Here is a 52,300-nt window from a genome sequence, read left to right as displayed (position 1 = left end):
AAAGATTAAGCAATGCATGAGATAAGGTAAAAGTCTCAATTATTATGAAATTGATCAGATTATCTTATGCGTGGAGCATGCTGGCTCGATGAACTGGGCCTGCGGATACGTCAGCGCAGGCGGATGCCCTCGGCAGGGTGGCCATGCCGAGCAGCGGGAGGGGGACATGCAAAGAAAAGCCCCCATTGGCTGTTTGAGGGCCAATGGGGGCTTATGGATTCCGAAGGATCTGGAACGGGGATGATAAACGCCAGCTAAACAAACACCTGATCCTGCATCAAAAACAGGATCAGGTTTAGCATGAATTACAGGCCCAGTTCAGTCAGGCCTGGATGGTCATCCGGACGGCGCCCCAGTGGCCAGTGGAACTTACGCTCGCTTTCCTTGATAGGCATGTCGTTGATGCAGGCGAATCGGCGTTGCATCAGGCCGTCGGCTTCAAACTCCCAGTTTTCATTGCCGTAGGAACGGAACCAGTTACCCGAATCGTCGTGCCACTCATAGGCGTAGCGGACGGCGATGCGGTTGTCGGTGAAGGCCCAGAGCTCCTTGATCAGGCGGTAGTCCAGCTCCTTCTTCCACTTGCGAGTCAGGAACGCCTGAGCTTCTTCGCGATTGTTTGCAAATTCGGCTCGGTTACGCCATTGGGTGTTCAATGTATAAGCGAGCGCAATTTTTTCAGGGTTGCGAGTATTCCAACCGTCTTCAGCGAGTCGGACCTTTTCAATCGCCGACTCGCGAGTGAAAGGAGGAAGTGGCGGGCGAGCCTGTTCGTTGGACATGGTGGTGCCTCCAATCTATTGGATGAATCAGTCGAGTGGGTATTGCTGAGGTGTCAGGCGCTTACGCGCTGTTCTTGTTCAAGCAGTAACCTGGCGATTTCCCGTGCACTGTCGAGCGCCGTAAAATCACCCATCACGCGGGCGACGGTTATCGTGCCCTCTATCAGCACGAAGAGTTGCCTGGCCAACTTGACCGGATCCTTGACCTGCAACTGGCGGGTCAACTCCAGTGTGTAATCCAGAAGCTTTTGCTTATGCAGCCTTGCGATCTGCCGTATAGGGTCGTCTGCGTCGCCCACTTCGCCGGCGGTATTGATGAATGCGCAACCCCGAAAACCGTCAGACTCGAACCAACTTCCAAGCACATCAAAAATGCCGAGAATGCGCGCTTGCGGCGTTTGGGCTTTTTCGCACTCACTCCTGAACCACTGCATCCAGCGTACATCGCGTGCATTGAGTGCCGCTGCGGCGACATCGTCTTTGGTCGCAAAGTAGCGATAGATACTTTTACGGGCTACGCCTGAAGTCTTTACCAAAAGGTCCATGCCCGTGGCGTGGATCCCGTTTTCGTAAATCAGCTTCTCGGCGGTCGCGAGGATTTTTTCGCGTGTATCGGTCATTGGCTTGTTCATGTAGCCAGAGTAGAACGATCGTTCTCCCTGGTCAAGCAACTATTGATTTATTTCATTTGAGGGTTGCCAAGGAGCAATACCCACCAGCGGCCTGGCTGGATGCACAGGCTGTTGATCAGCCCCCCTCGATGCCGAGGAGCCGGCGGGGGCGCCGGCTCCGGTCAGTTCAACGAGCGGCCCAGGCGTTGAAGCGCTCCTCGAGCTCTTCGCCATGGTCGACCCAGAACTCGGCGTTTACCAGCTGCGCCTCGGCCATATTGCCCGGTGCGGTAGGCAGCTGTTGCTGGACGCCCTCAGGCAGCTGCGCCAGCGCTTGCGTGCGTACCGGGCCGTAGGGGATTTGCGTGGAGAAGGTCTTCTGCGGCCCGACCTGGCTGGCGAACCTGATGAATTGCTCTGCCAGGTCCTTGTTGGCAGTGCCGCGCACGATCGCCCAGTGATCAGGGTCGTACAGGCTGCCCGGCCACACGATGCGCAGCGGCGAGCCTTCCTTCTGCGCGGCAGCGATGCGCCCGTTGTAGGCGGCAGACATCACCACATCGCCTGCCACCAGCCACTGGGGTGGCTGCGCACCGGCTTCCCACCACTGGATGCTCGGCTTGATTTGGTCCAGCTTGTGGAACGCACGGTTGACGCCCTCGGGTGTACTCAGTACCTGGTACAGGTCTGCGCGGGAAACGCCATCGGCGAGCAGCGCGACTTCGAGGGTATACTTGGCGCCCTTGCGCAGGCCGCGCTTGCCGGGGAAGCGCGTGGTATCCCAGAAGTCTGCCCAGGAGGCGGGCCCGACGCTGAGCTTCTGTGGGTTGTAGGCCAGCACCATCGACCAGACATAGCTGGCTACGCCGCACTCGCTGACAGTGCCGGACAGGTAGCCGGACTGCTCGCCGAGAATGCCGGGGTCCATACGTTCGAACAGGCCCGCTTCGCAGCCGCGGATCAGCTCGGGGCTCTCAACCTCGACCACGTCCCAGGAAACATGGCCAACGTCCACCATGGCTTTGATCTTGGAAAGTTCGCCGTTGTACTCACCCGCCACCACCCTGGCAGCACCGCTCTTCTCGAACGGCTGGAAGTACGCTGACTGCTGGGCCGCCTTGGTGGCCCCGCCGAAGGAGATGATGGTGAGGCTGGCTTCATCGGCTACGGCGCACAGGCTGAAACCGGAAAGAAGTGCAAAGCTGAGCGATGCGGCGATGATACGCATGGAAAACTCCCTCATTGCTTGTGGTTGTGTTGTTTTGTCGAGGCAGTTGGGCCAGTCGGCCCGAGCCCACTGCGCAGCGGTGTGCGCAGTGGTTTTCTTGTTGTAGTGAGTGCGTATCGCAAGGCGCTGGGTGGAAATGACTGGAGCGGCGGTTGTCACTCACCCGGGGGATGGTGCGCCACAGCTGCGGCGGGGGAAATTAGTAAAAATATGCTCCAGTCATATGAAAATGCTCTGCAGGCCGCTGGCGCCGGGGTTACGCAGAAGCTCAGCCGAGCGATGCTCGGCCAGGGCGAGCGGCTAGAAAACCACCGAGCGCCGATGCTCCGTGGTCGCCACCACTTTGCCCCGCTTGAGCACCATCAGCCGCGCTGGCAGGTCGAGAATCACATCGCTGACCGCCTGGGTATCCATCAGCACCAGGTCGGCGTCCTTACCCACCGCCAGGCCATAGTGCTGCAAGCCCAGGGCCTTGGCCGGGCCGGTGGTGAGCATCGACAGCACCGTGGCCTGGTCGTCGGCACCGCCCAGGTGGCAGGCCGGCAGCGCCAGTTGTGCGATGTTCAGCAGGTCGCCGGTACCATACGGGGTGAACGCATTGCGAATGTTGTTGGTGGCCAGGCACACGTTCACGCCACCATCGCGCAACGCCCGCACCGGGGTCAGGCTACGCCGTACGTTGTAGCTGTCGCCTCGGGCTCCCAGGTGCAGGTCGGTGGCCGGCAGGCACATCACACTGATGTCGGCTTCGCGCAGCAGCCCGATGATACGCGCCTGCCGCTCGGGTTCGACCGCGGCCAGGCTGGTCAGGTGGTCAACGCAGACGCGGCCTTGGTAGCCCTCGGCGAGAGTGCGGCGGGCCACATGCTCGATGGTCATCTGCTCGGCGTCATCGGCGAAGTCCTGGTGCAAGTCGATGTCCTTGCCGTAGCGCTTGGCCAGGTCGAACACGAAGTCGATGTGATCGAAGGGCGACACGTCGTTGTAGGGAATGCCACCCACGACATCGGCGCCTTTCTCCATGGCCTCGACCATCATGGCCTGCATGCCTGGCAGTTTCAGGATGCCTTCCTGGGGGAAGGCAACCACCTGGATGTCGATGAACTGGCGAAACTTCTCACGCAGTTCCAGTACCACGTCGAGGCCGGTAAAGCCTTGCACCGGGTCGAACTCGGCGTGGGCGCGGACATGGGTGCTGCCTGCCTGCACGAGGGCGCGCAGCACCTGGGTCGAGCGCTCGAGGATGTCCTCGCGGGTGAGCGTCGGCTTGAGCGCGGCGGTGACCGCGATCGCTTCCTTCAGGGTGCCGGAGCGATTGGCCTTGCGCTGCATGACGTTGGCCTTTTCCAGGTGCAGGTGGCCTTCGACGAACCCCGGAATCAGTACGTTGCCGTTGCCCTCGATTTCCTGCGCCGCGCGTGCGGCAATCGCCGGTGCGATTTCGACGATCTTGCCGTTATGTACGGCCACGTCCTGCAGCGGCTGTGCGTCATCGATGCGCACGTTTCGAAAGATGATATCCATGGGGTGTTGCTCCTCATACCGGGTGAGGCCCGCCGCTCTCACGCGGCGAGCCGGTCGGGCAGAGGTTAGGGGACGTGTGGCATAAGGTAAAAGTCTGATTTATGATCGTGTCGATCAGATTGGATTATGTGAATGACCATGCTTGCCCGACACATCCAGTACTTCCTCGCCGTGGCGGCGCATCACAGCTTCACCAAGGCCGCCGCGGCCCTGCATGTCTCCCAGCCGGCGCTGTCGCAACAGGTCCGTCAGCTGGAAGAAAGCCTTGGCGCCCAGCTGTTCGATCGCTCGGGGCGCACGACGCGGCTGACCGATGCCGGGGAAGTCTACCTGGCCTATGCACGCCGTGCCGCGCAGGAGCTGGAGGAGGCCAGGCGCGCCATTCACGACGTCAGCGACCTCAGCCGCGGTTCGCTGCGGGTCGCGGTGACGCCGACATTCACCACCTACCTGGTCGGCCCCTTGGTCGAAGCCTTCCACACGCGTTATGGGAACATCACCCTGAACGTGCGCGAGATGTCCCAGGAGCGCATGGAGGCGCTGCTGCTCGCGGATGAGCTGGACGTGGGGATCGCCTTCGAGGGGGGCCAGGCCGAGGACATCGAGGCCAGCCCGCTGCTGGTCGAGACGCTGGCGCTGGTGGTCAACCGCCACCACCCCTTGGCCCGGGCAACGTCCATCGGGCTGGAGGCCTTGAGCGCAGAATCGCTGGTGCTGCTCAGCGGCGAGTTTGCCACCCGCGAACAGATCGACCGTTTTTGTCAGCAACATGGCATTCACCCGCAGGTGCGGATGGAGGCCAACACCATCAGCGCGGTGACCGAGATCGTGCGTCGCACGGCGCTGTCGACCCTGCTGCCTGCCACGGTCGCGCTGGCCCATGACGATCTGGCAGCCATTGCGCTCGACCCGGTCCGCCTGCAGCGCACGGCCGTGCTGATGCAGCGCAAGGGCGCCTACCAGAGCGCTGCGGCGCGGGTGTTCAGGGAGATGGCGACAGCTGTGGCTGCACGCCTGGCCAGCTGAAAGGATGCGGTCGAAGCGGGCGCTGTGCTGATCAGCCCCGTGCTGCGAACCGCAAGGCCAGCGGCAGCGCCAGTGCCCAGACCGGTGCCAGGAGCAGCGCGGTCTGCAGGCGCCCGAGTGGCAGCTCGATACCGGCCAGCCGGGCGCCGGCCAGATAGGCCAGCGGGCCACCGAACAGGCCCAGCAGCACCGCGCGCCACGCGGGCTGGCCAAGCCCTGCCAGGCTGTGGCGCATGCCACTGGCCAACACCAGCCACAGCAGTGCCAGCCACAGTGGCAGCGGCCACTGAGCGAAACTGAACACACCGAGCAGGCCCAGCGTGCTGTCTAGCAGGCAGCCGGCCAGCGCTACCCACAGCAGCACGCGCAGCTCTCCGCTTGAGCTCAGCCGCAGGTGCAGCAGCAGGCCGCTCACCACCATCAGTAACAGCCACGGCTTGTGCGCCCCCAGCACACACAGCCACCAGCCGGCTTGCAGCCACAACGCGTTGCCCAGCAACCAGACACGGCGGCCCATGTTCAGACATCCGGTAGCGGTGCCCGCCGCGCCTGGGGGCCGGCCCACAACAACTGGGCGACGCCGATGGTCCGTTCCTCGAAGCCGCCCTGGCAATAGCACAGGTAGAACTCCCACAGGCGCTGGAAGGTGTCGTCATAACCGAGCCTGGCCAGTTCCGTGCGTGAGTGGCGCAAGTTGTCGCGCCAATGGCGCAGGGTGCGCGCGTAGTCCAGGCCGAAATCTTCCATATGCACCAGGTTCAGCTCCGTCTGGCGGCTGGCGGTGTCGAGCAGGACGCTCAACGAAGGCAGGGCGCCGCCGGGGAAGATGTAGCGCTGGATGAAGTCCACCGAGCGGCGGGCCTGGGCGTAGCGTTGGTCGCGGATGGTGATGGCCTGCAGCAGCATCAGGCCGTCGTCCTTGAGCAGCGTGGCGCATTGTCGAAAATAGGTGGGCAGGTAGCGGTGGCCGACCGCCTCGATCATCTCGATGGACACCAGTTTGTCGAAGCGCCCGCGCAGGTCGCGGTAGTCTTCATGCAGCACGGTGATTTGCCGATCCAGGCCCAGCGCCTTGACCCGCTGCAGGGTGTGGGCGTATTGCGCGGCGGAGAGGGTTGTGGTGGTCACCCGGCAACCGTGCTGCAAGGCCGCGTGGATGGCCAGGCTGCCCCAGCCGCTGCCGATTTCCAGCAGATGCTCGCCGGGCTTGAGTTCGAGCTTCTGGCAGATCTGCCGGAGCTTGTTCGACTGCGCCTGTTCCAGGGTTTGTTCGGCGCTGTCGAACTGCGCAGCGGAATACATCATGGTCGGGTCGAGCAGCCGTTCGAACAGCGCATTGCCGAGGTCGTAGTGGGCCAGGATGTTGCGCCGCGCGCCGCGCCGGTTGTTGCGGTTGAAGTGGTGCAGCAGGCGCAGGGCCGGGCGGGCCAGGCGCGCCAGGCCGCCTTCCATGGCATCCAGCACTTCGAGGTTGGCGACGAACAGGCGAGTCACCGCGGCCAGGTCCGGGCTGCGCCAGTAGCCGTGGATGTAACCTTCGCCCGCGCCGATCGAGCCATTGCCGGCCACCAGGCCCCAGGCTGCGTCGTCGACAATCTCCACTTCCGCATAGAGCGGGCTGGCGACGTCGCCGAAGGTCCATTGCCGGCCCTGGCTGATCAGGCGCAGATGGCCACGGCTCAGGTGGTGCAGCTGTGCCAGTACCGCACGCCTTGCCAGCCCGCCGAACAGCGGCGCGATGCTGGCTGATTTGCTAACGCTCAGGGTCGGGTCGGGCATGATCGTGGTCCTCGTGTATGGCTTGGCCAAGCGACAGGTCGTGCTGGCTGGCGGTGTGGTCGTAGACAGGGGAGCGTTTGAGCAGCAGGCGCAGGGCTTGCCAGTAGATACCGGTGACGGTGCGCAGGCTCATCCAGGGAAAGGCCAGGAGGTGCCGCTGCAGGCTGGCGCGGTCGAGCGGCTGGCGCTGCACAGCGAGGTCCGCGGCGAACACCAGCCGCCCGGCTTGCCAGTTTTCCATGTGCACACGCACGCGTTGCCCATCGACGGTGAAGCGCAGCCGATAGTCCATGTCCATGGGCATGAACGGCGAGACATGGAAGGCCTTGGCCACGGTAAATGGCCGGGCCAGGTCGCCCTGTACTGGCAGCACATAGTGGAAGCGCTCGCGCCAGGGTGTGTTGCGTACCTCCAGCAGCACGCTGGTGACCTGCCCTTGGCGGTCGTGGCAGAAGTAGATGCTCACCGGGTTGAACGACAGCCCCCAGCAGCGCGGTTGCGTCAGCAGGTGCACGGCGCCTTCGGGCACTTGCCCGGTGGCCTGGCCGACCAGCAGGCGCACGGCCTCGCCCAAGGGCTTGCCCTGGCGAGTCAGCGCCGGCAGGTAGTCGGTTTCGCGCCAGCACAACGGCGCCAGGCGGGAGCGCCCGAGCCAACGGGACAGGCTCAGCAGGCGTGGCAGTTCGTCGAGGTCCAGGTAGAACAGGCCGATGCGATAGCGGAACGCGTGTGGCCTGGGCGTCAGGCGCCGGTGGCTGAGCCAGCCGTGGCACAGGCTGCTGTTCACAGCTGCTCTCCGAAGTGCCTGGCGACGTTCAGTGCACTGAGCACGCCGTCTTCATGAAAGCCGTTGGCCCAATAGGCGCCGCAGTAATAGCTGTGCAGCGGACCCTGCAGTTCGCCCTGGCGGGCCTGGGCGGCTACGGCAGCGAGGCTGTACTGGGGATGTGCATACTCGAAGCGGGCGAGTATCTGTGCCGGGTCTATCAGCGCTGTCTGGTTGAGGCTGACGCAGAACGTCACCGGTGCATCGATGCCCTGCAGGATGTTCATGTCGTAGGTGAGTGCAGCGGGGGCCTCTTCGCTGCCACCCAGGCGGTAGTTCCAGCTGGCCCAGGCCCTGCGCCGGCGGGGCAGCAGGCGGGTGTCGGTGTGCAGCACCACGTCGTTGCTGGCGTAGTGGATGGCACCCAGGATCTCCTGCTCCTGTTCGCTGGGGGCGTCCAGCAGCGCCAGCGCCTGGTCGCTGTGACAGGCGAAGACCACTTTGTCGAAGCGCTCGCTGCCAGTAGCCCAGGTCACGTTCACACCCTCGTCGTCGCGGCTTACCCGTTGCACCGGGCAGTTGAGGCGAATGTGCTCGGCAAAGGGCTGGCACAGTGGCGCCAGGTAGCTGCGTGAACCGCCCTCGATCACCCGCCATTGCGGGCGCTGGTTGACTGACAGCAGGCCGTGGTTACGGCAGAAGCGCACGAAGAACTGCAACGGGAAATGCAGCATGTCGGCCCGCGACATCGACCAGATGGCCGAGCCCATGGGCACGATGTAATGCTCGATGAAGCGCTGGCCGTAGCGGTTATCCCGCAAGTAGCTGCCCAAGGTGGTCGCGCCATCGATGCGCTGCTGGTCCAGGTCGGCCAGGGCCTGGCGGTTGAAACGCAGCACATCGCGCAGCATGCCCCAGAAGCCGGGCGACAGCAGGTTGCGCCGTTGGGCGAACAGGCTGAGCAGGTCGTGCCCGTTGTACTCGAAGCCGCTAAGCGGGTCGTGCACCGAAAAGCTCATTTCGGTCACCCGCGAGCCGACGCCCAAGTGTTGCAGCAGGCGGATGAACTGCGGGTAGGTCCAGTCGTTGAAGACAATGAAGCCGGTGTCCACCGCATACTGCTGGCCGCGCCAATGCAGATCGACGGTATGGGTGTGCCCGCCAACCCGGTCGGCCGCTTCGAAAACGGTGACGGCATGCCGGCGTGACAACAGGTGGGCGCAGGTGAGGCCAGCGATACCGCTGCCGATGATGGCGATGCGCATGGGTCAGTCCTCAGGTTGTCGGGCCAGGCGCTGGCCTAGCTTCAGGCGCCAGCGTGCCGGCAATGCGCCGAGCAGGCGCAGCAACAGGGTGAAGGTGGCGGGGAAGGTGATCTCCAGCGGGCGACGGGGCAGGCGCGCGACAATGTGCCTGGCGGCGCGCTCTGCACTCCACAGCTGGGGCATGGGGAAGTCGTTGCGGCGGGTCAGCGGGGTATCGACGAAGCCGGGGTTGACCAGGGTGACATCGATGTTCTCGCGGGACAGGTCCAGGCGCAGGGACTCGACCAGGTAGCGCAGCGCTGCCTTGGACGCCCCATAGGCACCGGCCCGTGGCAGGGCAAGCCAGCTGACCGAGCTGCCGATCACCACCAGATGCGGGCGCTGGCTGCGGCGCAGCAGGGGCAGCGCGGCCGCCAGGCAATGGCTGGTGCCGATCAGGTTGGTGCGCATGACCCGCTCGACCAGCGCCGGGTCGAATTGCCCAGGCTCGAGGTATTCGCAGGTGCCGGCATTGAGGATCACCAGGTCCAGCGAACCCCAGGCCTGCTCGATCTGTGCGGCGATACGTGCCACCTGCTCAGGCTGGTCGACATCGCCGACGGCCAACAGCACCTGGCCGGCAAACTGTGCGGCCAGGCCTGCCAACCTGTCAGCATGCCGCGCGCCAAGCGCTACCTGATGGCCTTGCTCCAGCAGGCGCTGCGCCAGTTCCGCGCCGATGCCGCTGCTGGCGCCGGTCAACCAGCAGCGGCTCATGCCAGCCTGCCCTTGAGCCAGCGAACCGCGCCGCCCAGGACCGGAACATGTTCATAGAGCAAGGCGCCAGCGTCGAAGTAGTCCTGATGAAAGTACACCCGCCCACGCCAGCGCAGGTGACTACAGCCTTGCAGGCTGATCGGCTGGCCGCCGGCCAGGCGCGGATGGCGGTAGTGCAAGACCCAGCGGATGTAGCCGTGCCCCGGCGCTGGCTCATCGAGCCCTTCGAAGCGGTAGCCGACCTCGGAGACATTGGCATAGAGCTGTGCGAAATAGCCACGCAAGGCCGAGAGCCCACTGATGTGATGCAGTGGATCACGGAAATCCACATCCTCGCTGTACAACTCGCCGAGCAGGTCGAGACTGTCTGGACCCAGCATGGCAAAGCGTTCGGTGAAATGTTGCAGGTAGTCGGACATGCGCAATACCTGTACAAAATAAAATTACTGTACAAGGTATAGTGCAAGCGCCTGGAAAAATCTATACATCCGAATATTTTTGTACAATTTTATCGCGCGCCTTCCATCGAGGCGCGGAGGCTCGCTGCTGCGCGACGCTTTCAGCTAACCGATCTCGCCTGTTGGAGGGCTGACCGCGCTCGCGACAGCCTCCACTTTTCGCTTTGTGCGTAGCGGGTCAGAAACCTTCCAGCACGATCTTCCCTTTGGCTTTACCGCTTTCGACCAGGCCATGTGCGCGCTTGAGGTTCTCGGCGCTGATCGTACCGAAATGTTCGCCAAGGGTGGTTTTGATCTCCCCCTGGTCAACCAGCTGCGCAACACGTTCGAGCAGCTGGTGCTGCTTGATCATGTCCTCGGTCTTGTACAGCGAACGCGTGAACATGAGCTCCCAGTGCAACGAAAGCGACTTGCGTTTGAGCGGCATCACATCCAGCTGTGCGGGGTCGTCAATCAGCGCGAGCTTGCCTTGGGGCCGCAGCACTTCGACCAACTGGGTAAGGTAGGTGTCGGTGTGCGTCAGGCTGACCACATAGTCGACCGGGTTGAGCTTGAGCGCTTCGAGCTGGAGCGGGATAGACTGGGTGTGGTCGATGACGTGATGGGCGCCCAGCTCGTTCACCCACGCTTGGGTTTCAGGCCGTGAGGCGGTGCCGATGACGGTCAGTTGCGTGAGCTTGCGGGCCAGCTGAACGAGGATCGAACCGACGCCACCAGCAGCTCCGATAACCAGCAGACGCTGGCCCTTGCCCGCGTTCTCTTCGATACCCAGGCGGTCGAACAGCAATTCCCATGCGGTGATGGAGGTCAGCGGCAAGGCAGCGGCGCTTGCGTTGTCCAGGCTGCGCGGTTTGTGCCCGACGATGCGCTCATCGACGACATGCAGCTCGCTGTAGCTGCCGGGGCGATCGATGGCGCCGGCATAGAACACCTCATCACCCGCTTGGAACAAGGTCACTTCAGCGCCGGTCGCGCGGACGACGCCAACCGCATCCCAGCCCAGAACTTGCGGCAGCTCACCGCCACGGCTTGCACGGATTTTCGTGTCGACAGGGTTTACGGCAATCGCCTTGACCTCCACCAGCAGATCCCGGGCGCCAGGCTTGGGTGCGGGGAGTTCCGCGTCGTAGAGCGATTGCGGGTCTTGGATAGGCAAACCGGGCTGGTTATAAACGACGGCTTTCATGGGCGCTACCTCCAGTGATGTGAAAAGTGCGTGCAGGCTATTGGTTTCGATTCATTCAAGACACAGCCTGAATGGAGTAAGACTTTATCGCTTGGGATGAAAATCGGGTGAAGCAGCCACGACCGCGCTGGCTCGCTTCACCCGGTGAACGGGATCACCTGGCGTTGTAGCGGGGAGCCAGCTGGTTATTGGACAGCTGACCGAGCAGGGCCTTGCGGCTGGCTTCATAGCGTTCGAACGGTTGTAGGTCATGCATCGACGGGATGGAAATCACCACATTGTCGTCGAAGTCCTGCAAGGCGCCGTCCACCAGGTCCTGGGCCGACATGACGATGGCGGGATCCAGGTTCTCGACCGGCAAACCGCCGATCTGCCAGAAGTCGGTCGCCGTGGCCCCGGGCAGGACTGCCTGGACCCTGATGCCCTGGTCCGCAAGCTCCTTGTGCAGCGACTGGGTAAAGGCGGTGACATAGGCCTTGCTGGCGCCGTACACGCCGTTGAGCAGCTCCGGCGCCAGGCTGACGATCGACGAGATGTTGATGACGGCGCCTTGCTTGCGCGCCACGAAGCCTGGGACGGCCGCATAGGTGAGGCGGGTGAGGGCGGTGACGTTGAGGCTGATCATTTCGGCCATGCGCTCGACATCACTTTCCAGCAGGCTGGTGTGAGTGCCGATGCCCGCGTTGTTCACCAACAGGCTGATGCTGGCGTCCTCACGCAGTTTGCGTTCCACCCTGGCCAGGTCATCGGCGTCGGCCAGGTCTGCCGGGAACACCTCCACGTTCTGCTGGGTTTGCGTGGTGAGCCGGCTGGCCAGCGTATTGAGGCGTTCGCGGTTCCGTGCGACCAGCACCAGGTCGTAACCTCGGCGTGCCAAACGTTCCGCGTAGATGGAACCAATGCCGGTGGAAGCGCCGGTGATGAGGGCGGTGCCTTTGAATGGCTGGGTCATGGTAGTGCTCCTGGTTGGGTGTAGCGCCATGATGGAGCAGGTCGCTTTTGTCTTGAACGACGTATATGGTACGGTTTCAGGACATTGAACAAGGAGCGCTAATCATGCACCGGGTCGGCTACCTCATCACCGAAGGTTTCCAGATCATGTCGCTGGCGACGCAGTCGGTATTCGAGTTCGCGAACATCGTCGCAGGCGAAGCGGTTTACAAGATCCAGAACTTTTCCATCGAGGGTGGCACGGTGCGCTCTTCGCTAGGGATGTACATGGACACGCTACCGCTGGGCGCGCCTGGTCTGGCCGACACCTGGATGATCACCGGGACCTTGACCCCGCTGACGCCGCCGAGCGAGCAAGTGTTGGCCAGCGTGCGAGGCTTCGTCGACGGCGCTCGTCGTACCGCAGGCCTGTGTACCGGTTGTTTCATCCTGGCCCAGGCGGGCGTGCTGGATAACCGGCGAGCCACGACGCACTGGGCCTATGCGAAAAAGTTGCGTGAGCTGCATCCGAAAATCGAGGTGGAAGATGATCGGATCTTTATCGTCGATGGGCAGATCTGGACCTCGGCTGGCATGACCGCCGCCCTGGATATGGCACTTGGCATGGTGGAAAAGGACCTGGGAACCGACATGGCCAGGTCAGTGGCACGCAAGCTGGTGATGCATCAACGCCGCTCGGGTGGGCAATCGCAACATTCCGAACTGTTGACCCTTTCGCCAAAGTCGGATCGGATCCAGAGCGCACTGGATTATGCGCGCAAGCACCTGAGTCGGCCGTTGAGTGTCGAGGAACTCGCCGAAGCTGTGCATTTGAGCCCCCGGCAGTTCACCCGGGTATTCACCGCCGAGACCGGACAGTCACCGGCCAAGGCCGTGGAGAGCTTGCGGCTTGAAGCGGCCAGGCTGCTGATCGAGCAGAGCAGGCACAGCCTGGACGTGGTGGCGAAGGAGGCCGGCTTCAGGGATCGGCGGCACATGCGTGAGGCCTTCATGCGCGGCTATGGCGTCCCCCCGCAAGCTGTGCGCAGGGACGCCAGGCGGGTGGTGACTGCGTCATGAGCGGCATGGGTTCAGCGGGCTAACGGGCGCCTGCCGCTCGCTAGCCCGGCTTGTTGAGACTGCCATCAACCGCCGGAGCTACCGCCACCTGATGCACCACCTGAGCCGCCTGCGCCCGAGCCGCCACTGCCGTTGCCACCGCCGGTACCGTTGCCGGTACCGCTACCGGTACCTGAGCCGTTGGTAGTGCCGTCACCTCCGGTATTGTCCGTGCCATTGCTATCGGTACCCCCAGAGCCGGTACCCATGCCATCCCCAGGCGTTCCGGAGCCGGTAGCTCCGCCGTTGCCATTCATGTGGCCGCTGTCCTGGGTCTGCGTACCTGGGGCGCGTTGGTCGTTCAGGTCAGTCGCCGCCAGTACCAACGGGGCGCTGGCGCCAAGACACAGCGCCAGTAACAACGAATGAGGCTTGATGATCTTCATGGTCTGTCTCCATTAAGGGGTTTACCTTTGGTTGGGCCTGCCCGTGGGGCAACCTGTGCGATGGCGCCGACGAGCGGAGGCCATGGAGTCAGGCCCCTCTGATACCGAGGCTGTCGCGCCCCTGGCCCTGCACGTCGGCCTCGTGTGGCAATGCGGTGACCTTGATTGCGCGCACCGGTACTGCGAACTTGGCGCCGATTTTCGAGAAGCGTTCGAGCAGCCTGAAGTTGATTGCCTGCTGGATGTCCATGTACAGGTTGTAGCCAGGGTCCTTGACGATGTACACGCATTCGAATTCCAGCGCCTCCTTGCCGAAACCGCGCAGGTGGGCGCGGTCGAAACGCACCTGTTCCTGGCCCTTGATGGCCTCTTCGACAATACCCGGCGCTTTCTTCACCGCCTCGGTGGGCGTGTCGTAGGACAGGCCGAACTCGAAGACGATGCGTCGCTCCTGCAGACGCTTGTAGTTCTGGATGGTGCTGCTGATCATGCTGGCGTTGGCCATGACGATCTGCTCGCCGCCGAGGCTGCGGATGCGTGTGGTCTTCAGGCCGACGTGTTCGACGCTCCCGGCCAGCGGCCCGATGACGATGAAGTCGCCGACCTCGAAGGGCTTGTCCACGGCGATCGACAACGAAGCGAACAGGTCGCCGAGGATGTTCTGCACGGCAAGCGCCACCGCGATGCCTCCCACGCCCAGGCTGGCGACGAACGCGGTGATGTTCACCCCCAGGTTGGACAGCATTGCCAGCAGCACCACCGACCACAGCAGCACCCGCGCGCCCCAGGCTGACAGCGTGGCCAGTGCGCTGCCCTGGTTCAGGCCATCGGCGCGGTGGCGGGCGAAGTAGTGGCCCAGGCCCAGGCCGATGGCGCGGTTGGCCCAAAGGCCGATCTGCAATGCAGCGACCACGAACCACAGGCTGCCGACCCGGGTCAGCCAGCGCTCGGGCAGGTCGAGCATGCCCAGGCCCACCAGCAGCGAGGCCAGGAACAGGAGGAGATTGCTGGTGCCTGACAGCACCTTGGCCAGCACCTGGCTCAACGCGCCGTCATGCTCGGACCAGCGCCTCACCCGGTGCAGCAAAAAACTGATCGCAGCGCGGGAGACCAGGAAGGTCAGGACGGCCACGGTCAGTGCCAGCAGCAGGTTGAGGATGGAGATACCAAATACGGTGGTATCGGTGAAAAAGGCGATGATGCGTTCGTTCATGTGAGCCTCACCTCTGGTTTGCCCGATTGATTAGCCAAGGTTCTCTTGTTGGGACGCCCAACAGGCCCCACAGGTCGATTGGATTTCTCGGTTTCGGCAAATTCCAGGCGTCGTGGCTGCAAACAGTGCATCTGGCCGGCCGTCCGACACTGGCATTTGATTTGGAGTGTTGGCCCACAGCAAGCGATCTACCGCTGACAACCGTGCAGAGGACAAGCAGATGAAAAGACGAGGCGAAACCTATCGGCAGTGGTGCGACCCGATCTTGCACCACCAAACCCATGAGGAAGCACTCGACAACGGGGTCTGCCTTGAGGTGCAGTCGCGTTTGTCACGGACAGGCGCTACCCAGCTGTTCATCGGCGTCTATCGGGCAGACGGCTCGATGCTGTGTGAACGGGTCTATCATCAGCGCCCCGGCGAAACCATGAGCCGGGCACTGGTCTGGGGCGTTGGCTATGCGCGGCGTTTAGCCAGCGAGGGCGAGGTGGCAAGTGTCGAAGCAGCAGGGCCGTAAGCGTGTGGCTGAATGCCCGGCGATGGGGCTGGGCGTTCAGCCCGTTTGCATCGCCGTGTTCTTTTTCCAACCCCGCAGGTTCATCACGCACAGGCAGACCTGAAGGATGATCAACGCCCAGGCCTGTGCCTGCCAGCCCCACACCCCCCACAGCACGTTGCTGGCAATGAAGCAGCAGAACCCGAGCTTGCGTCGGCCTGGGCGCCGTGAGCCGATGCACCAGGCAGCCAGTACGGTGAGGGCCATGGCGGGCCATTCGAGAAAGTCGATCCAGTCATTCATCCTGCGACATCCGAGCGATTGCGTTTCGATATAAATTGCCCAGCGCCGATTGCCCACCCGGTAAGCCCGGGCCAGCGCGCCCGGAGGGGGCACGCTGGGGGTTGGTCAGGCGGCGCGCTGTTCACCCTTGAGCAGTTTCTTTTGGGCTTCCATGGCCTGGCCCATGTCCTCCAGTTGCTGCTTGCCCAGCAGCTTGCGAGCGGTGGGGAACAACTCGCTCTCTTCTTCCTCGATATGGTGTTCCAGCAGCTCTTTCATCACTTTGACCCGGCCGGCGAATTCCACGCTTCCGGTCTCGGTCTCCAGCAGGTCGGGCAGGACCAGCGAGTCGACCGTGCGGTGTTCCTCCTTGGCCTCGTAGTACATCTTTGCCTCTTCCTTGCCGCCAGCCTGCTTGATCGCCGGGTACAGGATCTCTTCTTCCAGGGCTGTATGGATGGTGACTTCCTGCTTTATGCGTTCCAGCAGCTCGGCGCGTTTCTTCACTGCACGTTCGGTGGTCGAGGACAGTTCCTCGAGCAGTTTCTTCACCAGTTGATGGTCCTGGATCAGCAGTTCGATTGCATTCATGGGGCACCTCTTCAGGGGCTGGGAAAAATCACGGTTGCCTTCGATGGAGTGGGCCACAAGCTGCGGGGTTCAATGCAATTGATCAGCGCACTGGCGGGACGGAGAGTCCAGGCCACTTCGATCCGGGGTGTGATGCGCTCGGCAAGTATCGGGCGCTGGGTAATATGCGACGTATACGGTCGTGCAGTTTCACTGAATCTTTTCTTGCACGCGCTGCTCCTAGATCGTGAATCGTAAAAGGAGAGTCCGATGGCAGGTCAGCAACTTTTCGTGATCGAGTATGCGCTCAGGAGTGAATACCGCACATTCATCATCCGGCTGGACAAGATGGACAACGCCGAAGCGTGGCATTGGGCGAGCTGTGATGCCGGGGTCGGCATCATTCCTCGTTTTGGCCAGCACAAGATCAAGAAGGTCAGCCGGCCCATGGCAGAGCGCTATGGCATTTCCGATGTGAAATGGCGAGCTGCCGGGGAAGGCCCGGAGTTTGTTGCTCCGCCAGTGGACGTCAAGAAGTTCTCAACCCACTCTTGACTGATCGTTGCAGTGGCCAGGGCCGATCCGTCGCCCTGGCCAATATTCGTCATTGACCCAGCGCCGCTCGTCTTCACGCCGTTATTGGCATGGAATTCTCATAGATTTTTACAGATCAAAATTATTTCCAACCACAATAAACACGGGGGCTTCATGAGCTGCCTTATCTGCGCAGGAAGTGCGGTGTCTGTCCAATGTACGGTCGGCTGGGAAGAGCGAAACTGCCCACGCTGTGGGTGTTACCGAATGTCCCAGGCGCTGATTGCCTCGATGATGGAGGAGGGCCAGATCTTCGATGCAGAAAAAATGAGGCTCTGGCTTGGCACGTGTCGTAATGTCGCAGCGGTGCCTACCATAGAACCCCATCAAGCGATATTGATGCGATAACCGGAGGCAGTCATTCGTTTGCGATTATCGATATTTTTCCGTTTCGCTCCACAATCGCAAACTTGATCTGTTGCACCGATTCCAGTCCTTGGCTGTCGCGAGCTGATTCCAGAATGTCGTCCTCGGTCAACCGGGCTCGGCGCATTCGCTGGTGCAGAAACTGCCCATGCTCGACCACCAGGGTTGCGTGGCCATCCAGCAAGCGTGCAAGGGGGCGGGCGTTCAGTTTGGCCAGCGACAGGCCGACATCCAGCACGATCAATGTGGCGATCACCAGCATGGCATTGGTGAACGAAAAGTCTTCGCCCAGCAGCGCCTGCTGGGTCGCCTCGCCAATGATCAGCAGCAGGACGAAATCGAAGGTGGTCAGGTCGGCCAGCGAGCGCCGCCCGGCTATGCGGAACAGCAGCATCAGGGCGAGGTACATTCCGGCTGCGCGGAGGATCGAATCCATGACGCACTCCTATGGGTAGAGGAATGTGGAAAAATGGACTTCAGTCTGCGAGCCTACCCTCACGACGCCTTGCAAAGTACCGACGTGCTCGCTGCGTAGCGTCAGGTACAGGGTGGCCACGCCATCATTTGTCGTACCCAGTTGCAAGAGCACGGCGGGGCCATGGGACATCGAGACCTGCGGCTCGGGCTGCATCGTCTCGATACTGGCCTGGCGAAGCAGTGATCCCGCCAGTTCGACCATGACCGGTTTGCCCGGTACGCCTTGGACGGTGATGAACAGGCTGTCGGTCGTACCGCTGCGGCTGAGGCGCTGGTATTCGACCTTCAAGCGGCCATCCTGGCTTACCGCCTCGGCATCGCTCAACGGGCCGTTACCAAACAGCCCGGCCAAGGCAAGCAAGACGATGATCACCAGCACATACCAACCGACACGTTCGAAGCGCCAGACGCGCTGCTGCATTGGCATGTTCTCTTGGACGGGGTGACGCCTGGAGCACAGCTCATCGTCCGCCATTTCACTGGCCCTCAGGCACGTTCGCCGCGAAGCCAGCGTTGGTGATAGTGAGCCAGGCGCGTGAGGCCGAATTGCGCGCCCTGGCGCATCACATCCATCCTCTGGCCAAAGAAACGCTGGGTTCGGGTAAAGACCGCGACAGGCTCGCCGGCAAAGGCCCAGGCAAAGCACATCGTCCCGGGTGGCACCCCGGACTCAGGGCCGGGCCCGGCGACGCCGGTGGTGGCAATCACCACAGTGGCGTCGCTGTCTCGCAACGCACCCAGGGCCATTTCCCAGGCCACCGGCTCGCTGGTCAGCCCGTAGCGCTCGATCGTTTCGCCACTGACGCCCAACAGGCGCTTTTTTGCACTGGGCGAATACACGACATAGCCACTTTCCAGCACCTCGCCGGTGCCGGGGACTGCCGCCAACATGGCTACCATGCAACCTGCCGTGCACGATTCAGCAGTGGAAAGGATCAACTGATGGTCTTTGAGATAGCCAATCGCGGCCAGTACAGGATCGGACGTCATGAGGGTTTCGACTCGCTTGTTCTTTCGCTGTTGACGCAGCCGTTGCGCGATTGGTTCAGCCATTGTTAGGTCCGCCTGTCCCAAGCCTGACACCTCGCCTGAACTTTGTCCGGCTTGCTGCCTTCACTTGTTTAGGGGCAGCGGACCTTCGGCATAAACCGGTATCGAAACGCTGCGGCTACTCAAACGGAACAATGGAGACAAGCAAATGGGCGATCTCGCAACGTATTTCTGGATTGCCGTGGCGGCCATCATTCTGCTGGTCGATCTATGGGCGATTGTCAGTGTGTTTCGCAGCGACAAATCTGACGCAGTCAAGGTGATGTGGTCGTTGATACTTATCGTGCTGCCCGTCGTCGGGCTTGCCATATGGGGCGTCGCTGGCCCGCGCGGGATCAAGCGCGGCACGGGTCCGACCTCACCCGAACACAGCAAAGGGTAGCGGGCAGGGCTCGCCGCGAGGCGAGCCCTTTTTTGGCTAGAGGATCGGTTTACCGCCCGTCACGGCATAACGTGACCCGCTGATGTAGCTGGCCTCGTCCGAGGCAAGCAGAACGTAAATCGGCGCGACTTCGACCGGTTGGCCAGGCCGCCCCATGGGGTAGCTGGAACCGAAATTCTTGACCGCCTCATCCGGCATGGTGGCGGGTATCAAAGGCGTCCAGATCGGGCCCGGCGCCACGCAGTTCACCCGTATGCCCTTCTTGCCCAGAAGCTGGGCCAGCCCAGCCGTGAAGTTTGCGATGGCACCTTTGGTCGTGGCGTACGCCAGCAGTTGCGGCGAAGGATCATCGGAATTCACCGAGCTGGTATTGATGATCGAGCTGCCTTTGGGCATCGAGGGCAACGCCCGTTGGCAGATGCGGAAGATGGCCGTGATGTTGACGTTGAAGGTCATCAGCCATTCATCGTCGTCGATTTCATCGAGGGTTTCGTGAGACATCTGGAACGCTGCGTTGTTGACCAGCACGTCGATGCGGCCGAACTGTTCAACGGTCTTGTCGACAATGTCATAGCAATGCTGCTTTTGCGCCAGGTCACCGGGGAGCAGCAGGCATTTGCGACCCGCTGCTTCCACCCAGCGGGCCGTCTCCTGAGCATCGTCATGCTCGTCGAGGTAGGCAATGGCGACATCAGCGCCTTCGCGAGCGTAGGCGATGGCCACAGCGCGGCCGATACCGCTGTCGGCACCGGTGATCAAGGCGACCTTGCCGGCAAGCCGGTCATGCCCTGCATAGGTCTGTTCGCCGCAGTCCGGATACGGATCCATCCGGCGCTGCGATCCGGGCACCGCTTGCGGTTGTGAAGGGAAGGGCGGGGTGGGGTAGTCACTCATGGTGGTAGCTCCTGCATTAACGAACGGATGTATCCGTTTGAAACAGCACCGAGCAAAGTGTTGGACGTAATTGGCTGTCGCCGCGACGGACGGAGTGTTCGGCCAATTGCACTGAATTTTCGACAAAGGGCTCAGCTCTACCTGAGAGATGCCAGTCTTCTCAGTACGCCGTTGCTGACCCAGGAGGAATCGAGTGCCCCGTATCATCACGCCCAGCACACCCGAGCACGAGCAGGAGGAGCGTAACGCCAGGATGTTCGGTTCGCCCAAGGAACGCCTGGATTTCTACCGCAAGGAAATCCAGTACGAGACCAGCATCCTGGCCAACCGGACAGACGCCTACCTGGCGGCCCAGTCGTTCCTGGTCATCGCGTTCGTGTCTTCGATGGGCAACCTCAACCAAGGGTGGGGTGAGATGTTCACCCTGGTCGTGCCCGCCTTTCTTGCGTTGCTCGGCGTGCTGAGTTCGCTCAACGCTTGGCCAGGCATTCGTGCTGCTTATCGCATCATTGAACACTGGCAGCTGAAACAGAGTCATCTGCTGCGCAGTGAACCGTTGATGGGGCTGGCTTATGACGAGTCACCGCTGTTTTGCGAGGTCGAGACTTCGCAGGCAGGCCACCGCAAATCGCTGCTGTTTTCCTTGCGCACGCCGTGGATATTCCTTTGTTTCTGGGTCGTGCTGGGCAGCTACTCGGTCTACATTCAGCTGGCATGAATCGGCAGGGCAAGGCCCCGTTGTCGATGCAGGCAATGCACGGCAAGGGGCCGGTTGCAGAAGGGGGCTCAGCTGGCCAGAGCCTTGATCAATTGCTCATTGAAGGCCGGGATATCGTCCGGCTGGCGGCTGCTGATCAGGTTGCCATCCACCACCACTTGCTCATCCACCCAGTTGCCGCCTGCGTTGCGGATGTCGTCCTGTAATGTCTTGTAACTGGTCATCCGCTTGCCCTGTGTCAGGCCCGTCGATACCAGCAGCCAGGCGCCGTGGCAGATCACCGCCAGCGGCTTGCCGGCCGAGTGGTGACTTTTCACCAGCTTCTGTGCCCCCGGAATCAGCCGGATCGTGTCGGAATTCTGTACGCCGCCAGGTAACACGATCGCGTCGTAAAGATCGAGGTGGGCACTGTCAAAGGTGGCATCCACCTCAAACGCGTCCGCAGGCTTGTCGTGGTTCCAGCCGCGTACCGTTCCTTCCTTGTCAGCCAGGATGTCGACCACAGCTCCGCGTTCTGTCAAGGCGTCACGCGGCCCGGTCAGCTCGACCTGTTCAAAACCATCGGTGACCAGAAAGGCCACGCGCTTGCCGTTCAATTGTGTGCTCATCGTTGATTCTCCGTTCTCAATGGTCCCGCAATGTCGGGTTGGTTCGTCGGGTTCGGTCAGCCGCGCCGTCGTTGCGAATGGGTAATGACAAAGCCTGCAAGGAAACCGATAACCGCTGCGCTGAGCAGCAGCGGGGTTTTGTCTTTGGGCGTTCGCCATCCGCCTTCGACACTTCGATGGCCACTGGGTGGCTCGAACAGATTGCCTGAGGACTTTTCGGCACTGGGACTGCGCTGCAGGCCCCTGCGGGCAAGCCACCCGGACAGTACCGGCAGCCCGGGCACCAGGTAGCTGGCCAAATGGGCGATGCGGGCGCTTGCGCCGACGGTAGTGTTGGCGCGAGGCGAGATCGCGCAGGCCACCATGGCCTTTGCCACCCGCTCAGGGTCGTAGATTGGCCCTGGCGGTTTGAGGGCATGACCGGTGTAGTTGCCACCGTCGCGGAAGCCGGGGGTATCCATCACGGCGGGGTAGATGTCGCAGACGTGGATATCGGGGAACTCGGTAAGCTCGCCCCGCAATGCCTCGGTGAGCCCGCGCAAGCCGAACTTGCTGGCCGAATAGGCGGCGGCATAAGGTTGGGCTAGCCAGCTGCCCAATGACAGGGTGTTTATCAGTATGCCGCTGCCTTGCTGCTTGAAGTAGGGCAGCGCAACGTGAGCCCCTCGTAGGTAGCCCAGCAAATCGGTCTGAATCACCTGCTCATGCGCTTCAAGCGGTGTCTCCTCGAAACTCCCCACCGCTCCCACACCTGCATTGTTTACCCAGATGTCTATGCGGCCATGGCCAAATTCGGCAGCGCGGGCTGCCAAGGCTTGTACCTGGTCGCTTTGGGTCATGTCGGTGGTCACGGCCACCGCGTCGGTGCCGCAATCGGTGCATTCGTCCAGCGTTTGAAACAGCGCTTCCTCATCCCGTGCCGCCAGCACCAGACGAGCGCCTTTACAGGCAAAGGCATGGGCAGCGGCTCGCCCTATGCCGCTGGACGCGCCAGTGATCACCACCACCTTGCCACGCAGCGGGCCCTTGATCGGCGAGCCGGTCAATGGCGGAGGCTGGTCGGGGGCGACGGAGGTGTTCATCGGCGCCGTGCAGGGCTCACTGTCCTCGATGGGTGACAGCTGGAGGGTGGTGCCGTCCACCAGCTTCAACGTCAGGTTGCTGATGGTGCCGGCCACCCGATCGGGGAATACGGGCTCTCCTTGAGCATCCAGACTGTCGTAGATGAACCGGTCACCCTCCAGCCATCCAACCGCCGTCAACAGCTCCGGGCCCAGGTAATACTTGCCATCCTGAAAGAAGCCGGGGAACTGATGGGCCCGCTCGATGTTTTCGACACAATAGCGCTCACCTGGCTTCATTCCTGTCGCTTGATCAATCATGGTGCAAGCTCCTGTGCGCTTAAACGTAGTCGGGGCCGAGCGTCCCGGATGCCGCCCCTGGAACAAGGATCACCTTGCGGCAGTTATCCTCTTTCTGATCGAACATCTTGTAGCCCAGGGCTGCCTCTTCCAGCGCGAGGCGATGGGTCACGATCAATTCCGGCTGCAGCCGTCCTGCTTCGATATGCTCGAGCAGCTCGGGAAGGTACTTTTGAACATGGGTCTGCCCCATCTTGAAGGTCAGGCCCTTGTCAAAGGCATCTCCGAACAGGAAGCCGTGGATGAACCCGGCATAGACACCTGGCACGCTGACCACGCCGCCACGTCGCACCGCCGCGATGCTCTGACGCAGCGCCTTGCCGCTGCTGCCCTCCAGCTTCAGGGCCGTCATGACGGTTTCCGTGGTGCTGCCCTTGGCTTCGAACCCGACGGCATCGATGACTGCGTCGACGCCGCGCATACCGGGTGTCTGGCGGATGATGCTGTCGGCAGGGTCGTCATCCTTTTCGAAATTGATCGGGATGACGCCGTAGGCATCCTGGGCATAGGCCAGCCGGTAGTCGTTGTCATCCACCATGAAAATGGTGTGAGCGCCCAGCATCCGTGCGCAGGCGGCACTCAGCAGCCCCACCGGCCCCGCGCCATAGATCGCCACCGACGAGCCTTGGCCGATCTGGGCATTGACCACAGCTTGCCAGGCGGTGGGCAGGATGTCGGAGAGGAACAGCACTTTGTCATCAGCGAGGCTCGTCGGGACTTTGAACGGCCCGACGTTGCCCTTCGGCACCCTGACATAATCGGCTTGGCCTCCCGGCACGCCGCCGTACAAGTGGCTGTAGCCAAACAGCGCTGCGCCGGGTGGAATGCCCTTCTTGTTGAGGATCGCTCCCCGCCCGGTGTTGGTCGTTTCGCAGGCGGCAAACAGATCGTGCTGGCAGAAGAAGCAGCTGCCACACGCGATGACGAACGGGATCACGACGCGGTCGCCAACCTGCAGGTTGGTCACGTCTTTGCCGACCTCTTCGACGATGCCCATGAACTCGTGGCCGAAGATGTCGCCGTGCTCCGTTGCCGGGATCTTGCCGTGATAGAGGTGAAGGTCGGATCCGCAGATGGCGGTGGCGGTCACCCTCAGGATGATGTCGTCCGCTTCGGTGATGATCGGGTCAGGGACGGTATCGACCCTGACATCGTTAGCGCCGTGGTAAGTCAGTGCTCTCATGCTGTTCGCTCCTGCATCACAAAAAATCGTGGGGGTATGCAGGGGAAGCCTGGTGGGCGGTCAAAGTTCAGACCAAGTTGTTCAGTGGTGATCATGGACACGGCAGAACACACATGCAGGTCGAGTCAAAGCGTAAAAACTGGATTGACCAGCGCCCCAGCATGCACTTAGGTGCCATGCGGTCACACCGCTGACCTGTCCCAGCTGAACCTATTCACAGCTGTGTGCTCGACAGTCAAAGCGTGCGAGGGCAGGCGAGATGAACGCGATCAACCAGCAGATCAGCCAGGAACAGCGCCGTCTGGTTGCAGTGAACCGTTGGTTCATGGTCTATGACGATGTCGAGCGCAGGCGTAATTGCCCAAGCAGCCACCACGAAGCGCTGCTTGGCCAGGCCGACGAGATGGACCGCTTGGGACTCATTGGCTGGCGCGAGTGGCGGGATCTACGGCGCCTCGCCGACCGTGCATTTCTAAGAGCCATAGCCGGCGCGGACTATCATCGCGTCCCCGGCGAACGATTCCAGCCTGAGCCCACTTGAATCACTGTGGCAGGGCAGCACGTCACCCAAGGGCTGAGCAGGTCAATGCCCCCCGGCCGCGTTGCCAAGGCCCACATTTACGGGGTCTGGCAGGGTGGCTTCGGCTTGTCCGCGCTTACGCTGTCAGCGCCGCCCTGCTGCAGCGCCATCAGCGCAGGCATGTCGAGTATCTCCACCAGCCTGCCTTGCAGGCTGACGATGTGCAGTGCGCGCAGGCGGGCGACAGAGCGGCACACGGTTTCCAGGCGCAAACCCAGGTACGAGGCCATGTCCTCGCGAGACATGCGCAACATGAAGCCATGGGCCGAGTAACCGCGGCTGACGAAGCATCTGGACAGCCCCACCAGGAAGTTGGCCAGCCGTTGTTCGGCGGTGAGGTTGCACAGCATCAGTACGCGCTGGTGCTCACGTACGATTTCCCTGCTCATCAAGCGATTCAGGCTTTGCTGCAGGTCGGGATAGGCCCGCGCCAGGGTTTGCAGGCGGCGGTAGGGCACCGGGCAGACTTCGCTGTCTTCCAGGGCTATGGCGTCGCAGACATGGCGTTCGGTGGCAATGGCATCGAGGCCGAGCACGTCACCCGGCATCCAGAAATTGATCACCACGCCCTGGCCTTCGATGGTGTTGAGGCTGGTCTTGAAACTGCCGCAGCGCAACGCATAGAGCGTGGTGAGAGGGACATCGGCATTGAACAGCGCGGCGCCCTTGCGAATACGCATACGGGGCCCAATCAGCGTGCCCAGGCAACTGTTGTCGTTGAGCGGCAAGCCGGTGGGCAGGCACAGGCCGCTGACGCGGCAGTCCTTGCACAGCGACGTCAGCGGCCTCAGGTGTATGGGGGTTGCCGCGTGCGATGCATCGGGTTGATCGAGCAGCGTGACCTTCAGTTGACCAGACATCGTCAGGCCCCCTTCGCGCATCGGCGTTCAGCCGAGCCGGTGCGGCTGAAGGAGGGGGCTAGCCTGTCAAACGAGTGGGGGGCGTTGATGCGGGCAAGCAATCGCTCGGCGAATTGTTCGGCTTCAGTGGCCGTATTGAAGCTCACCCGGCAGTCATCCAGGCGTACCCACCAGCGGTTGTGTTCGGTGTTTTTCTCGACGTAGACGTTCATCGGAGCCTCGATCCGCCAGACAACTGCGGGCACTGCAAAACGAAGGCCTCCCTGGCGATTACATGAGGGCCAGGGCAGGTGTACCGAGGCTCAGTAATTTTTTCTTGGTCCAGGGTCAGCGTGCGCCGGATTTGCCAGGAATGGTTGATCCGCATCAAGTTCCCGCTTGGGCTGAATCACCGTTCGTCGACACGAAGCGTGAGTTGATAAACGTCAAGTCGCGCTCAAGGCGATGGCAGATCATCGAGGCATGCTTCCCAACTGCAGAGGTGTGCCATGGACAACCCGCAACGACTCTTGCTGATCGCGTCGCCCCTGATGCGCCGAACCCCGGTCTATGATCGCGCTGCAGCATTGGCCAAGGCCAAGGGCATGGCGTTGCACATCGTCGCTTTCGACTACCTCGAGGGGCTGGCCACGGCGGGCCTGGTCAATGACCAGGCCCTGGCGGTGATGCGCGATGGTTATGTGCGCCAGCACCGCGAGTGGCTGGAAAGCCAGGCGCTACCAATGCGGCGCACTGGCATCACGGTCACCACCGAAGTGGTCTGGGTGCTGCATCCGCTGAACGAGATCCTGGTGCATTTGCGCGAGCAACCGTTTGCCATGCTGATCAAGGAGTTCGAGCACGAGCCCTGGTGGATACGCGCCATGTTCACCTCGCTGGATGTCCAGCTGTTGCGCGATACGCGCATACCGTTGCACCTGGTACACAAAGCCAGCCACGCCTTGCCGCGCAGGATACTGGCGGCCGTCGACCTGTCCAGGCCCGAAGACCAGTATGAAGGCTTCAATGACCAGATCATCAGCGAGGCACTGAAACTGGCCTTGCAGTGCAACGCCCAGATCGACTTGCTCTACGTCTACGACCTGGGGTCGATGTACCTGGACGCCGGCGGTAGCCGTGAGCATTCGTTCGTATTCGACTCCAACCTCGCCCAGACCCTTCACGAAGCCCAGAGTGAGGCCTTCCAGGCGCTGGCCGAGCGCAATGGCATCGCCAGCGAGCACCGCCACATGCACATGGGCGATCCAGCCAAGGTCCTGGCCTTGTTCATGGATAGCCATGACATCGACGTGCTGGTGATGGGCAGCTATCACCACCATGGTATCGGCTGGTTCATCGGCAGTACCGCGGAGCGTGTCATGCACCGGTTGTCCAGCAGTGTGCTGGTGATCTCGCCCGAGCATTCACAGGGATGACGCACAAGGCCCTTCAGGGCCTTGTCGCTCAGGCGTTGAGGTCCAGCTCATGGATGATTTCGCTGACGTCGCCGCCCAGGTAACGCGAGGTGAAGCCTAGCGCCTTGGTCAGGCGGTGCATGGCGTAGTTGCTCGCCAGGTCCCGGGATACCATGCTCTGGTAGCCATTGCGCCGTGCCGCCTCGATCAGGTGCTGCAGCAGGCGCCGGCCCAGGCCTTTGCGCTGCCAGCCCTCGCTGACCGCAACCGCGCATTCGCAGCTCAGGCTGCCCGCCATGCCGGCATAGCGGCTGACGCCGACCTGCTGCAACTTGCCATCCACATGGGCGAGTGCGACATAGGCCATGCGCTGATGCTGATCGACCGGCATCCAGCGCGGGTCGAGGCTGGGCATTGCACCACTGAGCCCGGCGATGAAACGAAAGCGCCTGGCCTCGTAGGCGATGGTGCTCAGAAAGCGCTTGTCCCGTTCGTGGTCGTCCTCGCGCAGCGGGCGGATCAGCACGGCTGCACCGTCGTCAAGCGTTTCGACCCAATGTTCACCGGCTTGCGCCTGTTCGATCTGCTGCTCGTTCATGCTGCCTCCCGCTGGCCTGATCGGTAACTGGTGCAGCCGTTGTAACGTGGCCGACCGGTTCGGTTCTGACAATGGTCAAGTTCAGCGCCGATGGCGGTTTTCTGATCTGCATCAAGCGCCAGCGCGGCTGGGCGCGGAACATCGCCTGCATCACCCCCCAGTCGCGCAAGCCCGGAGGTTCATCATGGGTCAATACCGTCAACTGCTGGTGCTGCTCACCGAGGTCGATGCGCATTCAGCGGCGTTGCGCAGGGCCTTGGCCCTGGCACACGTCAGTGCTGCCAGCGTGCATGTGCTGGGGCTGTTCGAGCCGACCGAGGAGCACCTGCTGCGCGAGGAGCGGCTCAACGAAGCCGACATCAAGCGCCAGTACGAACGCTATCGGGCAAAGCTGGAGAGCTTGGTCGAGCATCATCGTGGCAGTGGCATCACGCTGACGGTCGATAGCCTGAACGCCGACGATATCCGAAGCACGGCCATTGACTACATCAGCGAACTGCAGCCTGACATGCTGCTCAAGGACAGCGAAAATGCCTCGGCCCTGGCGCGGCTGTTCGGCACGCCGCTGGACTGTGCCTTGATGCGCAGCTTGAAGGTCATCACCCACTTCGTGCCGCGGGACGCCGTGACGCTGCCGCGGCGGATCCTGGTTTGCGTGGATACCGCGTTCAGCGAGACGCCTGCGCTGCAGGAACACTTCAACCGTGGGCTCATTCGCGCCGCCCAGGCATTGGCGCTGCAGTGCGATGCGCCCTTGCACCTGTTGTCGGCCTACAACCTGGCGGGCGTGTTTGCCGCCGACATGCATGTGACCCAGGCCTGGATCGAGGAGATGCGCGCAGCGCTGCAGGAACCCTTCGAGGCCTTGGCCGACGCCGAGGGCGTCGCGCCGGAGCGCAGGCATTTCATGGAAGGCGGGCCGGTGCAGGTCATCCGTGAACAGGTGGCTGCGCTGGATATCGATGCGTTGGTGATGGGCGTCGTGCAGCCCAAAGGGCTGGACAAGCTGTTGGGCGATACCACCGAACGGATCGTCAGCCACCCGCCCTGCAGTGTCCTTGCGGTGCACCCCGACGTAGCCGAGCAGTGGGAGCCTTGAGCCATGCAATTGACCTTTCTTGGCGGCACCGGAACCGTGACCGGTAGCAAATTCCTGCTGACCCGCGACAGCACGCGGGTACTGGTCGACTGCGGGCTGTTCCAGGGCTTCAAGCAACTGCGCCTGCGCAACTGGGAGCCGCTGTCACCGGCCCTGCGTGCGCTTGATGCGGTGGTGCTGACCCACGCCCACCTTGACCACAGCGGCTATCTGCCGGTGCTGGCGCGGGAGGGCTACCGCGGGCCGATCTACGCCACCCCGGCCACCTGTGCCCTGGCGCAGATCCTGTTGCTGGACAGTGCGCGTTTGCAGGAGGAGCAGGCCGAGCATGCCAATCGCCATGGCTACTCCAAGCACACGCCAGCGCGCCCGCTCTATACCGAGCAGGATGCCAGGCAGGCCCTGGCCCTGCTGCAGCCAGTGGAGCTGCATCAGCCATTGCCGATCGCCGATGGCATGCAGCTGCTGATGCGCACCGCCGGGCATATCCTCGGTGCGGCGACGGTGCAGATCAGCGCCGAAGGCCAGACCGTGCTGTTCTCGGGGGACCTGGGGCGCCCTAAGGACCCGATCATGCGTGCGCCTGAGCTGGTCAGGACGGCCGACGTACTGCTGATCGAATCGACCTACGGTGATCGCCAGCACCCTGAAGAGTCGACCGCACAGTACCTGGCCAAGGTCATCAATGAAACGCTGTTGCGCCATGGCATCACCCTGGTGCCATCGTTTGCCGTCGGCCGCGCCCAGTTGCTGATGTATTACCTGTACACGCTCAAGCGCGACCGGCTGATCCCGGATATCCCGGTCTACCTGAACAGCCCGATGGCCACCGACGCCACCGCCCTTTACCAGCAGTACCGCAGCGAACATCGGCTGACTGCAGCCGAATGCGCCGCCATGTGCCAAGGCACGCATATCGTGCGTACGGTCGATGAGTCCAGGCACCTGGACCAGCTGCGCGAGCCTGCGGTGATCATTGCCGCCAGCGGCATGGCCACCGGTGGCCGGGTGCTGCACCACCTCAAGGCACTGGCCCCCAACCCACGCAACAGCATCCTGTTCTCGGGCTTCCAGGCCGGCGGCACGCGGGGGGCCGATATCGTCGCCGGTGCGCGCAGCGTGCGCCTGCACGGCGAAGACGTGCCGATAAGGGCACAGGTGCATGCCATGGAGAACCTCTCCGCGCATGCCGACGCCGACGAAATCATGGAGTGGTTGCGTGGCTTTGCCCGGCCGCCGCGGCAGACCTATGTCATTCATGGCGAGCCGCACGCTGCCGACACCTTGCGCCGGCGCATCAGCCTCGAACTCGGCTGGCAGGTCTGCGTGCCGGAATATCAGGAAACCGTCGCCATCGACCCGGTGCGCTAGCCAGGCGCGGGAGGTGAATCATGAGTACGCAAGCAAGGGCGAAACTGCGGGCCTGGATGCACAGACCCAAGGGCAGCCTGGGCTGGATCGTGGCCATCGTGGCATTGCTCGTCGCCGCGTCGGTGTACCGCGCATCGAGCCCCAGCTGGCGCATGCCCATGCGCGATCCGGCGGTGCTCCTGAGCCTGCTGGCGTTGAGTGTCGCGCTGGGGTGGGCGGTGCAGCGGGGCTTCAGACGCACGGTCGGCAAGGCCATTTTCAATGGCCAGGAGACGGGTTGGCAGGCCAGGTTGGCGTTGCTCCGTTCGATTACCCAGGAATCGAACCGGTTGATGAGTGTGTTGCTGCTGCTGGTCCTGCTCGGTACTGGCACCGTGTGGCTGGCCGGGCGCTCCGTGGCGCAGATCGTGGAAAACTGCACGGCCAACCTGCAGGCCCAGGTCGACGTACCAGAGGATGAGAAGCTCGCGGCGCTGGTCGGCAAACCCGTGTGCACGTGCATGGCTCAGACCTTTCTGGAGCGCAACGGGGTGCTGCGCCTGGCCCTGTTCGAAACGCCCCTGCAGGAGGTGAGTGGCCTGAAGGCGTTGACCCCCGCGGATGAGCAGCGTTGCCTCGCGCAGTTCGACCTGTTGCCCGAGGAGGGACGTGCAGTCACGCCTTGAACCCTCACTGGCACCATCGGATGCTGCAATGACAGGCGCCCATCGCGGCGCGGGAGGTGTTGATGTCCCATGATCTTGCCCAGCCCACCGTGTTTGCCGACCGGACCCAGGCGGGACGATGCCTGGTCGAGCCCCTGGCCCGTTACGCGGGCAGGCACGACGTGATCGTGCTCGCATTGCCGCGTGGTGGCGTTCCGGTGGCTTTCGAAGTGGCGACCGCCCTCGATGTGCCCCTGGACCTGCTGGTGGTGCGCAAGCTCGGCATGCCGTTTCACCCCGAGTTCGCCATGGGGGCGATAGCCAGCGGCGCAGTCACGGTGCTCAACGACGACATGCTGCGGGCCTGTCCGGTAAAGCCTGCGGTGTTCGACGCCGTGGTCGCCAGCGAAACCGAGGAGCTGACGCGGCGCGTTCGAGGAGCGCCGTGGACAACACATGGCGCAGCTCCTTGCGCTGGGGGTCACGCCAGTCGCTGAGGCAGGCTCGAACATGTGCCGGTCGCGCAGGTTCCAGGAAGCCGTCGAGCCTCGGTAGAGGGCCCGGTAGCACTGTTCGAAGGGCCGTTCATGGGTGACTCCCGTAGTCGGGCCGCCGCACCTTGACCCGTCAAGGTGCGGCGGCCCAGGGTCAGATCAGCGAGAGCCGGTGAATGACCTGGCTGGGGTCATCCGGGTCGGCGGCGGTGGTGAACCCCGCCGCCTTGGCCAGGTCGCGCATCGCATGGTTGGCTGCCGCGTCGACCGAATACATCTGCCGCAAGCCCTTGGCCCGGGCATGATCGATCAGGTGCTTGAGCAGCAGGCGACCCAGGCCATGGTGCTGCCAGCTGTCCATGACGGTAACGGCAAATTCGCACTCATCCTTGCCACTGGCGGTGGCGTAGCGGGAAATGCCCACTTCCTGCAATTCGCCATCCACGTGGGAGAGGGCGACGTAGGCCGCCTGGCGATCCTGGTCGACCTTCATCAGCTGGTCGAGCATGGCTTCACCGGGCTCCCTGAGCTGGCACAGGAAGCGGAAATGCCGTGATTCGGGCGATAGCCGTTCGATGAAGGCTTTTTCGCGTTCACGGTCCTGGGCCTGCAAGGGCCTGATCAACACGTGAACGCCGTTTTCAAGGGCTTCGATCCAGTGTTCACCCGAAGGCTTGGGGAACGAAGGCGTTGTGTGCACACGGGAAGTCTCGGCGGGCGCCATGGCAATGTCCTCTATGTCGAATGAACCAGGAAGTTCAGTGTCGGCAGCGGGCCATTCGCTGACTTGACACTTGTCAATTGCGTCACTCATCACCTGTCAAAGCGACAGAACAAGCGGGTCGTGCAACGCATGCGATCCCGCTATGGCCAACTGCTGCTGGCGCGCCTTGGCGTGGACCACCAGCAAGCTGCAGGTGAGGCTGCCCAGCAGGTATTCAAGGGTCGCGAACTGCCAGGCGCGGTGAGGGCTGGTGATCACCACGGTGTCGTAGCCGCAGCGATTGGCATAGGCACAGAGGGTGTGTGCGCCTGAGCCGACGATCAGGTGGTGATGAACGTCAGGTACCCCCAGCTGCGCGGCGAAATGTTTGCATGCGCTTGCCAGGGTTTCGTACGAGGGGATTTCCGCCAGGCTGTAGTGCTCGCTGTGGCGCAGCAAGGCGGCCTGGTCATAGACGGAGAACAGATGCATCTTCGCCTTGCGCGCATGGCTTATGAGCCTCGCGGTTTCGACGACCTCGGCGTTCGCGACGCCATCGTCCAGGTCTTCGCAACTGGCTGGCGCCGCGACGAACAGCTTGGCTTGGCCAGGCGCTGCCCGTTCCCGTGCGAACAACACGGGGCAGGGCGCAAGCCGCATGAGTTCGAGGCCGAAAGCGAGGTCCCCGTTCACTTGAGCTTGCAGGATCACCAGGTCGGCGTCGCATGCCCTGGCCAGCTTGACCAGCGCTTTGGCCGAGGGCTTGATTCGCCTGACCTCGGGCTCCACGTGGATGCCGCGGTCGAGGAACCCTTTGACCAGGCTTTTCTGCCGGCTCAGGTTGTCAATGTGCCTGGCCTGCGCAGCAGGCGCTGGCTGGATGGCCAGGGTCACCGAGGCGCCGATGACCTGCGCCAGCTCCACCGCCTGTTCGATCGCCGGATCATAACGATCCTCGTCACCCACAATCACCAGCAACTTACTGATTTGCATGCTCTTTCACCTTATTGGCAGATAGCGCCCCGGCAAACAGTCGGGCTGCAACTAAGCGTTCGATGCTTGAGCATGCGGGCATAAGCAAGTGGCGGCTTGATCTTCATCAAGTCGCATCAGGTAGCGTCCGACCCTTGGTCGGACGGACCGCCAGCGTTCAGTGCAGCCGCTAACTTGATTAGATGCCCGCCTGCAAAAAAGCGGAGGCATCGTCATGTCAGGCTCTGCGGAAATGGGGGCAAGGCCCCATGTGAAGTGCCTTGCGTGCTCGTTGAGCCGGCTTTGCCTGCCCGCCAGCCTCAGTGCCGACGAAGTGGACAAGCTGGAGCGAATTGTCCGCCGTAACCGGCCGTTGAAGCGGGGTGAGTACCTGTTCAAGGCCAACGAACCCATGGAGCACGTATTTGCCTTGCGCTCCGGGGCGATCAAGAATTTTCTGCTCGATACCGAGGGCAGCGAGCGGGTCACCGGCTTCCTCCTGCCGGGCGAGATGCTCGGGCTGGACGCTATCGGTGCCAGTCATTACCGAAGCTTTGCCATTGCCCTGGAACTCTCGCTGGTGTGCTCGATCAGGCTGGACCAGTTGGTGGACCTGTCCGGCCAGATCCCGGGGCTGCGCTACCAGTTGCTGCACATGCTCAGCCTGGGGATCCAGGGCAAGGACGAGCACCTGCGCTGCTGTCACGGGCGTGCCGATCAGCGGCTGGCGATCTTTCTGCTGGACATGTCCACGCGCTACCAGGCACGCGGGCTGCGGGCAGATATGTTCACCCTGCCCATGTCCCGCGGTGATATCGCCAACTACCTGGACCTCACGCTGGAAACGGTCAGCCGATTGTTCAGCCGGTTCATTCATGCAGGGTTCATGCAGTGCGCCGGGCGTGAGGTCAGGCTCACCGACATGCAAGGCCTGGTCAACCTGACTCGTCTGGAGGAGCCCACTTGAGCGCGGCAAGCAGCCGGTCATAGCGTTGCACTGGCCAGCCTTCAGCGAGGTGCTCCGCCCCGATCGGGCATGGCAGATGATCCATGCGTATCCAGATGCGCTGCGGCGCCACACCTGTTTGCCAGCACAGCCGGGCCACCTGGCGCGCCACCTGTGACGGTGCGCAACAGTACACCGTGTCCGGGGCAAAGCGGGTCAGCAAGCGCCGGGTTTGCCATCCGCCACCGCTGTTGTCGCGCGGCACTGGCGAAAGCGCCGCCAGCCAGGTTTGGCACTCCTCTGGCAGCAGATCGGCGGCAATGCCGTTATGTGACAGCTGCACCTGGACCCGGGGCAGCCAGCAGCGGATCTCATCCAGCGCGCCCAGCAAGGGCAGCAGGCCGTCGGCGCGACTGATGGCCAGCAACCGTTCGCTTTGCAGGGGCAGCGGCCAGGCGCTGCCAAGCGGCCCGGAATAATCGAACTGTTCCCCCGGCTTACCCAATGGCTGTGCATGATGGATGCTGACGATGAATTGCCCGGCGACACCAGGCAGGGTCACGTAGCTGCACGGCCAGCATTCGGTACCACGGCCGAGCAGGCAGTACTGGCCTGCCATTGCCTCGCTGCACGGCTGGCGGCACAGGGCCAGGCGCACGAACTGCTGGATGCCTGGGCCTGGCAACGTTTGCAGCAAGCGGACACTGGCACCGCCATCCTGATTCATGGCTGCCTCGCACTGTAAGCATATCTTGCTGATATCAGCCTAGGTCGTGGCCGCTGCGGCATCTTGACCAGGATCAAACCGGCTGGCGCAGGGGGCGCCTCGTGGTTGATAAAGATCAAACGGTGCTTTGCCCGACGGCGCACATTCGAGGGGTCTCCCTGGGAGGCATTATTCATTCTAGGAGGTCGCCATGTCAGAAGTTGCCAAAAAAGTGCCTGTTACCCCGGTCGCCACCCAGCCCGCCAACGCCTCGCCGCCCAGCGTCGAACCCTCGGAGCTGTGGCGACCCTTCCAGCAATTGCGCCGTCAGATCGACAGCCTGTTCGAGGATTTCGGACGGCGGCCGATGCGCATGCCGTTCAGCCACACACCGTTCGATCTAGAGCCTTTCTGGCGGCGTGACCTGTTCAGCCACGGCATGCCGGCCATGGATATCAGCGAGCTGGCCGAGGAGTACCGCATCAGTGCCGAGTTGCCCGGCGTGGATGACAAGGACATCGAGATCAAGCTCGCCAATGGCAACCTGGTGATCCGCGGTGAGAAACACGAAGAAGTGGACGAAAAACGCAAGGAATATCACCTGTCCGAGCGCCATTACGGCAGCTTCGAACGGGTCTTCCAGCTGCCCCGTGAAGTCGACGCCGAGAAGATCAACGCCCAGTTCAACAAGAGCGTGCTGCTGGTGCACCTGCCCAAACGCGCCGAAGCCATCCATCCGGAAAAGGTGATTCCGATCAAGAGTGGTAAATGATCACCCCTTTTTACTGTATCGAGGAGCAAGGAGGCTCCGCCTGTGGAGGTAGAACATGATGTCCATTGGCAAATACTGCAACCGGGACGTGGTCACCGCACCGCCCGGTATCTCCATCTATGCCGCGGCGCGCATGATGAATCAGTACCATGTCGGCGATCTGGTGCTGGCCGAACATGTCGACCGCGAGCGTTGTCGGCCTATCGGCCTGATCACCGATCGCGACCTGGCGTTGCGTATCATTGCGCGCAACCCACCGGATCAGGAAGACCTGCAGGCAATCGATGTGCTGCCCCGGCCTCTGATCACCGCCAACCAGAACGAGGACCTGTTCGATGTGATCCTCAATATGCGCCGCGCCAATATCCGACGCATTCCGGTAGTCGATGATTTCGGCCTGCTGGTCGGAATCGCCACGGCGGACGACCTGGTGGGCCTGCTGTCGGACCACCTGCACGAACTGTCACTGCTGATCCGCCAACAGAGCCGGCGGGAGGAAGATCTTCGCGGCGAAGACCTTTGAGCGCGCTTGGGCGCGACAACCTGGACCGTTACCTTACTTGGCCTTCCAGTACTTCTGCATTTCCAGGAACAGGAAAGACGCGGTCCAGGTGATCAGCACCAGACCCGTCAGGGCCTGCAGGCCGGTGAGGTACTTCAAATGGCCGGTGGGCGCGATGTCACCGAAACCTATCGTGGTATAGGTGGTGAAGGAAAAATACACGCAGTCGAGGAAACTCCCGTCGAAATTGCCGCTGAGCGTGCCCCAGCCTCGGGCATGGGCCATCAGGTAATAGGCCAGGGCAAAGCACCACACCTCCACAGCGTGGGCCAGCAGTGCACCGAATACGCCTGCCACGATGCAAAAGCGGCTCCAGAGCTTGAGCCGAGGCAGCCAGTCATTCAGGCGCAGCAGGCATTCGTAATGAATGATCACCACCAGGATCACCACCAGCATGTTGATCAGTGTCACAGAGAGCATGGCAGGTACCCTGGCCAGGATTGACGGTTCACTTCGTGGCATTGACCAGCACATAGGTGGCGGGCTCATCGGCCTGTGGTCGCAACGCCGGGAATTCTTCGGGGGTGATGGACTCCTTGGCCAGCAACAGGCGCGCGCCTGCATCCAGGTCGCTGCGGCGCTGCTCCAGCAAAGAGCGGGCACGGCCATACGCTTCTTCCAGCAAACCGCGGATGGCCAGGTCGATCTCGCGCGCAGTCTGCTCGGAGTAGTCCTTGTGCGCCTGGTGCAGTATCGAGTCGCCCAGAAAACCGGCCTGTTGCCGCTCCAGTACCGCCTGGCCCAACACCGGATTCATGCCGAAGCGGGTGACCAGCTGGCGGGCAATGTCGGTGGCGCGCCCCAGGTCGTCGGCGGCGCCCGTGGAGACCTGGCCGAACGCAAGGTGCTCGGCGGCGCGCCCGGCCATCAGCACGACCAGGCGGTCGCGCAGCATCTGCGCGCTGATCAGGAAGCGGTCATCGGTCGGCCGCTGCAGGGTGTAACCCAATGAACCCGCAGCGCGGGGGATGATCGACACCTTGTGTACCGGGTCCATTGCCGGCAGGCTGCTGGTGGCCAGGGCATGGCCCATTTCGTGGTAGGCCACCACCTGGCGTTCGTCACTGCGCAAGACGCTGCCTTTGCGCTCGACACCCGCCACCAGGCGCTCGACCGCAGCGGTAAAGTCCTCCAGCTCGACCCACTGGCTGGAGCGCCGGGTAGCGACGATGGCAGCCTCGTTGACCAGGTTGGCCAGGTCGGCGCCCGTCAGGCCCGGGGTGATTTCGGCAATCCGCTCGCAGTCCAGGTCGTTCTTGTAGATGATCTTGTGCAGGTGGACTTTCAGGATCGCCAGGCGGCCCTTGCGGTCGGGCCGGTCGATGAGGATCTGCCGGTCGAAGCGCCCGGCACGCAGCAGCGCCGGGTCCAGCACTTCCGGGCGATTGGTCGCTGCCAACAGCACCACGCCTTCCCGTGGGTCGAAGCCGTCGAGCTCGGCGAGCAACTGATTGAGGGTCTGTTCTTTCTCGTCATTGCCGCCAAAGCTGCCGACGCCGCGCATCTTGCCCAGGGCATCGAGCTCGTCGATGAAAATGATGCATGGTGCGGCCTGGCGGGCCTGCTCGAAGAGATCACGCACCCGCGCGGCGCCCACGCCCACGAACATCTCCACGAACTCCGAGCCGGAAATCGAGAAGAACGGCACTGCCGCTTCCCCGGCGATGGCCTTGGCGACCAGGGTCTTGCCGGTGCCCGGTGGGCCTACCAGCAAGGTGCCCTTGGGCACGTGTGCGCCCAGGCGCGCATACCACGCCTTGTTTTTCAGGAAGGACACGATCTCGGTCAGCTCGCCCTTGACGTCGTCGATACCGGCCACGTCGGCGAAGGTCACCTGGGTGTCATGTTCGACATAGACCCGCGCGCGCGACTTGCCCACCCCCATCAACCCGCCCAGCCCCTGCTTCTGCCCCAGGCCATGGAACAGGAAGTACCACAGCACCAGCATCATCAACAGTGGCATCATCGCGCCCACCACGGTCGCTAGCGTGCTGTCCTCGACCACGCCAGAGAAAGCCACCCCAGAGCGCCCCAGCTGCTCGCTCAGTGCCGGGTCGACGCGCACGGTGGAGAACACCGAGTGGCCATCGATCGGCTCCTGCAGCCTGCCGAGAATACGCTCGTGCTCGACATGCAGGTCGCTGACCTTCTGCTGATCGAGCAATTGCAGGAACTGGCTGTAGGGAATGGCTTGCACGGCCGGCTGGCTGAACAGGCCGAACTGCACGGCAGCGAGCACCGCCAGGCCGACTGCCAGGAAGTAGAGCTTCCAGGGCTGATCCTTGTTCATGGCCATCTCTCCTCGGCGCGGCGGCGCTAGGCGATCAACAGGTAATCTTCGACCTTGCTCACGCCCGGCACCGACCAGGCCGCACGCTCGACCACTTCCCGCTCGCGCAGCAAGTGCACCTTGCCTTCCAGCTTGACCACGCCACCGTTGACCGTGACGCGGATGCCCTCGGCCTGGATTTCGGCGCTGCGCTTGAGTGCGTCCTCGATGTGGCGCTTGATATCGACCGCGTCGGCGCGGGCCTTGAGGGTGATGCGGTTGTGCACGCCAACCACGCCCGACAGGCGCCAGACCGCCTGCTCGATCGCTTCCTTCTGGTATTGCCAATCGAGCTGGCCCTCCAGGGTTACCGTCCCTTTTTGCACGGTGACCTTGATGCCCTCCACGTTGGCGTCCGAGCTCCAGGCGATGATGTTCAGGGCGCGGCTGGCAATGGTGTCGTCAGCGGTCCCTTCGAGCTTGTTCAGGCGTACCTCTATCTCCTCGGCCAGCCCGCGCACGCCTTTCATGGCCTTGACCGTGCGCTCGGCGCTGACTTTCTGGGCATAGCTGTTGACGTGCCCGGAGAGGGTGACCACACCGTTCTGCACCGTCACTCCGATGCTGGCGGCATTGATATCAGGTTTGAATTCCAGCTCTTCGAGCACAAGGTCTCGCAGGTCAAGGTCGTTCATGATCGGCTCCGGTAGCGGACAGGGGGAGGGGCTCAAGTGCCCTGAGTCCTTGTTTTTACCCTTGTGCCCCGCAGCGCGATTGATAAAGGTCAAACCCGGTGAACAGGCCGCTCGCGGTTGACAAATGTCAGGCTCGGGCGCACGTCGCCCCGGATACTCAGCGTGTCCTGGGCATGCACGAGGGTACCGACATGCGACGTTATGTGCTTTGCGGGTTGGCCGGCCTGCTGCTGGTTAGCGCGTCCGGTTGCACGGCGTGGCGCGCCGAGGAATACGATGCGCGCCTGGAGTCGGCGGAGGACAATGCCGCCACTGCACGGTTGCGCGCCGATCAAGTGTGCTACCGCATCGATCTGGTCGAGCAGACCGCCAACGAGGCACTGCGACGGGCGATCCAGGCTCAGGACGAGGTGCAGCAACTGCGCCAGCAAGCCAGACGCAAGTAGCCCGCCATGCTGCGTCGATGGCTCGACCCCACACTTTTGATGGTCTGCCTGCTGGGCTTGCTGACCGGCGGCGTGGCCTACGCGGCGCAGCGGCCTGCCTGGGCCGCGCTGGCCTGGGCCACTGGCGGCCTGGTCATGGCCGGGGTCCTGGCGGTGGAAATGTTCAGGCGCCTGGCCCGGGGCGAGGCGGGTATCGACCTGATTGCCTTGTTGTCGATCGGCGCCGCGCTGGCCCTGGAGAACATGCTGGTGGCTGCGGTGGTGGCGCTGATGCTGGCCACTGGCCGCGCACTTGAAGCGTTCAGCGTGCGTCATGCCGAGCGCGAACTGCGCGCGCTGATCGACCGGGCGCCGCAACGCGCCTGGATCCAGGAACAGGACGGGCTGCGCGAGGTTGCGGTGGACCAGGTCAGGCCAGGTCAGGCCGTGCTGGTGCGCCTGGGTGAAATCGTGCCAGTGGACGGCCGCCTGCAGAGTCCACAGGCCACGCTGGACGAGGCGGCACTGACCGGCGAGTCGTTACCCGTCACGCGCCACTGCGGCGAGTCGGTGGCCAGTGGGGTGTGCAACGCTGGCGCGCCGTTGCTGCTGGTGGCCATCCGGACCGCGGCGCAAAGCACCTATGCCGGCATCGTGCACCTGGCCGAGACGGCACGCCAGTCCCGGGCGCCCTTCGTGCGCCTGGCGGACCGCTACGCGCTGGCCTTCATCCCGCTGACGTTGCTGATCGCCGCGCTTGCCTGGTGGGCCAGTGGCGACCCGCAGCGCGTGCTGGCGGTGCTGGTGGTCGCCACGCCTTGCCCGCTGATACTGGCGGTACCGATTGCCGTGCTGTCGGGCATCTCGCGAGCGGCGCGGCGTAGCATACTGGTGCGCGATGGCGCGGTGCTGGAGGCGCTTGCCGGGGTCCGCCAGGTCTTTCTCGACAAGACCGGAACCTTGACCAGTGGTCATGCGCGCTTGCAATCGATCGAACTCAACGGGGATGGCGCGCCGCTGCAGGTGTTGCAGTGGGCCGCGTCACTGGCCCAGGCATCCACCCATCCGATCGCCCGGGCTATTGTCGACGCGGCCCTCGTGCGGGGCCTTGGCCTGGCGCCGCCACAACAGGTACAGGAGGCTCCAGGCCAAGGTTTGGCCGGCCAGGTGCAAGGCAAGGCCGTGCGCTTGGGGCTGCTGGCTTACGTGCAGCAGGGCAGGGAGGCCGGCCCCTGGGCACAGGCGTGCTTGCAGCAGCTTGACTATCTGGCCAGCAGTGGCAGTTTCGTGGCCGTGGACGGTGAACTGAAAGCGATGCTGCGGCTGGCCGACGAGGTGCGACGGGAAACACCCCAGACCATGCGTCGGCTTCGAGCCCGCGGGATCGACCAGATCGTCATGCTGACTGGTGACCGCCTCCAGACGGCGCAAATGATCGCATTGACGGCGGGTATCGATGCGCTTCGCTCTGGCCTTTCACCGCAGGACAAGGTCCGCCTGGTTCAGGAAGGTCGCCAAAAAGGCCCCACGCTGATGGTCGGGGATGGCATCAATGATGCGCCGGCACTGGCTGCCGCCGATGTCGGGGTGGCCATGGGAGCGTCCGGGGTGACGGCCTCGGCGCAGTCAGCCGGCGTGGTCTTGCTGGTCGACAGGCTGGATCGTCTGATCGAAGCGCTCGACATCGCCCGACACGCCGTGCGCATTGCCCGCCAAGGCGTGTGGGTGGGCATGAGCCTCTCGCTGCTGGCCATGCTGTGCGCTGCGGCCGGCTACCTGCCTGCGGTGATGGGGGCGGTACTGCAGGAAGGCATCGACCTGTTGATCATCCTCAATGCCCTGCGCGCCCTCGGCCCGGTTGCCGGTGATGGCCGCAACGGGCTGCCGGCCGCCAGCCTGCAGCGCATGCAGGACGAGCATCGGCAACTGGACGCTCTGTTGACCGAACTGAGCCAGATGGCGCGGGATTTTGCCAGCCTCCCTGCACACCAGGCGCGGGCCGACCTCGGGCGCCTGGTCGCCGCCCTGCATGGCTTGCTGGAGCGCCATGAACGGGACGACGAGCAGCGGCTATACCCGTTGTTGAGCCGCTACATGGGGGGCGAGGATCCGCTCTCGCCGCTCAGCCATACCCACCGGGAAATGTTCAGGCTGATCCATTTGCTGACGCGCATGAGCGAAGATTTCACCCAGGCCGCCGCCCACCCCAGCGCTGACGAAATCCAGCACCAGCTCATACGCCTGGATACCTTGGCGAAACTGCATTTCGACCAGGAAGAAGCCTTGTATCGCTACCTTGACCGACAGTGACCACCGTAACAGGGATCGCACGCTTGATTCAGATCAAGCGCCAAGGGCGGCGTTGGCCGGATGCTGGCAACAGCGGTCAATCGCGTCCAGCGAAAAGCGCCGACCTTCTAGATGCAACCCGAGCGACCTGAATGATCAGGCCGGCCCACTGTCGGAGGCAATCATGAGTCACTATCAACGCCTGTTACTGATCATGCGCCCAATGCTGCACCAGGCGGTTGCCCTGGAGCAGGCCGTGGCACTGGCCGGATCTGCATCGGCCAGCCTGCACATCGTCGCCTTGCTCGAATCACTGGACAAACTCTGGCTACTGGAGTCGGGCAAGCATCAGGCGGAGCGGGAGGCTTACCGGCTTGCTCAGCAGCACCAGCTGGAAGGCCAGGCGAATGCGCTGCGCGCCTCTGGCGTGCAGGTGACCACCGAGGTGGCCTGGAGCAGTGATCTGCAGGATGACATCCTGCAGCACGTCCTGGAGATGCAGCCGGACCTGCTGCTCAAGCAGGTCGAGCATGAGCCCGCGCTCAAGCGCGCCTTCTTCACGCCGCTTGACTGGCAACTGTTGCGCCACTGCCCGGTCCCGGTCTACTTGCTCGGTGCCAGCCGGCCGGCGTTGCCGCGCCAGGTGGTGGCGGCGGTGGACGTGGCCGACACCTCGCCAGAAGGGCAAGCCCGTAACGACAGCATCGTCCAGCAGGCCGGCGCCTTGGCCTTGCAGACCGGGGCGCAACTGGACCTGTTGCACGCCTGCGACCTGTCGATGGCCTACATGGGCGACATGGGCTATGCCGCCTGGGCCATCGGTGACATTGCCGAGCCCATGCGTCAGGCGCTGGAGGACGATTTCAACAAACTCGCCGATCGCTTCGGGGCGCCAGCGCAACGCCGTCACTTCGTCCTGGGCCGTCCGGTCGCGGTGCTCAGCGAATACGTCGAATCACAGCCGGTCGACGTACTAGTCATGGGGCGGCCCATCGCCCGGGGACTGGACCGTCTGTTCGGCAGCACCACCGAGCATGTGTTGTATCAGGTGCCTTGCAATATCCTCGTGGTATAGGGTTGTGCGGCTGACTACGCCAGGGGCGTAAGGTGCTCGGCGACCAAGGCGCTGGTGTCGACGATGTCCAGCCGGGCCTGGCAAGGGGCTGGCAGGCGGGAGGGCTTGATGCTGTCGGCGACCAGGATGCGTTCGCGCATCCCGCTTTCGAACAGTGCCCCCGGGTGGGTGAACAGGCCGTGGGTGGCGGCAGCCAGAATGCGAGAAGCGCCGGCTTGATGGCAGGCTTGAGCGGCCCGCAGGAGTGTCTGGCCGGTGCTGATCATGTCGTCGAACAGCACGACCGTGCTGCCCGCCACATTGCCCACCAGGCACTCACCGCTGAGCTGCGTGTGTTGCCGGTGCTTTTCCACCATGGCCATGGCCACCGGGCGCGCCAACAGCCGGACCACTGCGGTGTTCATGGGCGGTGCTCCCTGTGTCGTTACCGGCGACCCCAGCGGTGTAGCACCGCTGGGTTTGACGATTATCAAGTACAGCCTGGGCCATCGGCGGACACTGTGCGGGTCAGCGCATGCCAAGGGCTGCGATCCTCACAATTGGTACAGCGAGCACGCCGATGGACAAGTATCAGAAAAGCCACAAGGACAAATTGTTCAAGTCACGTCCCTTCGATCCTTATGCCACACCCCTGCGTCCGGGCGGTAGCGCGCGTTGCCCGCAATGTGGCGCGGTCTATCACGACGGTGAATGGCACCTGCACGGAGCCAATGGCCTCGCGCCAGTGGAGTCCACCGTATGCCCGGCCTGTCGACGCATGGAAGACCGTGCCGCAGCGGGCCAGGTGCGCGTGTCGGGCCGTTTCCTCACGGTCCATGAACAGGAGATTCGCCAGCTCATGCAGCGTGTCGAACAGCAAGAGCGCCAGACCCACGTACTCGAGCGGCTGATCGCTATCGACAGCAAGGACGATGCACTGCTGGTGACCACCACCGGCACGCACCTGGCCAACCGTATCGGACACGAACTGCAAGCCGCTTATGACGGAGCCTGCAGCTATCGCTACAGCGACAGTGAGCGGTATCTGAGCGTCGATTGGCATCGCGATTGAGACGGGCCGCCGGTTTGCCTGCAGGGAGCAGTGCAACCCGGCGGCCAATCAGCCGTGGATCGCCAGGATACTCGAATGCACTTTGTACAGGGTTTGCTCGGTGGTACTGCCGATGACCTTGGCCAAGCCTTCGTGGTAAAGGGTGCCCATGACGACCACATCGAAGCCATGCTGGTTGGCGTATTCGCTGACGACACTCCGGGCAGCCCCGCGTATCAGGTGCAAATGGTCCGGCTTGATGCCGTAATGGCCGGCGAAGCGGGTCAGGCGTTCCCGTGCCCTGCCTGTGACTTCTTCGATCACCTCATCGGTCCAGGCCACTGGTGCAGCGGCATAGGCCATGAAGCTGGGGCTCGGTTCATAGGCCTGGAGCACATGCAGTTGTGCCTTGCAGCGCTGCGCAAGTACCTGTGCAGCCTGCAGGACATGGTCGTTGCACCTGTGCACCGCAGCGTCGTGCTCGACCAGGTCCACCGCGGCCAGCACCCGTGCAGGCAGCGCCGCCTCAGCCTGAGCCACCAGGTGCAACGGTATCGGGCAGCGGCGCAGCAACTGCCAGTCCAGTGGCGTGAGCAGGGCACGGCTGACGACGGTCTCGTGGCGGATATCCTTGATCAGCATTTCCACGCGGTGCAGCTGCGCCAGACGGATCAGATCCTTGAGCGGGTCATCGTCGTCCAGCGTTTCGGGGTAGGCGGTAATGCCCTGTTCGCCAAGCGCTTGCGCCTGCTCGTGCAGCCAAGCCTTTCGGTGCTCGGCGTCTTGCTTGCGGGCACTGCTGCGCAGCATTTGGTCAAGGGTGATCAGGCGTGATGGTAGTTGGCTCAGCACCACCAGGTGCAACGTGGCGCCTGTGGCCTTGGCCAGGGCTTGGGCGCGCGCCATGGCTGGCGACGGGTGCAGGTCCGGATGACAGATCAGTAGCAGTCGCGTCAAAGCGTTCATGATGGCCTCCGCAGCGATGGCCGTCGCCGGGAAGGCATACGGGCTCAGGCGTAGGGTGCCGCGATGGCGCCTGGGGGCCTTGATTTTTATCAAGAACGGACCAGCCGCGGCTCCGATAATGGCATGCATACGCAGACCTGCAGCCGCGCCGGGAGGTGCCCGATGAACCCGTATCGCCGGATCCTGCTGATCATGACCGAGGCCCAGGCCAACGCCGCGCTGTTCCGGGCCATGGCCCTGGCGGCGGCGTCTGGTGCCGCCCTGCAGGTGCTGGGTATTCATGAACCCGGCGAACTGCGTCTGCGCCACGAGTTGCAGGCAACTCCATTGCCTAGCGTTTCATTCGTGCACTTCAGTACTGAGCTCAAGGCACTGCTCGACGAACAGCCGGCAAGGGGGGCACGCCCGGGTTTCGAGGCTGTGGAAACCGCTAATCCCCGCGACCTGGTGCCAGCCTGCATCGCCCGCTACGCGCCTGACCTGGTGATCAAAGGCTGCCCGGACTGTTCCCTGATCGATCAGCTGGCCCGGACCTCGCTTGACCAGGTGCTGTTGCATGCGAGCGAGGTGCCGTTGATGTTCGTGCCGGCGAATGCCCCGGCCATGCCAGCTAACGTGCTGGTTGCGGTGGATGTCTCGCAACCCTCGCCGCTCAATGACGCGCTGGTCGTTGCCGGTCAGCAGCTGGCGATGCAATGCCAGGGCCAGTTGCACCTGCTTTCGGCGTACGACCTGCCAATCGCCATGCTGGCCAACCCAGACCTCGCCGGGCCGGGGGCGGACGAAGTGCGTCAATCACTGCAGTTGCCGTTCGATGCGTTGGCCGATGCCCACGGCATCGCCCACAGCCATCGGTTCTTCAGCGAAGGTGCGCCGTTGCGTGTGATCAAGTCCCATATCGCTGCGCTGGAAGCCGATGTGGTGGTGGTCGGCGCCGTGCAGGCCAGGCGGTGGGCCAAGCTGATCGGCGATACCACCGAGCGGCTTGTCAGCCATGCGCCGTGCAGCATCCTGACCATCAGGCCCGCACCTGGCAGTTGAATCAGGCGCCATCGCCGGTTCGGCCATGGCGCACCACCTCCACGCAGATTGACCTTCGTAGGGTGGAACATGGCATTCGACGATATCCTGCGCCGCCACCTGCAGGTGCGCGGCACGGTGTCGGCATTGCCAAGGTGCTGTCCAGCGGCCTGATCGGCGTATCGACCCTGTACACCACCTAGACCTTCTGGAACCTGGGACTGACGTTTGGCCTGGTTTCATTGATTGCCGGTACCTCCAGTTACCTGGGTATTGGCAAGGTGCTGCGCGTGGAACCCTTCGAGATCTTCCGTTCCTGAAACAGGGGCCACGGCCGTTTCCGACGCAAGATCATTATTAGCTGCAGAGTTGACCTAGGATAACTTCTGCCACTTTTCGGATCGTCGCGCTGCACGGGCAGTGATAGCGTTGCTACATACGCTTTTGATGCTGGGGCGTGGCCATGTATCAGAACCTGGCTGTTCTGGCCGCCTTGCTGGTGCTGTACGCCAGCCTAGCCGGCGCGCTTGAGTCCAAACCTGTCAATGGTCCGCTGTTGTTCCTGCTGGCGGGCCTGGTGGCAGGTCCCTCCGGGCTTGGGTTGTTGAACCTTTCGCTGGACCGCAACGATCTTCGCCTGCTGGCCGAGCTGACCCTGTCGATCGTCCTGTTCAATGATGCCGCCAAGGCCAACCTGGCCCAATTGCGTCAATCCCGTAGCCTGCCTCTGCGCCTGTTGACCCTGGGGCTACCGCTGACCCTGCTTGCGGGATGGTTTGCCGCCTGGCTGCTGTTCCCGCGCATGCCCTGGCTGGAGATGGCGCTGTTGGCGACGATCCTGGCCCCGACCGACGCCGCGCTGGGCAAGGCCGTGGTGAGCAACCCCGAGGTTGCGGCGAATGTGCGCGAGAGCCTCAATGTCGAAAGCGGTTTGAACGACGGCATTTGCGTGCCGGTACTACTCTTGCTGTTGGCGTTGCTGACCGAGGCTCACTCGACGATGCCTTTTGCCCTGGCAGGCTACTTCTTCCTGGAGGAGTTGGGGATCGGTGTTCTCACGGGGACGGCGCTTGCGCTGTTGGTGGGCGGGTTGCTGCGTCTGTCGCAACGCCATTGCCTGCAGATCGAGGCCTGGCAGCAACTGGTGCTGCCCGCGCTGGCGTTGCTGAGCTTCGCCTGCGCCCAGGCACTGGGCGGCAGCGGCTTCATCGCCGCGTTCTGTGCAGGGCTGTTGACAGGTTACCTGTTCAAGCGGGAAACCCAGCCGTTGCTGGTCACCGGCGAGTCATGCGGTGAAGCGCTGTCGCTGCTGACCTGGGTGGTGTTCGGCGCCTACGTGGCGCCCAAGGGTTCGCAGATCATGGCGCCGTCGGTCTGGTTCTATGCACTGTCGAGCCTGTCGTTGGTGCGAATGCTGCCTGTCTGGCTGAGCCTGGCGGGAAGTTCACTCAACGCCGAGAGCCGCCTGTTCATCGGCTGGTTCGGCCCCCGTGGCCTTGCATCCATCGTTTTCGCGATCTTGATACTGGATACACCGTTGCAAGAGGGTGGCACGATCATCGCGTGCACCATCGCCTGCGTCCTGCTCAGCGTGGTGTTGCACGGGGTGAGTGCAGTGCCGGGGGCGCGGCGGCTGGGGCGCAGCGCACGATAATGAGGGCATGGCAAGGGCCGGTTTCATCGAGACTTGTACGCGCAGGAGAGCAGCATGAGTGATCCAGCAAAGAAGATGGGCCTGGTCGGGCTCACGACCCTGGTAACGGTGAACATGATGGGTTCGGGCATCATCATGCTGCCGGCGAGCATGGCACAGATCGGCGCGGTGTCGCTGCTATCCTGGCTTGTCACGGCAGTGGGCTCGATGGCGCTGAGCTGCACCGGCAATCCAGCGTCATGGATTCCTGAACAGGTCTTCAAAGTCTAGCAGCAATCATTGGCTGTCCATGGCCACATGCGGCGGCGCGATGGGTTGGTTCCGGTGCTGCAGGCACAGCGCTAACATGGAGCAGGTGCAATTGCGCAGGTAGATAGGGAGCATTGAGATGCTGGTTGATATGGCGGCCTTCACACCGTGGTCGGCACTGGCAGGTGGAGCAATGATCGGCCTCGCCGCCGGGCTGTTCGTGGTGGCGAACGGGCGCATTGCCGGTATCAGCGGCTTGCTCGGCTCGCTGTTGCAGCGCACGGCCGAGGGACGAGGCGAGAAACTGTCATTCCTGCTGGGTATCCTCGCCGCGCCCCTTTTGTGGCGCGCGTTCTCGGCTATGCCCCCGGTACATTTCAGCACGGCCCCCTGGTTGCTCATGGTCGCGGGGCTTCTGGTGGGCCTGGGTACCCGCTATGGCAGCGGCTGCACCAGTGGCCATGGGGTGTGCGGCCTATCTCGCCTGTCCCCGCGCTCGGCGGTAGCGACGTTGTGCTTCATGGCGGCCGGCTTTGCCACCGTCTTCGTGGTTCGCCACCTTTTCCAAGGAGCATGACATGAGCCGCATCAGCGCATTCATCGCGGGGTTGCTGTTCGGCATGGGGTTGCTGCTGTCGAGCATGGCGAACCCTGCCAAGGTACTGGGGTTTCTCGACCTCGCCGGGCAGTGGGACCCGTCGCTGGCACTGGTCATGGTGGGCGCCATCGGAGCTGCTTTGCTGCCCATGGCGTGGGCGCGTCGGCATGCTGTGGCCTTACTCGGCGGCGCGATGCAGTTGCCTGCCCGGCGTGACATTGACCGACGGCTGGTGGGTGGCAGCCTGATCTTCGGCATCGGCTGGGGGCTGGCCGGGGTGTGCCCAGGGCCAGCCCTGGTGCTGCTGGCCGGCGGGTTCTGGCAAGGCGGGCTGTTCGTGGCTGCGATGCTGGCTGGGATGGCGTTGTTCAATGGCTTGGAGGCACGGGGTAAAAAAACTCAGGTGTAGAAGGCCTGCCGCTTCAGATTCCCTTCAGATTCGCCACGGATACTCCCCCTGACCAACCCATTCGGGGGGAGATTCATGACTCAAGCCCTTTGGAGCAGCCTGCTCCCATTACCCATCGGCACACATGCTGAGCACCATGCCCATTTGTCCTTGCACCTGCAAGGCGAGCAGGGGCGTGGTGAGCTGGAGCATTTCATTCATCAGTGTTTCGCAAACGTTCACCAGGCCGATGTCCACCATTACCTGCCAGAGCTACTGGCCCTGCGCGACAGCCACGGGCGGCTGATGGCTGCGGCCGGGATGCGCCCGGCCAGCAGTGGGCCGCTGTTTCTCGAAGGCTACCTGGATGAGCCCCTGGAAAACGCGATCTCCAGGGTGGCGGGCGTGACGCTGGGGCGCGAGTGCATGGTCGAGGTTGGCAACCTGGCCTCGCTCAGCGCCGGCAGCGCCCGGATCATGATCACCACCGTGACCTGGCTGCTCGCCACCCGTGGGCTGCAGTGGGTAGCATTCACTGGCGCATCGACCCTGATCAACAGTTTCCAGCGCCTGGGGCTGGTGCCAACGGTGGTGGCGCAGGCCGACCCCGCGCGCCTGGACGAGGCGGCGCAGCAATGGGGGCACTATTACGACCAGCATCCGCAGGTGTTCGTCGGCAATATCCGCCATGGCTTCGAGCGCCTGGAGTCGGCCGGTGTGTTCCGGCGCCTGGGGCTGCCCGTGCTCAACGAGGAGACCGGCCATGCCGCATGAACTGGAACGCTTCAGGCAATTGCTGCTTGACCTCGGCCGTGAGCGCGGCGATGCCCTGGCGGTGGAGGGAGATACCGAGCGGTTCACCTACAAGCAGGTGCTCGCCGAGGTCTGGCTGCGCGCCAAGGCCTTGAGCGCCCACCCCCCAGGCGTTTTGGCGCTGGCGCTGGATAACGGCCCTGAGTTGCTGTTCTGGGACCTGGCGGCACTGGTCTCGGAGCGAGCCTGCGTGATCGTGCCAACGTTTTTCAGTAAGGCGCAGGTGCACCACTGCATCGAACAGTGCGGCGCAAGCCTGGTGCTTTGCCAGCCGGTCTGGGAGGGCGTGTTCAGCCAGCTGGGCTTCGTCCAGCAGGAGTCATTCTGGACACGCGATCTGGCAGCGCCGGTGGTGCTGCCAGCGGGCACCGCCAAGGTCACCTATACCTCCGGCAGCACGGGCACGCCCAAAGGCGTTTGCCTTGGCGCCGATGCCATGCTGCGTGTCGCGCATGAACTGGAGCTGGCCAGCCGGCCCACCGAGCCCCAGCGCTACCTGGCGGTGTTGCCACTGGGTGTACTGCTGGAAAACCTGGGCGTCTATGCCGCACTCATGGCCGGGGCCAGGGTGCTGCTCTACCCCCAGGCGCAACTGGGCATGGGCGGCGCCAGCCAGGTCGACTTCAAGCGCTTGCTCGGGGCCATCGCCTTGAGCGGCGCGCAGAGCCTGATCCTGGTGCCGCAGCTGTTGATGGGCCTGGTCACGGCGATCGAGCGCGGCCTGATGAAGGTGGGCCCTCTGCGCTTCGTCGCGGTCGGCGGGGCGCGGGTATCGCCTGGCCTGCTGGCGCGGGCCGAGGCCATTGGCTTGCCGGTCTTCGAAGGCTATGGCTTGTCGGAGTGTGCCTCGGTGGTGGCGCTCAACCGTCCGGGGGCGATGCGCCGGGGCAGCGTCGGCCGGCCATTGCCCCACGTTCAGGTGCGAATCGCCGAGGATGGCGAAGTACTGGTCAGCGGTTCGGTGCTGCTTGGCTACCTGGGGGAAGCACCCGCTTCGTCGGCCTGGTGGGCCACGGGTGACCTGGGTTACTTCGATGACGATGGGTATCTGTATCTCGATGGGCGCAAGAAACACCAGTTCATCACCAGCTTCGGGCGCAACGTCAACCCTGAATGGGTGGAAGCCGAGCTGACCCAGAGCGGTGTGATCGCCCAGGCCTTCGTGCATGGCGAAGGGCTGCCGCGCAACCTGGCGCTGCTCTGGCCGCTTGACCCCGGTGCGAGCGACGAGGTCATCGACAAAGCCGTGCAGCGCAGCAATGCAACCTTGCCCGACTACGCCAGGGTGCATGCCTGGCGGCGTCTGCCAGGCCCGTTCACGGCCGGCGAAAACACCCTGACCGCCAATGGCCGCCCGCGACGCGAGGCGATCCTGCAGCGTTATGACACCCTGTTGTCCGACATCCAGTTGTGAGGTCCCTCATGTCATTTTTCGACACCCTTCAGTTGCAAACCAGCCACGAGCGCCAGGCCCTGTTCGCGGTGCCGGTGATTCGTGAAGCCCTGGCCGGCCACGTCAGTCGCGACAGCTATATTGCGTTCCTGACCCAGGCCTACTACCACGTGCGCCACACCGTGCCGCTGATGATGGCCTGCGGCGCGCGCTTGCCCTCGCGCCTGGAGTGGTTGCGCGGCGCCGTCTGCGAATACATCGAGGAGGAATACGGCCACGAGCAGTGGATCCTCAACGATATCAAGGCCTGCGGTGGTGACTGGGAGGCGGTACGCGACGGCCGGCCGGCAATGCCGATAGAGCTGATGGTCGCCTACCTGTACGACCTGATTGCGCGGGGCAACCCGGTGGGGCTGTTCGGCATGGTCAACGTCCTCGAGGGCACCAGCATCGCCCTGGCCACCCATGCCGCAGGTGCCATTCAGAGCAGCCTGGGGTTGCCGGACAATGCGTTCAGCTACCTCAGCTCCCACGGCGCGCTGGACCAGGACCACATGGTCACCTACAAGCGGCTGATGGACCGCCTGGACGAGGTCGATGACCACCAGGCGGTGATCCACGCCGCCAAGGTGGTGTACCGGTTGTACACCGAGATGTTCGAAGGCTTGCCGCGTGCGAGCCAGGCCGAGGTGCAGCATGCGCTTGCCTGAGTCGGTGGTGGTATTGACCGGTGCCAGCGGCGGCATTGGCCTGGAGCTGGCCGAGCAGCTGTGCGCGGCCGGGGCCAGGGTGCTCGCGGTGAGCCGGCACCTGGGCAAGTTGGCGGGCCTGATGAATCGCTACCCCGATCGCCTGCGCTGGCAGACCGCCGACCTGCGTACCGCGCAAGGGCGCGAGCAGGTCGTCAGCCGGGCCCGGGAGATGGGCGGGGTCAATGTGCTGATCAACGCCGCGGGGGTGAACCGCTTCGCCTTGCTCGACCAGCTGGACGAACACGCGCTGGACGAGTTGCTGGACATCAACCTCAAGGCGCCACTGCAGCTGACCCGAGCCTGCCTGCCGCTGCTGCGCGAGCAACCCAAGGCGCTGGTGGTCAATGTCGGGTCCACCTATGGCTCGATCGGCTACCCCGGCTACGCGAGCTACTGCGCCAGCAAATTTGCCTTGCGAGGGTTCTCCGAAGCGCTGCGGCGGGAGTTGGCCGACACCCCGGTGAACGTGTTGTATGCAGCGCCTCGGGCGACCCGCACAGCCATGAACAGCAGTGCCGCGACAGCGCTCAACCAAGCGCTGAAAGTCGGCATGGACGACCCCGCCGATGTCGCCCGTGCCGTGCTCGAGGCGGTGCAGTCCGAGCGCAGCGAACTGTACCTGGGTTGGCCAGAGAAGCTGTTCGTGCGCCTCAACGGTATGCTGCCGGGGATGGTCGACCGTGCGCTGCGCAAGCAATTGCCTGTCATTCGCCGCTATGTCGGTAGCCATACCAAGGAGTCGAGCAAATGAAGCGTCTGCTCATCGCCAGCTTGCTGGCATTCGCCCCCTTCAGCTGGGCACTGGACACTGCGGGCACGCAACACCTGAGTGATTTGCAGCAACGCTGGGCACAGATCCAGTATCAGTTACCTAAAGAAAAACGTGCCGATGCATTCGAAAAGCTGGCCGCTG

Annotated in this window: 61 protein-coding genes and 2 pseudogenes (1 of these 63 running past the window's edge); 29 read left to right on the top strand and 34 right to left on the bottom strand. The window is 63.2% G+C overall.

What is annotated here, in order from left to right; all coding sequences use genetic code 11:
- Nucleotides 1–305 precede the first annotated feature (305 nt).
- From APH33_RS25310 to APH33_RS25295, 4 genes are all read right to left on the bottom strand, one after another.
- Nucleotides 306–782, bottom strand: coding sequence for a nuclear transport factor 2 family protein (locus APH33_RS25310; RefSeq protein WP_054887770.1), 477 nt, complete (start codon nt 780–782; stop codon nt 306–308).
- Nucleotides 783–835: 53 nt separating this feature from the next.
- Entirely contained in the window at nt 836–1,402 is a 567-nt protein-coding gene (locus APH33_RS25305; RefSeq protein WP_212632612.1) for a TetR/AcrR family transcriptional regulator, read from the bottom strand.
- Nucleotides 1,403–1,580: 178 nt separating this feature from the next.
- Nucleotides 1,581–2,621 carry an ABC transporter substrate-binding protein gene (locus APH33_RS25300; protein ID WP_054887768.1) on the bottom strand — a complete coding sequence of 347 codons (1,041 nt, stop codon included), beginning with the start codon at nt 2,619–2,621 and terminating at the stop codon, nt 1,581–1,583.
- 300 nt (nt 2,622–2,921) lie between these two features.
- A complete protein-coding gene (locus tag APH33_RS25295; protein ID WP_054887767.1) occupies nt 2,922–4,145 on the bottom strand; it encodes an amidohydrolase family protein in 1,224 nt (407 codons plus the stop codon).
- Between the two features lie 138 nt (nt 4,146–4,283).
- On the opposite strand from APH33_RS25295, the gene cynR reads away from it, so the two are divergent.
- Nucleotides 4,284–5,171 (top strand): transcriptional regulator CynR, encoded by an 888-nt coding sequence (gene cynR / locus APH33_RS25290; RefSeq protein ID WP_054887804.1) that lies wholly within the window; start codon nt 4,284–4,286, stop codon nt 5,169–5,171.
- A 31-nt stretch (nt 5,172–5,202) separates the two neighbouring features.
- Here cynR and APH33_RS25285 read toward each other — a convergent pair whose 3' ends face one another.
- The 8 genes from APH33_RS25285 to APH33_RS25250 form a co-directional block, all read right to left on the bottom strand.
- Nucleotides 5,203–5,688, bottom strand: a complete 486-nt coding sequence (locus APH33_RS25285) for a DUF2878 domain-containing protein (RefSeq protein WP_054887766.1) — start codon at nt 5,686–5,688, stop codon at nt 5,203–5,205.
- A gap of 2 nt (nt 5,689–5,690) precedes the next feature.
- Nucleotides 5,691–6,950 (bottom strand): cyclopropane-fatty-acyl-phospholipid synthase family protein, encoded by a 1,260-nt coding sequence (locus APH33_RS25280; RefSeq protein ID WP_054887765.1) that lies wholly within the window; start codon nt 6,948–6,950, stop codon nt 5,691–5,693.
- Nucleotides 6,925–7,737, bottom strand: a complete 813-nt coding sequence (locus APH33_RS25275; protein ID WP_054887803.1) for a DUF1365 domain-containing protein — start codon at nt 7,735–7,737, stop codon at nt 6,925–6,927. The genes APH33_RS25280 and APH33_RS25275 overlap by 26 nt, the downstream gene beginning before the upstream one ends.
- A complete protein-coding gene (locus APH33_RS25270; RefSeq protein ID WP_054887764.1) occupies nt 7,734–8,981 on the bottom strand; it encodes an NAD(P)/FAD-dependent oxidoreductase in 1,248 nt (415 codons plus the stop codon). The genes APH33_RS25275 and APH33_RS25270 overlap by 4 nt, the downstream gene beginning before the upstream one ends.
- 3 nt (nt 8,982–8,984) lie before the next feature.
- On the bottom strand, nt 8,985–9,737 hold the full coding sequence (locus APH33_RS25265) for an SDR family oxidoreductase (RefSeq protein WP_054887763.1): 753 nt from the start codon (nt 9,735–9,737) through the stop codon (nt 8,985–8,987).
- Nucleotides 9,734–10,156 (bottom strand): nuclear transport factor 2 family protein, encoded by a 423-nt coding sequence (locus APH33_RS25260; RefSeq protein ID WP_054887762.1) that lies wholly within the window; start codon nt 10,154–10,156, stop codon nt 9,734–9,736. Before APH33_RS25260 ends, APH33_RS25265 begins: the two co-directional genes overlap by 4 nt.
- 217 nt (nt 10,157–10,373) lie before the next feature.
- Nucleotides 10,374–11,381: a zinc-binding alcohol dehydrogenase family protein gene (locus APH33_RS25255; protein WP_054887761.1), complete on the bottom strand. Its 1,008-nt coding sequence runs from the start codon at nt 11,379–11,381 to the stop codon at nt 10,374–10,376.
- A 154-nt stretch (nt 11,382–11,535) separates the two neighbouring features.
- Complete coding sequence (locus APH33_RS25250) at nt 11,536–12,333, bottom strand: SDR family oxidoreductase (RefSeq protein WP_054887760.1); 798 nt, start codon at nt 12,331–12,333, stop codon at nt 11,536–11,538.
- Between the two features lie 104 nt (nt 12,334–12,437).
- Here APH33_RS25250 and APH33_RS25245 point away from each other — a divergent pair, with 104 nt between their 5' ends.
- Nucleotides 12,438–13,391, top strand: coding sequence for a GlxA family transcriptional regulator (locus APH33_RS25245; RefSeq protein WP_054887759.1), 954 nt, complete (start codon nt 12,438–12,440; stop codon nt 13,389–13,391).
- A gap of 65 nt (nt 13,392–13,456) precedes the next feature.
- Here APH33_RS25245 and APH33_RS25240 read toward each other — a convergent pair whose 3' ends face one another.
- Together APH33_RS25240 and APH33_RS25235 are read right to left on the bottom strand one after the other, a co-directional pair.
- A complete protein-coding gene (locus APH33_RS25240) occupies nt 13,457–13,816 on the bottom strand; it encodes a hypothetical protein (RefSeq protein ID WP_054887758.1) in 360 nt (119 codons plus the stop codon).
- 88 nt (nt 13,817–13,904) lie between these two features.
- Nucleotides 13,905–15,029: a mechanosensitive ion channel family protein gene (locus tag APH33_RS25235; RefSeq protein ID WP_054887757.1), complete on the bottom strand. Its 1,125-nt coding sequence runs from the start codon at nt 15,027–15,029 to the stop codon at nt 13,905–13,907.
- Between the two features lie 220 nt (nt 15,030–15,249).
- Between APH33_RS25235 and APH33_RS25230 the strand changes: the two genes are divergently transcribed.
- Complete coding sequence (locus APH33_RS25230; RefSeq protein WP_054887756.1) at nt 15,250–15,546, top strand: hypothetical protein; 297 nt, start codon at nt 15,250–15,252, stop codon at nt 15,544–15,546.
- 36 nt (nt 15,547–15,582) lie between these two features.
- On the opposite strand, the gene APH33_RS25225 is transcribed toward APH33_RS25230, so the two are convergent.
- A complete protein-coding gene (locus tag APH33_RS25225; RefSeq protein WP_054887755.1) occupies nt 15,583–15,828 on the bottom strand; it encodes a hypothetical protein in 246 nt (81 codons plus the stop codon).
- A 105-nt stretch (nt 15,829–15,933) separates the two neighbouring features.
- On the bottom strand, nt 15,934–16,398 hold the full coding sequence (locus tag APH33_RS25220) for a hemerythrin domain-containing protein (RefSeq protein WP_054887754.1): 465 nt from the start codon (nt 16,396–16,398) through the stop codon (nt 15,934–15,936).
- Nucleotides 16,399–16,647: 249 nt separating this feature from the next.
- On the opposite strand from APH33_RS25220, the gene APH33_RS25215 reads away from it, so the two are divergent.
- Nucleotides 16,648–16,932: a DUF6555 family protein gene (locus APH33_RS25215; RefSeq protein WP_054887753.1), complete on the top strand. Its 285-nt coding sequence runs from the start codon at nt 16,648–16,650 to the stop codon at nt 16,930–16,932.
- 397 nt (nt 16,933–17,329) lie between these two features.
- Here APH33_RS25215 and APH33_RS25210 read toward each other — a convergent pair whose 3' ends face one another.
- The 3 genes from APH33_RS25210 to APH33_RS25200 form a co-directional block, all read right to left on the bottom strand.
- Nucleotides 17,330–17,773: a DUF421 domain-containing protein gene (locus APH33_RS25210; RefSeq protein ID WP_054887752.1), complete on the bottom strand. Its 444-nt coding sequence runs from the start codon at nt 17,771–17,773 to the stop codon at nt 17,330–17,332.
- A 9-nt stretch (nt 17,774–17,782) separates the two neighbouring features.
- The gene (locus APH33_RS25205; RefSeq protein WP_082433702.1) at nt 17,783–18,235 is read right to left on the bottom strand and encodes a hypothetical protein; all 453 of its coding nucleotides are present in this window, start codon (nt 18,233–18,235) and stop codon (nt 17,783–17,785) included.
- Nucleotides 18,236–18,300: 65 nt separating this feature from the next.
- Complete coding sequence (locus APH33_RS25200) at nt 18,301–18,804, bottom strand: CinA family protein (protein WP_054887802.1); 504 nt, start codon at nt 18,802–18,804, stop codon at nt 18,301–18,303.
- 208 nt (nt 18,805–19,012) lie between these two features.
- Between APH33_RS25200 and APH33_RS25195 the strand changes: the two genes are divergently transcribed.
- Nucleotides 19,013–19,246, top strand: coding sequence for a PLD nuclease N-terminal domain-containing protein (locus tag APH33_RS25195; RefSeq protein ID WP_054887750.1), 234 nt, complete (start codon nt 19,013–19,015; stop codon nt 19,244–19,246).
- A 36-nt stretch (nt 19,247–19,282) separates the two neighbouring features.
- Here the strand turns inward: APH33_RS25195 and APH33_RS25190 are convergent, their stop codons facing one another.
- A complete protein-coding gene (locus APH33_RS25190; RefSeq protein WP_054887749.1) occupies nt 19,283–20,140 on the bottom strand; it encodes a glucose 1-dehydrogenase in 858 nt (285 codons plus the stop codon).
- Nucleotides 20,141–20,333: 193 nt separating this feature from the next.
- Here APH33_RS25190 and APH33_RS25185 point away from each other — a divergent pair, with 193 nt between their 5' ends.
- The gene (locus tag APH33_RS25185; protein ID WP_054887748.1) at nt 20,334–20,858 is read left to right on the top strand and encodes a hypothetical protein; all 525 of its coding nucleotides are present in this window, start codon (nt 20,334–20,336) and stop codon (nt 20,856–20,858) included.
- Nucleotides 20,859–20,926: 68 nt separating this feature from the next.
- On the opposite strand, the gene APH33_RS25180 is transcribed toward APH33_RS25185, so the two are convergent.
- Genes APH33_RS25180 through APH33_RS25170 form a run of 3 tightly spaced genes read right to left on the bottom strand, consistent with a single transcriptional unit; the run spans nt 20,927 to nt 24,070 of the window.
- The gene (locus APH33_RS25180; RefSeq protein ID WP_054887747.1) at nt 20,927–21,466 is read right to left on the bottom strand and encodes a type 1 glutamine amidotransferase domain-containing protein; all 540 of its coding nucleotides are present in this window, start codon (nt 21,464–21,466) and stop codon (nt 20,927–20,929) included.
- Between the two features lie 56 nt (nt 21,467–21,522).
- Entirely contained in the window at nt 21,523–22,848 is a 1,326-nt protein-coding gene (locus APH33_RS25175) for an SDR family oxidoreductase (protein WP_054887746.1), read from the bottom strand.
- Between the two features lie 19 nt (nt 22,849–22,867).
- A complete protein-coding gene (locus tag APH33_RS25170; RefSeq protein WP_054887745.1) occupies nt 22,868–24,070 on the bottom strand; it encodes a zinc-dependent alcohol dehydrogenase in 1,203 nt (400 codons plus the stop codon).
- Between the two features lie 259 nt (nt 24,071–24,329).
- Here APH33_RS25170 and APH33_RS25165 point away from each other — a divergent pair, with 259 nt between their 5' ends.
- Entirely contained in the window at nt 24,330–24,611 is a 282-nt protein-coding gene (locus APH33_RS25165) for a hypothetical protein (RefSeq protein ID WP_054887744.1), read from the top strand.
- A 77-nt stretch (nt 24,612–24,688) separates the two neighbouring features.
- Here the strand turns inward: APH33_RS25165 and APH33_RS25160 are convergent, their stop codons facing one another.
- A complete protein-coding gene (locus APH33_RS25160; RefSeq protein WP_054887801.1) occupies nt 24,689–25,510 on the bottom strand; it encodes a helix-turn-helix domain-containing protein in 822 nt (273 codons plus the stop codon).
- 2 nt (nt 25,511–25,512) lie between these two features.
- The gene (locus APH33_RS25155) at nt 25,513–25,722 is read right to left on the bottom strand and encodes a hypothetical protein (protein ID WP_054887743.1); all 210 of its coding nucleotides are present in this window, start codon (nt 25,720–25,722) and stop codon (nt 25,513–25,515) included.
- Between the two features lie 276 nt (nt 25,723–25,998).
- Between APH33_RS25155 and APH33_RS25150 the strand changes: the two genes are divergently transcribed.
- Nucleotides 25,999–26,925 carry a universal stress protein gene (locus tag APH33_RS25150; protein ID WP_054887742.1) on the top strand — a complete coding sequence of 309 codons (927 nt, stop codon included), beginning with the start codon at nt 25,999–26,001 and terminating at the stop codon, nt 26,923–26,925.
- Nucleotides 26,926–26,953: 28 nt separating this feature from the next.
- Here the strand turns inward: APH33_RS25150 and APH33_RS25145 are convergent, their stop codons facing one another.
- Nucleotides 26,954–27,502: a GNAT family N-acetyltransferase gene (locus APH33_RS25145; RefSeq protein ID WP_054887741.1), complete on the bottom strand. Its 549-nt coding sequence runs from the start codon at nt 27,500–27,502 to the stop codon at nt 26,954–26,956.
- Between the two features lie 184 nt (nt 27,503–27,686).
- Between APH33_RS25145 and APH33_RS25140 the strand changes: the two genes are divergently transcribed.
- The 4 genes and pseudogenes from APH33_RS25140 to APH33_RS25125 form a co-directional block, all read left to right on the top strand.
- Nucleotides 27,687–28,601 (top strand): universal stress protein, encoded by a 915-nt coding sequence (locus APH33_RS25140; RefSeq protein ID WP_054887740.1) that lies wholly within the window; start codon nt 27,687–27,689, stop codon nt 28,599–28,601.
- Between the two features lie 3 nt (nt 28,602–28,604).
- Nucleotides 28,605–29,972, top strand: coding sequence for an MBL fold metallo-hydrolase RNA specificity domain-containing protein (locus APH33_RS25135; RefSeq protein WP_054887739.1), 1,368 nt, complete (start codon nt 28,605–28,607; stop codon nt 29,970–29,972).
- Nucleotides 29,973–29,992: 20 nt separating this feature from the next.
- Complete coding sequence (locus APH33_RS25130; protein WP_256218746.1) at nt 29,993–30,637, top strand: hypothetical protein; 645 nt, start codon at nt 29,993–29,995, stop codon at nt 30,635–30,637.
- 62 nt (nt 30,638–30,699) lie between these two features.
- A pseudogene (locus APH33_RS25125) lies at nt 30,700–31,053 on the top strand (phosphoribosyltransferase); the annotation flags it as partial.
- Nucleotides 31,054–31,264: 211 nt separating this feature from the next.
- On the opposite strand, the gene APH33_RS25120 reads toward APH33_RS25125, so the two are convergent.
- Both APH33_RS25120 and APH33_RS25115 read right to left on the bottom strand, forming a co-directional pair.
- Nucleotides 31,265–31,834: a GNAT family N-acetyltransferase gene (locus APH33_RS25120; RefSeq protein ID WP_054887738.1), complete on the bottom strand. Its 570-nt coding sequence runs from the start codon at nt 31,832–31,834 to the stop codon at nt 31,265–31,267.
- Nucleotides 31,835–31,930: 96 nt separating this feature from the next.
- Entirely contained in the window at nt 31,931–32,806 is an 876-nt protein-coding gene (locus tag APH33_RS25115; RefSeq protein ID WP_054887737.1) for a universal stress protein, read from the bottom strand.
- Nucleotides 32,807–33,020: 214 nt separating this feature from the next.
- Here APH33_RS25115 and fnrB point away from each other — a divergent pair, with 214 nt between their 5' ends.
- Nucleotides 33,021–33,752 carry a Crp/Fnr family transcriptional regulator FnrB gene (gene fnrB / locus APH33_RS25110; RefSeq protein WP_054887736.1) on the top strand — a complete coding sequence of 244 codons (732 nt, stop codon included), beginning with the start codon at nt 33,021–33,023 and terminating at the stop codon, nt 33,750–33,752.
- Here fnrB and APH33_RS25105 read toward each other — a convergent pair.
- Nucleotides 33,721–34,458 carry a hypothetical protein gene (locus APH33_RS25105; RefSeq protein ID WP_054887735.1) on the bottom strand — a complete coding sequence of 246 codons (738 nt, stop codon included), beginning with the start codon at nt 34,456–34,458 and terminating at the stop codon, nt 33,721–33,723. The genes fnrB and APH33_RS25105 overlap by 32 nt on opposite strands.
- Before the next feature lie 190 nt (nt 34,459–34,648).
- Here APH33_RS25105 and APH33_RS25100 point away from each other — a divergent pair, with 190 nt between their 5' ends.
- Nucleotides 34,649–35,209, top strand: a complete 561-nt coding sequence (locus tag APH33_RS25100; RefSeq protein ID WP_054887734.1) for an Hsp20/alpha crystallin family protein — start codon at nt 34,649–34,651, stop codon at nt 35,207–35,209.
- A 58-nt stretch (nt 35,210–35,267) separates the two neighbouring features.
- The gene (locus APH33_RS25095) at nt 35,268–35,732 is read left to right on the top strand and encodes a CBS domain-containing protein (protein ID WP_054887799.1); all 465 of its coding nucleotides are present in this window, start codon (nt 35,268–35,270) and stop codon (nt 35,730–35,732) included.
- Nucleotides 35,733–35,765: 33 nt separating this feature from the next.
- On the opposite strand, the gene APH33_RS25090 is transcribed toward APH33_RS25095, so the two are convergent.
- Genes APH33_RS25090 through APH33_RS25080 form a run of 3 tightly spaced genes read right to left on the bottom strand, consistent with a single transcriptional unit; the run spans nt 35,766 to nt 38,735 of the window.
- Nucleotides 35,766–36,191, bottom strand: coding sequence for a potassium channel family protein (locus APH33_RS25090; protein ID WP_054887733.1), 426 nt, complete (start codon nt 36,189–36,191; stop codon nt 35,766–35,768).
- Between the two features lie 28 nt (nt 36,192–36,219).
- On the bottom strand, nt 36,220–38,061 hold the full coding sequence (gene ftsH, locus APH33_RS25085) for an ATP-dependent zinc metalloprotease FtsH (protein ID WP_054887732.1): 1,842 nt from the start codon (nt 38,059–38,061) through the stop codon (nt 36,220–36,222).
- Between the two features lie 26 nt (nt 38,062–38,087).
- Nucleotides 38,088–38,735 (bottom strand): BON domain-containing protein, encoded by a 648-nt coding sequence (locus APH33_RS25080; protein WP_054887731.1) that lies wholly within the window; start codon nt 38,733–38,735, stop codon nt 38,088–38,090.
- Nucleotides 38,736–38,926: 191 nt separating this feature from the next.
- Between APH33_RS25080 and APH33_RS25075 the strand changes: the two genes are divergently transcribed.
- From APH33_RS25075 to APH33_RS25065, 3 genes are all read left to right on the top strand, one after another.
- Nucleotides 38,927–39,181: a hypothetical protein gene (locus tag APH33_RS25075; RefSeq protein ID WP_054887798.1), complete on the top strand. Its 255-nt coding sequence runs from the start codon at nt 38,927–38,929 to the stop codon at nt 39,179–39,181.
- Nucleotides 39,182–39,187: 6 nt separating this feature from the next.
- Nucleotides 39,188–41,470: a heavy metal translocating P-type ATPase gene (locus APH33_RS25070; RefSeq protein ID WP_054887730.1), complete on the top strand. Its 2,283-nt coding sequence runs from the start codon at nt 39,188–39,190 to the stop codon at nt 41,468–41,470.
- Between the two features lie 163 nt (nt 41,471–41,633).
- Nucleotides 41,634–42,524: a universal stress protein gene (locus APH33_RS25065; protein WP_054887729.1), complete on the top strand. Its 891-nt coding sequence runs from the start codon at nt 41,634–41,636 to the stop codon at nt 42,522–42,524.
- Nucleotides 42,525–42,538: 14 nt separating this feature from the next.
- Here APH33_RS25065 and APH33_RS25060 read toward each other — a convergent pair whose 3' ends face one another.
- Nucleotides 42,539–42,928, bottom strand: coding sequence for a phosphoribosyltransferase family protein (locus APH33_RS25060; protein ID WP_082433700.1), 390 nt, complete (start codon nt 42,926–42,928; stop codon nt 42,539–42,541).
- 155 nt (nt 42,929–43,083) lie between these two features.
- On the opposite strand from APH33_RS25060, the gene APH33_RS25055 reads away from it, so the two are divergent.
- Complete coding sequence (locus tag APH33_RS25055; protein WP_054887728.1) at nt 43,084–43,575, top strand: BCAM0308 family protein; 492 nt, start codon at nt 43,084–43,086, stop codon at nt 43,573–43,575.
- Between the two features lie 48 nt (nt 43,576–43,623).
- On the opposite strand, the gene APH33_RS25050 is transcribed toward APH33_RS25055, so the two are convergent.
- Complete coding sequence (locus tag APH33_RS25050) at nt 43,624–44,520, bottom strand: universal stress protein (RefSeq protein WP_156352052.1); 897 nt, start codon at nt 44,518–44,520, stop codon at nt 43,624–43,626.
- A gap of 162 nt (nt 44,521–44,682) precedes the next feature.
- On the opposite strand from APH33_RS25050, the gene APH33_RS25045 reads away from it, so the two are divergent.
- The 10 genes and pseudogenes from APH33_RS25045 to APH33_RS25000 form a co-directional block, all read left to right on the top strand.
- The gene (locus APH33_RS25045; RefSeq protein WP_054887727.1) at nt 44,683–45,561 is read left to right on the top strand and encodes a universal stress protein; all 879 of its coding nucleotides are present in this window, start codon (nt 44,683–44,685) and stop codon (nt 45,559–45,561) included.
- Between the two features lie 442 nt (nt 45,562–46,003).
- The gene (locus APH33_RS25040; RefSeq protein ID WP_054887726.1) at nt 46,004–47,194 is read left to right on the top strand and encodes a sodium:proton antiporter; all 1,191 of its coding nucleotides are present in this window, start codon (nt 46,004–46,006) and stop codon (nt 47,192–47,194) included.
- Between the two features lie 54 nt (nt 47,195–47,248).
- Nucleotides 47,249–47,413, top strand: a pseudogene (locus tag APH33_RS25035) (putrescine-ornithine antiporter); the annotation flags it as partial.
- 169 nt (nt 47,414–47,582) lie between these two features.
- Nucleotides 47,583–48,020, top strand: a complete 438-nt coding sequence (locus APH33_RS25030; RefSeq protein WP_054887724.1) for a YeeE/YedE family protein — start codon at nt 47,583–47,585, stop codon at nt 48,018–48,020.
- A gap of 1 nt (nt 48,021) precedes the next feature.
- A complete protein-coding gene (locus APH33_RS25025) occupies nt 48,022–48,450 on the top strand; it encodes a DUF6691 family protein (RefSeq protein WP_054887723.1) in 429 nt (142 codons plus the stop codon).
- A 75-nt stretch (nt 48,451–48,525) separates the two neighbouring features.
- Nucleotides 48,526–49,203, top strand: coding sequence for a thermostable hemolysin (locus tag APH33_RS25020; RefSeq protein ID WP_054887722.1), 678 nt, complete (start codon nt 48,526–48,528; stop codon nt 49,201–49,203).
- A complete protein-coding gene (locus tag APH33_RS25015; protein WP_054887721.1) occupies nt 49,193–50,656 on the top strand; it encodes an AMP-binding protein in 1,464 nt (487 codons plus the stop codon). The genes APH33_RS25020 and APH33_RS25015 overlap by 11 nt, the downstream gene beginning before the upstream one ends.
- 8 nt (nt 50,657–50,664) lie before the next feature.
- On the top strand, nt 50,665–51,345 hold the full coding sequence (locus APH33_RS25010) for a TenA family transcriptional regulator (protein ID WP_054887720.1): 681 nt from the start codon (nt 50,665–50,667) through the stop codon (nt 51,343–51,345).
- Nucleotides 51,332–52,138 (top strand): SDR family oxidoreductase, encoded by an 807-nt coding sequence (locus APH33_RS25005; RefSeq protein WP_054887719.1) that lies wholly within the window; start codon nt 51,332–51,334, stop codon nt 52,136–52,138. The genes APH33_RS25010 and APH33_RS25005 overlap by 14 nt, the downstream gene beginning before the upstream one ends.
- Nucleotides 52,135–52,300 carry the beginning of a hypothetical protein gene (locus APH33_RS25000; protein ID WP_054887718.1) on the top strand. The gene runs 476 nt beyond the window's last position, so the window shows 166 of its 642 coding nt (coding positions 1–166); the start codon lies at nt 52,135–52,137; its stop codon lies beyond the right edge, outside the window. The genes APH33_RS25005 and APH33_RS25000 overlap by 4 nt, the downstream gene beginning before the upstream one ends.

This window comes from Pseudomonas sp. NBRC 111130 (genome assembly GCF_001320485.1).
In the GTDB taxonomy this organism is placed as follows: domain Bacteria; phylum Pseudomonadota; class Gammaproteobacteria; order Pseudomonadales; family Pseudomonadaceae; genus Aquipseudomonas; species Aquipseudomonas vlassakiae.
Note: the sequence above shows the minus strand (reverse complement) of the source record. Positions and strands in the feature narration are given on the sequence as shown.

Bases quoted from the DNA above. Each gene is read 5' to 3' on its own strand.
- APH33_RS25310 (WP_054887770.1), bottom strand. From the start codon at position 782: ATGTCCAACGAACAGGCTCGCCCGCCACTTCCTCCTTTCACTCGCGAG.
- APH33_RS25305 (WP_212632612.1), bottom strand. From the start codon at position 1,402: ATGACCGATACACGCGAAAAAATCCTCGCGACCGCCGAGAAGCTGATT.
- APH33_RS25300 (WP_054887768.1), bottom strand. From the start codon at position 2,621: ATGCGTATCATCGCCGCATCGCTCAGCTTTGCACTTCTTTCCGGTTTC.
- APH33_RS25295 (WP_054887767.1), bottom strand. From the start codon at position 4,145: ATGGATATCATCTTTCGAAACGTGCGCATCGATGACGCACAGCCGCTG.
- cynR (WP_054887804.1), top strand. From the start codon at position 4,284: ATGCTTGCCCGACACATCCAGTACTTCCTCGCCGTGGCGGCGCATCAC.
- APH33_RS25285 (WP_054887766.1), bottom strand. From the start codon at position 5,688: ATGGGCCGCCGTGTCTGGTTGCTGGGCAACGCGTTGTGGCTGCAAGCC.
- APH33_RS25280 (WP_054887765.1), bottom strand. From the start codon at position 6,950: ATGCCCGACCCGACCCTGAGCGTTAGCAAATCAGCCAGCATCGCGCCG.
- APH33_RS25270 (WP_054887764.1), bottom strand. From the start codon at position 8,981: ATGCGCATCGCCATCATCGGCAGCGGTATCGCTGGCCTCACCTGCGCC.
- APH33_RS25265 (WP_054887763.1), bottom strand. From the start codon at position 9,737: ATGAGCCGCTGCTGGTTGACCGGCGCCAGCAGCGGCATCGGCGCGGAA.
- APH33_RS25260 (WP_054887762.1), bottom strand. From the start codon at position 10,156: ATGTCCGACTACCTGCAACATTTCACCGAACGCTTTGCCATGCTGGGT.
- APH33_RS25255 (WP_054887761.1), bottom strand. From the start codon at position 11,381: ATGAAAGCCGTCGTTTATAACCAGCCCGGTTTGCCTATCCAAGACCCG.
- APH33_RS25250 (WP_054887760.1), bottom strand. From the start codon at position 12,333: ATGACCCAGCCATTCAAAGGCACCGCCCTCATCACCGGCGCTTCCACC.
- APH33_RS25245 (WP_054887759.1), top strand. From the start codon at position 12,438: ATGCACCGGGTCGGCTACCTCATCACCGAAGGTTTCCAGATCATGTCG.
- APH33_RS25240 (WP_054887758.1), bottom strand. From the start codon at position 13,816: ATGAAGATCATCAAGCCTCATTCGTTGTTACTGGCGCTGTGTCTTGGC.
- APH33_RS25235 (WP_054887757.1), bottom strand. From the start codon at position 15,029: ATGAACGAACGCATCATCGCCTTTTTCACCGATACCACCGTATTTGGT.
- APH33_RS25230 (WP_054887756.1), top strand. From the start codon at position 15,250: ATGAAAAGACGAGGCGAAACCTATCGGCAGTGGTGCGACCCGATCTTG.
- APH33_RS25225 (WP_054887755.1), bottom strand. From the start codon at position 15,828: ATGAATGACTGGATCGACTTTCTCGAATGGCCCGCCATGGCCCTCACC.
- APH33_RS25220 (WP_054887754.1), bottom strand. From the start codon at position 16,398: ATGAATGCAATCGAACTGCTGATCCAGGACCATCAACTGGTGAAGAAA.
- APH33_RS25215 (WP_054887753.1), top strand. From the start codon at position 16,648: ATGGCAGGTCAGCAACTTTTCGTGATCGAGTATGCGCTCAGGAGTGAA.
- APH33_RS25210 (WP_054887752.1), bottom strand. From the start codon at position 17,773: ATGGATTCGATCCTCCGCGCAGCCGGAATGTACCTCGCCCTGATGCTG.
- APH33_RS25205 (WP_082433702.1), bottom strand. From the start codon at position 18,235: ATGCAGCAGCGCGTCTGGCGCTTCGAACGTGTCGGTTGGTATGTGCTG.
- APH33_RS25200 (WP_054887802.1), bottom strand. From the start codon at position 18,804: ATGACGTCCGATCCTGTACTGGCCGCGATTGGCTATCTCAAAGACCAT.
- APH33_RS25195 (WP_054887750.1), top strand. From the start codon at position 19,013: ATGGGCGATCTCGCAACGTATTTCTGGATTGCCGTGGCGGCCATCATT.
- APH33_RS25190 (WP_054887749.1), bottom strand. From the start codon at position 20,140: ATGAGTGACTACCCCACCCCGCCCTTCCCTTCACAACCGCAAGCGGTG.
- APH33_RS25180 (WP_054887747.1), bottom strand. From the start codon at position 21,466: ATGAGCACACAATTGAACGGCAAGCGCGTGGCCTTTCTGGTCACCGAT.
- APH33_RS25175 (WP_054887746.1), bottom strand. From the start codon at position 22,848: ATGATTGATCAAGCGACAGGAATGAAGCCAGGTGAGCGCTATTGTGTC.
- APH33_RS25170 (WP_054887745.1), bottom strand. From the start codon at position 24,070: ATGAGAGCACTGACTTACCACGGCGCTAACGATGTCAGGGTCGATACC.
- APH33_RS25165 (WP_054887744.1), top strand. From the start codon at position 24,330: ATGAACGCGATCAACCAGCAGATCAGCCAGGAACAGCGCCGTCTGGTT.
- APH33_RS25160 (WP_054887801.1), bottom strand. From the start codon at position 25,510: ATGTCTGGTCAACTGAAGGTCACGCTGCTCGATCAACCCGATGCATCG.
- APH33_RS25155 (WP_054887743.1), bottom strand. From the start codon at position 25,722: ATGAACGTCTACGTCGAGAAAAACACCGAACACAACCGCTGGTGGGTA.
- APH33_RS25150 (WP_054887742.1), top strand. From the start codon at position 25,999: ATGGACAACCCGCAACGACTCTTGCTGATCGCGTCGCCCCTGATGCGC.
- APH33_RS25145 (WP_054887741.1), bottom strand. From the start codon at position 27,502: ATGAACGAGCAGCAGATCGAACAGGCGCAAGCCGGTGAACATTGGGTC.
- APH33_RS25140 (WP_054887740.1), top strand. From the start codon at position 27,687: ATGGGTCAATACCGTCAACTGCTGGTGCTGCTCACCGAGGTCGATGCG.
- APH33_RS25135 (WP_054887739.1), top strand. From the start codon at position 28,605: ATGCAATTGACCTTTCTTGGCGGCACCGGAACCGTGACCGGTAGCAAA.
- APH33_RS25130 (WP_256218746.1), top strand. From the start codon at position 29,993: ATGAGTACGCAAGCAAGGGCGAAACTGCGGGCCTGGATGCACAGACCC.
- APH33_RS25120 (WP_054887738.1), bottom strand. From the start codon at position 31,834: ATGGCGCCCGCCGAGACTTCCCGTGTGCACACAACGCCTTCGTTCCCC.
- APH33_RS25115 (WP_054887737.1), bottom strand. From the start codon at position 32,806: ATGCAAATCAGTAAGTTGCTGGTGATTGTGGGTGACGAGGATCGTTAT.
- fnrB (WP_054887736.1), top strand. From the start codon at position 33,021: ATGTCAGGCTCTGCGGAAATGGGGGCAAGGCCCCATGTGAAGTGCCTT.
- APH33_RS25105 (WP_054887735.1), bottom strand. From the start codon at position 34,458: ATGAATCAGGATGGCGGTGCCAGTGTCCGCTTGCTGCAAACGTTGCCA.
- APH33_RS25100 (WP_054887734.1), top strand. From the start codon at position 34,649: ATGTCAGAAGTTGCCAAAAAAGTGCCTGTTACCCCGGTCGCCACCCAG.
- APH33_RS25095 (WP_054887799.1), top strand. From the start codon at position 35,268: ATGTCCATTGGCAAATACTGCAACCGGGACGTGGTCACCGCACCGCCC.
- APH33_RS25090 (WP_054887733.1), bottom strand. From the start codon at position 36,191: ATGCTCTCTGTGACACTGATCAACATGCTGGTGGTGATCCTGGTGGTG.
- ftsH (WP_054887732.1), bottom strand. From the start codon at position 38,061: ATGAACAAGGATCAGCCCTGGAAGCTCTACTTCCTGGCAGTCGGCCTG.
- APH33_RS25080 (WP_054887731.1), bottom strand. From the start codon at position 38,735: ATGAACGACCTTGACCTGCGAGACCTTGTGCTCGAAGAGCTGGAATTC.
- APH33_RS25075 (WP_054887798.1), top strand. From the start codon at position 38,927: ATGCGACGTTATGTGCTTTGCGGGTTGGCCGGCCTGCTGCTGGTTAGC.
- APH33_RS25070 (WP_054887730.1), top strand. From the start codon at position 39,188: ATGCTGCGTCGATGGCTCGACCCCACACTTTTGATGGTCTGCCTGCTG.
- APH33_RS25065 (WP_054887729.1), top strand. From the start codon at position 41,634: ATGAGTCACTATCAACGCCTGTTACTGATCATGCGCCCAATGCTGCAC.
- APH33_RS25060 (WP_082433700.1), bottom strand. From the start codon at position 42,928: ATGAACACCGCAGTGGTCCGGCTGTTGGCGCGCCCGGTGGCCATGGCC.
- APH33_RS25055 (WP_054887728.1), top strand. From the start codon at position 43,084: ATGGACAAGTATCAGAAAAGCCACAAGGACAAATTGTTCAAGTCACGT.
- APH33_RS25050 (WP_156352052.1), bottom strand. From the start codon at position 44,520: ATGAACGCTTTGACGCGACTGCTACTGATCTGTCATCCGGACCTGCAC.
- APH33_RS25045 (WP_054887727.1), top strand. From the start codon at position 44,683: ATGAACCCGTATCGCCGGATCCTGCTGATCATGACCGAGGCCCAGGCC.
- APH33_RS25040 (WP_054887726.1), top strand. From the start codon at position 46,004: ATGTATCAGAACCTGGCTGTTCTGGCCGCCTTGCTGGTGCTGTACGCC.
- APH33_RS25030 (WP_054887724.1), top strand. From the start codon at position 47,583: ATGCTGGTTGATATGGCGGCCTTCACACCGTGGTCGGCACTGGCAGGT.
- APH33_RS25025 (WP_054887723.1), top strand. From the start codon at position 48,022: ATGAGCCGCATCAGCGCATTCATCGCGGGGTTGCTGTTCGGCATGGGG.
- APH33_RS25020 (WP_054887722.1), top strand. From the start codon at position 48,526: ATGACTCAAGCCCTTTGGAGCAGCCTGCTCCCATTACCCATCGGCACA.
- APH33_RS25015 (WP_054887721.1), top strand. From the start codon at position 49,193: ATGCCGCATGAACTGGAACGCTTCAGGCAATTGCTGCTTGACCTCGGC.
- APH33_RS25010 (WP_054887720.1), top strand. From the start codon at position 50,665: ATGTCATTTTTCGACACCCTTCAGTTGCAAACCAGCCACGAGCGCCAG.
- APH33_RS25005 (WP_054887719.1), top strand. From the start codon at position 51,332: ATGCGCTTGCCTGAGTCGGTGGTGGTATTGACCGGTGCCAGCGGCGGC.